The sequence below is a fragment of the Rheinheimera sp. genome, from assembly GCF_030690345.1.
Classification (GTDB): Bacteria; Pseudomonadota; Gammaproteobacteria; order Enterobacterales; family Alteromonadaceae; genus Alishewanella.
Genome location: NZ_JAUYGV010000009.1, coordinates 1 through 55,246, shown reverse-complemented (window position 1 = coordinate 55,246; position 55,246 = coordinate 1). Strand labels below are relative to the sequence as shown.

The following is a 55,246-nucleotide window of genomic DNA, read 5'->3' as shown; positions in this document are numbered from 1 at the left end:
CCGGCTGGACCCGGCGTTCGATTTAACCTCAGAACAAGCCGAACAGGCCGCACATGCCGCTGCCGCGCAGTGGAACACCGCTCTGGGTACAGAACTGTTTCGTTATGACAGCGTAGACGGTTTCCCGATTAACTTTGCCTATGACGAACGCCAGCAGCAGCTACTGCAGCAAGCTCTGCTGCAGCGTAATATCGCGCGTTATGACAGCAATATTGATCAGCGTGGCGCCAACCTGATGCAGCAAAGCGAGCGGCTAAAGCAGAAACAGCAGCAGTTTTCGCAGCAAAACCAGCAGTTTGCCGCTGCAGTGGCAGCCTTTGAGCGCAAAGCGCAGCAGGTTACGGCGGCTAATCGGGCAGCCTTACAACAAGAGCAGCAACAACTGAATGCGCGTCAGCAACAGTTACAACAACAGGCCAGCGCATTAAATGCCGAACAACAAAGCCTGCTGCGCGAGCAGCGCTATTTAAATGATACGGTGGCAGATCGCAATGCGCTGTTGCCGTTGCAAGTGCCGGCTGCTACCACCGCCGAAGTGGGAGTGATGGAAATTAAAGGCCGCCAGCGCAGCATGACCATTTATGCCTACAAAACCCTGACCGACTTACAGTTAACCATGGCGCACGAATTTGGCCATGCGCTGGGCGTGGGCCACACCGACGGCGCGGCGTCGGTAATGCACCAGCAGCTAAATACGGCGCAAAGCCGGTTAACGGCGGAAGATATTCAGGCACTGAAAATGCAGTGCGGTTTTTAGCGCTGCACTTTAGTTCAGCGTTTACCTGGCGCTAAACAGTTTTTGCTCCAGCGTTTGGCCTTTGGTCAGATTGCGGTAGCGCAAACCATTAGCGGCTAAGCATTGCAGCAGCGCCAAATCAAAGTTGGCATTTTGCTGTGGCTCATAACACAGCAGCAGCTCTTTTTTCTGCAACAGGCGAATATCTGTCAGGCCGGGCAGTTGGCGTAGCGCCTGTGTCACAGCCCCGGCGTTATCGTCTTCCAATTGCAGGGTTAAATAGCATTGCTGCTTATCGGTGTCGCCGGCTGCTTCAGCCTGCAATTTACCCTGCTCAAGATACAAGACTTTATTGCACAGCTGTTCCAGCTCAAAAATATTGTGCGAGCTGATCATAAAGCTAACGTCACCGCTTAAATGGCTGATCAGTTGGCGGATATGCAGCGCGTTAACCGGATCCAACCCGGCAGTAGGTTCATCCAGCAAGATCAGCTGCGGTGAGCCGATAAAAGCCTGGGCAATGGCAGCTCTTTTGCGCATGCCGTGGCTGAGTGCGGCCGCTTTTTGCTGCACCTGATCAGCTAAATCAACCAACGCCAGTACCCGCAGGGTTTCTTCGTGTGCCGCCTTGCGGCTTAAGCCCTGCAGGCGGCCATAAAAATTCAGCTGCTCACCAATGCTGAAAGCCGGGTCAAACTGCGCATCTTGCGCCAGAGCCGCTACCTTACCAAACAAGGCGCTGCTGCCGGCGGGGTGACCAAACAGGCTGACACTGCCGCTGTCCGGGCGTAAATAGCCGCACAAAATACTGAATAAGGTAGTTTTACCGGCCCCATTGGGGCCGATTAACGCCGCCACATCGCCTGGTTCCAACTCAAAACTAAGCTGCTGTAATACAGTTTTGCTGCCAAAGCGTTTGCTAAGATCGCGGCATTGAATAATCGGCTTCATAAGGCTTTCCTTGTTAATAACAGGCTGGCGGCGCTAAGTAATACCAGAGTTTGCAGCAGCGGTAGCAGCGCATGCTGTAAGGTCTGCCAACCCTGCAATGGCAGCAATTGTATGACTTGGGTACCCGGCAGATAGCCGAGCAGAAACAAAAAATCCGGAAAGTAGAAAATAAACCAGCTTAGCAGCGCAAACATCAGCCCCAAACTGACAATAGCCAGGCTGACCGCCAACCTGGATGAGCGCACCATGGCAGAAAAACAGCTCATCAGTGCGGTAAAGGGCAGCAATACCAGCAACAAATTAACGGCAATCACCGCCGCCGCATGCAGCATCGGCAGGGTTAAGCCGCCTTCACGCCAGGCTGCCAGTGATAAAGTGGCCGCCAGCGACAGCAGAATTAAACAACCCTGCACCAGCATCTGGCCGGCAAAGCGGCCCAGTACTATGCTCAGCCGGCTGCTGCGCAGGGCCAGCAAGCGCAGGGTGCCGCGTTCAGCATCACTGCACAATTGGTTAGCGGTAAAAAACAAACACAGCAGCGGTAGCAGCAATAAACTCAGGATCCAGTATATCGCCAGCTCCGGCGCCGGCCAGGCAAACAGCTGGTTTAAGCCAAAGCTGCCGAACATGTCGCGAAACAGCTGTTGAAAGCCGTCGCTTGCTATGACATCGGCGGCCGGTGCTATGGCGTAGCGCAGCAGAAAAAACCAGATCACGGTAGTAGCCGCTAATGTCATCAGGCCGCGGCGGGTTAGCCACAAGCGGCGTAGCTCAAAACCGGCATACAGGCCGCAGTGCTGTAGTGTTTGCTTAAGGTGGGGCATTGCTGATACTGCCATAGTGCTTTCCTGTGCGTTGAGTATTAAGCGGTATAGGGTTTAACAACATTTTGTGCGGTTGCTATTGCTGTAGTTGCTATTGCAGTATCAATGCCATTTAATTAACTATTAAATTCAATGCGTTGCAATTTCGTGCTATTGCCGGTGTGGCAAATAGCACGAAAAAATCGCCAATTTAACTATTTCGTTTGCCCGGCTGTTGCTGCAACGGGAATTGGCGACACAGACTTAGCTATAAATGGCAGTGCTTATTGCGCGGCGATAATTTTAATCTCAATTTTCCATTTCGGGTCGGCCAGCTTAGCTTCAACCGTGGCGCGGGCCGGCGCATGGCCGGGCACTACCCAGTTATCCCAGGCCAGATTCATCGCGGCATAATCGGCCATATCGGCCAGATAAATAGTAGCGTCAACCAGCTTGCTTTTATCACTACCACACTGCGCTAGTAAGGCATCAATCTGGGTCAGCACATCTTCTGTTTGGCTGGTAGCATTGCTGCTGGCTGTATCCGGCACCATGCCGGCACAAAAAATTAAACCGTTTACAATTACCGCTTCAGAATAGCGGCTGGCGGGTAAAATACGTTGAATGGTCATGCGTTACTCCTTTGGTCTGTCACTACAGGCTAACCTGAAGCGTTATTTATAACCAGTCGGAGCAGTACAGATGCGTTAAGCGCGAGGGTGAAGCCGTAAAAAAAGACGCGCTGTCAGGATGAGAGCAGCGCGCCAAAGTCGTGGTTGGGATGGTACACGAAAGCTTTTTACCGGATAGATGCCGGCGTTAGTTGTACAGGTAAAACGCCGTTTTATTGTTGCTGTTTATGTCAATTAAGTCGTGCTGTTGCATTTGCGGTATCGCTTGTTGAATTTGGCCTTCCAGCACATCTAATTGCAGCAAATTGGCACACATGGCATCGCCGCGTTGTTCCAGCGCGCTGGCTTTAATATCCATCCGCGCTTCTAAATCCTCACCAAAGCGCTCCATGCGTTCGCCAAAAGCTTCCATGCGTTGCTCAAAGTTGCCTTCGCCACTGGTCATAGCTTTACCCACCAACATCATAATGCTGCCCATTGAGCTGGTAACGGCTTCCTCAATGGCTTGTTCAAATTCGGCACCAAAGGCGCCATCTAAGCTGTCAAAGCGGCTGCCGTAAATGTCGATATTATCGCCGCTGCGTACCACTATGTTTTCAGTGCCGGTTTTGATTTTATCCAGCGCTTTTTGCAGCGCCGGATGGTCTTGCAGCGAATCGCCGGTCAGCTCGGTGACTACCGAATTAACCGCATCGGCAGCCAGTAGCAGTGCATCTTCTACCAATGCTACGGTTTCCAGTGTTTGCGTGCGAATGCCGGCCTGATACTCGCGCAGCAGCGCCTGGGTATTGCTGTCGGTGGTTACGGCTTTGCCATCCAGCCACAACTGGCCGTTATTGTTAATACGCCACAGTTCAGTGCCGGCGTCTTTCATGCTGACCAGCTCAGAATTAATCGACAGGTCTTTATCAAAATTCACATTACAGCTGTGCTCGTCGTGTGCCATTACGGCAGTGCTGATACTGGTTAACATAAAACCGCTGGCAATAAGTAAGCTTTTCATTTTGGTTATCCTTGTGGCTGTTAGCCGCTGTTGATTACGCCCGGATTGCTATTACGCCAGAGCTGTTACAAAGTTAATGCCAATATTTAAGTCGATGTTATTTATAAAAAAGTTTGAACGCGAGCAATAAATGCTTTTCCACGTTTAGTGCTTTTCACTATTTTTTGGTCTGTTTGTCAGTGTTGTGGCGCAGCAAGACTGCCGGTTTTTAATTACTTATTGGAATAAAGAAGAGAGATCCATTCTTTTACCGGCATACATATAGACGGCTAAAATGGCTGCAATTATCGTGTGCAGGGTGTTTTATGCTTTTATCTTCCTTAATGGCGCAGGCCAGTCCGTTATCCGAGCAACAGGTAAGCCAGTTGCAGGGCTTAGTCAGCCAGTTAAACCCGATACAGCAAGCCTGGGTTAGTGGTTATCTGGCGGCCAGTGCCCAGTTTGCCGGACAACTCTCTGGACAACTGCCCGGACAGCCAGCTCCTGCGCAGGCCGCTGCCAACGCCGGCCTGACCATTTTATTCGGCTCGCAAACCGGTAATGCACGGCATCTGGCCGAAGCCTTAGCCAAACAAGCGCAGGGTAAAGGCCTGGTGGCTAAAGTAGTTGATATGGCTGAATATAAAACCACTCAGCTGAAGAATGAGCAATATCTGGTTATTGTCACTTCCACCTATGGCGAAGGCGAGCCGCCGGAAAATGCCATTGGGCTGCATAATTTTTTGTTCAGCAAAAAAGCACCGAAGCTGGCCGGGTTAAAATATGCCGTGCTGGGGCTGGGTGACACCAGCTATGAGTTTTTCTGCAAAACTGCGCAAGACTTTGATCAGCGCTTAGCGGAACTGGGCGCGACATCAGTGCTGCCACGCCTCGATTTAGATGTCGATTACCAGGCACAGGCCGACAGCTGGAGCAACGAGCTGGTTAGTAAGCTGGAGCCGGAATTAACCGCCTCCGCCGCTCCGTCAGCACAGGTTATTGCCTGGCCAGGTAGCGATGCCACAGTCGGTAGCGTTAGCCAGTACAGCAAACAGCAGCCATTCGTTGCCGAGCTGTACACTAACCAGAAAATTACCGGCCGTGACTCCAGCAAAGATGTGCGGCATATTGAAATTTCATTAGCCGACAGCGGTTTAACTTACCAGCCGGGCGATGCGCTGGGCGTGTATTTTCTTAACGACCCGGTGCTGGTACGCGAGTTGTTATTATTAACAGCTATAGCGCGTGATACGCCGGTACAGCTTGGTAATGATAGCCTGACAGTAGAGCAAGCGTTGACAGAGCAGCTGGAGTTAACGCAGTCGTATCCGGCCTTTGTTGAGAAATACGCTGCCGCCACCAATAACACGGCATTAACCGCGCTGGCAACAGATAAAGCCGCACTGCGTGCTTACATCAACGAGCGGCAGATTATTGATATAGTACGTGACTACCCGGGCTTGCTTAGTGCGCAGCAATTAGTGGATGCGCTGCGTAAACAGCAACCGCGGTTATACTCTATTGCCTCCTCTCAAGCCGAAGTAGAAGACGAAGTACATTTAACGGTAGCTGTAGTGCGTTACGACGCCTATGGTCAACCGCATTTGGGCGGTGCCTCCGGCTTTTTAGCAGAGCGTTTGGCTGAAGGCGCTAAGGTAAAGGTGTTTGTTGAGCACAACAACAACTTCCGTTTGCCGGCCAATGACGACACCCCGGTGATCATGATTGGCCCGGGCACCGGTATAGCGCCGTTTCGCGCCTTTTTACAACAGCGTGATGCCAACGGCGCCGCTGGCAAAAACTGGTTATTTTTCGGTAACCCGCATTTTACCCAAGACTTTTTATATCAGCTGGAACTGCAAAACTATTTAAAGCGTGGTCTGTTAACTAAGCTGGATGTGGCCTTTAGCCGTGACCAGGCGCAAAAAGTGTATGTGCAGGACAAACTGCGCCAACACGGCAGCGAAGTATGGCAATGGCTTGAGGGCGGCGCCCACCTGTATATTTGTGGTGACGCCAACCGGATGGCGAAAGATGTGCAACAAGCCTTACTGGATATAGTGCAACAATATGGCGGTAAAACCGCTGAACAAGCGCAAGCTTACTTAGACGAATTACGTGTCGCAAAACGTTATCAGAAGGATGTGTATTAATGAGCCAGTATCCAATTAATCCAGATTTAGTGGCACCGGGTGCACTGTCTGATAACGAGCGCTTAAAAGCAGAAAGTGGGCATTTACGCGGTACCATAGAAAGCGATCTGAAAGATCAGATCACCGGTGGCTTTAACGGCGATAACTTTATGCTGATCCGCTTTCACGGCATGTATCAGCAGGATGACCGCGATATCCGTGCCGAACGCACCGCGCAAAAACTTGAGCCGCTGCACAATGTGATGCTGCGTGCGCGGATGCCGGGCGGCATTATTACCCCGCAGCAGTGGCTGGCAATTGATAAATTTGCTGCCGACAACACTATGTACGGCAGTATCCGTTTAACCACGCGGCAAACTTTCCAGTTTCACGGTGTGTTAAAGCCGCATATTAAGCCGATGCATCAGTTTTTAAACAGCATAGGCATTGATTCTATCGCCACCGCCGGCGACGTTAACCGCAATGTATTGTGTACCTCTAACCCGGTAGAGTCAGAGCTGCACCAGCAAGCGTACCAGTGGGCGGCGAAAATCAGCGAGCATTTGCTGCCGAAGACCCGCGCCTATGCCGAAATTTGGCTGAATGAAGAAAAGGTGGAAACCACCGAAGTAGAACCGATCCTTGGTGACAACTACCTGCCGCGCAAGTTTAAAACAGCGGTAGTTATTCCGCCGCACAACGATATTGACGTACACGCTAACGATTTAACCTTTGTCGCCGTAGCTGAACACGGCCAACTGGTGGGTTTTAACGTGCTGGTAGGCGGCGGTTTAGCCATGACTTTCGGCGATGATGCCACCTACCCGCGCATGGCCGACGATTTGGGCTATGTCGCGCTGGAACACACGTTAAAAGTGGCCGAACATGTGGTAACGGTACAGCGTGATTACGGCAACCGTTCAAACCGCAAAAATGCCAAAACCAAATACACCATTGATCGCATCGGTCTGGACGCCTTTCGCGCCGAAGTCGAAGCACGCACCGGCGTGGCCTTTGCGCCTGTGGTGCCATACAGCTTTACCAGCCGTGGTGACCGTATCGGCTGGGTAGAGGGTATCGACGGTAAACACCACCTCACGCTGTTTATTGAAAACGGCCGCGTGCTGGATTTCCCCGGCAAACCGCTGAAAACCGGTTTGGCGAAAATTGCTGCTATTCATCAGGGTGATTTGCGCATGACCGCCAACCAAAACCTGATTATTGCCGGGGTGCCGGCAGCGCAAAAAGCCGAAATTGAGGCTATTGCCCGCAGCCACGGCTTAATTGACGATGCCCATAGCGAACAGCGCAAAAATTCGATGGCCTGTGTGTCGTTCCCCACCTGCCCGTTGGCGATGGCTGAAGCCGAGCGCTATTTGCCGGAACTGGTCACTAAGGTGGAAAGTTTGCTGGGTAAACACAGTGTTGCTGATGAGCATATAGTACTGCGCGTTACCGGCTGTCCGAATGGCTGTGGCCGCGCCATGCTGGCTGAAGTGGGCCTGGTAGGCCGTGGTCCGGGTAAATATAACCTGTATTTGGGCGGTAACCGCGAAGGTACCCGTATTCCGCGCCTGCTGCTGGATAACGTCGGTGAAGCCGATATTCTCGCTACCCTGGATAGCTTAATTGGCCGCTGGGCCACTGAGCGCAGCAACAGCAGCGAAGGCTTTGGTGATTTTGTGATAAGGGCCGGTGTAATAGCACCGGTAGTGGTGCCAAAAGATGACTTCCATAGCTAAGCACGTCGCCATTGTGGCCGGTAGCAGCAAGTTTCGCACGATATTGCAGCAAGATGAGGCCACGCAGCAAGCCTGGCTGGCCGAAGCGAATCATGTCCTGACACCGCTCAGCGCGGCAGAGCGTGTGCGCTGGGCGCTGGATAACCTGCCGCAAAACCCGATGCTAAGCTCCAGCTTTGGCATTCAGGCGGCGGTAATGCTGCACCTGGTAACGCAGCAACAGCAGGATATCCCGGTGGTATTAACTGATACCGGCTATTTGTTCCCGGAAACCTATCAGTTTATTGATCAGTTAACGGCGCAATTACAGCTGAATCTGAAGGTATACCGTGCAGAGCTAAGCCCCGCCTGGCAGGAAGCGCGCTTTGGCCAATTGTGGCAGACGGCTGAGGGTACTAAACAGTACAATCAACTGAATAAAGTCGAGCCAATGCAACGCGCTTTGGCGGAGCTAGATGTCGGCAGCTGGTTTACCGGCCTGCGCCGCAGCCAAAGCAGCAGCCGTGCCGATAAAGCCATTATTGAAATCAGCCGCGGCGTGGTAAAAATTCAGCCGATAATCGATTGGAGCAATAAAGACGTATTTTATTACTTAAAAGAGCACGGTTTAAGCTATCACCCGCTGTGGGAGCAAGGCTATGTCTCGGTAGGCGACACCCATTCTACCCGCAAGCTGGAGCTGGGCATGAGTGAAGAAGACACCCGCTTTAACGGCTTTGGCCGCGAGTGCGGCCTGCATATGGACGGAGATGGTATTTAATGCAGTCTAGGTTGGCAGGTGGTGACTCATTTGCCGATCTGATTCTGTCGCGGTACTGGCCAACTCCTGCGGTGTGGCAATTAACACCGCCACTGCTTGCTCCAACATGGTTGGCACCACATACCGCAGATGCACTTTTTGGATCATTGCCATATAAAATCTGCCAAAAGCATTTTTACATTTCACTTTGGTAGCCAGACTAAAGCGCACACCACCGTTGCTTAGCCAGCTTACCGCCACGGACGAGCGAAAACGCAGATGTTTATCATCTGCACCGAGAATAACCTCTGCATAGTTGTCTTCATTATTAATGTATTGCTCAATCACAGGAAAGCGTTGTGCGAACAGGCAGGCTTGATTATCAGATAGTAATGACGATACCGGACAACCCAGTGGTGATGTGCGTAAACCAAATGGTTTAACGAGTATATTGCGTGTCGCCATCAGTGCGCTGACGCCGGATGCAGGTTGTGACACAAAAGCCTCCAGTAGCTGCGCTAACAAGCAAGAGCTAGTCTGTGTTGGCATATCGTCAGCGTTAATATCAATACCAAAACAGTCTTCATGTTCGCATATCTCATCAACAAACTGCTTCGCCAACAACGCATCGGTTGGTATCGAACGTTTTACCACCGCATATACTTTATTTTGCATTAGAAAACCCCTTCCCGGCGTGGCTGGCGAAATAGCTTCTGCCAGCGCCGATAACTGCACGGAACTTATTACAAAACCAGTGTTGCCATGAATCGGCTGGTGCGTTGAATGACAGTGTAGTTCGCGGAACATGGTGAGCTAAAATCGCCTCTGGCGTAATAAGCGTGCTTATCACCTCTGGCAGTAGCATGGTTAAACTGGGAATAGAAGCGTCATCATCAATTACCGCTTGTCGCAGCACCGGATTATGGATACCACCTAACTCATTGCTATGACAAGAAATGGCAAACAAAGCCGGATGCTCCGTATTGGCAGCTAAGGGTACAAATTGGTGCCAAACACCGCCGGGGAAGCGCACAGTAAACAGGCAATCTGCCGGAATGTCTATTAAATGCATCTCCGCAAAAAAGGCTGCTGGACTAACCGCTAATTGCTGATCTGTCGCTACGGAAAAGCGCAATTGCGCACCGCTGCTACCTGAAATTGCGGTGAAAATACGATGCCCGGCATGGCGATGAAACGGATGTCCGTTGGCTCCTACTGAGAACGAATATAAGGAAGTTGCATCGCCTTTGCTGAAATCTGCCCCGCCTAGTTTGGCGGATGGCTCATCTAAATCATCAATGTATTTCGCATGTGCGGCCTGACGCTGATTACTGGTTCGTACCAATGTCGTGCCAGCACCGAGGCCCAATTGAGAAATCAATACCACTTCTATTGGCAAGCGGTCTGGAGCTTCAGCGATAGAGGTTGTCGGAAAGGTTTTTGTTGTTAGCATAGATAACACGGTATTGCTCCTTGCGTAACCAATTGTCGCGCTGTAATAAACTGCGCTGGCGTAATAGATTGCTAGCTGTTAGAATAATACACATTTAACTAATTAGCTAAATATATTTTATGGAAATTAATTACGTTTTCGAGGCTCTCGCCTCTACTCCCAGACGCAAAATTCTGGCGTACTTATCAGAAGCTACACTGACTGCCGGCGAAATCGCCGAGCGCTTTGATATGAGTAAACCGGCGTTATCAAAGCACCTGAAGATTCTCGAGCAAGCAAAATTAATTACCAGTGAGCGCAAAGGCCAGTTTATTGAGTACAGTCTGGCGGACAAAAACATGCTGGCTAATCTTACCAACATGTTGGCGACATTCTGCCCTGTTGGTAGCGGGTTGAAGAAAGAAAGTGCAGCTAAGGCAAAAGAACAGAAAAATGTATGAGTTGTATTTAAAAAAACAGGTCCTTGAGCATGGCGCCGCCCTGCTTGGCTTAGCCGCTAAATCAGCAGAAGTTGTGTTGCTTTTACAGCACAAAGTTGATTTCCTTATTACCGCAGAACTTACTTCTCTAGATCAGCCAATGGACACGAGTTCAGAGATATTGCCCTCAGCGGACAATATCTAGCCAGGGGAAACGGTCACTGCTGCCGCGGTTAATAATATCTAACATCATGCCGGTTATATTGTGGCAGTTGTAATGCTGTAGTACTTTTTGTTGTGCATTTTTTGCAATAGCTTCCCGCTCTGCAGGGTTGTGCAGGTAGTGCGTTATCAATGAATCCAGTTGTTCAATTGTGTTAAACGACACCACTTCGTCGGCGGTGAAAAGCTCCCGTAAACCATCAAACTCATGAGCGAGGAAAAAGGTGCCAAAGCCGGTATAGTGCGTAAGACGGTCGCTGGTGTATTTATTTATATGGTGCACCGCATTAACGCCAATACCTATTTTGGCTCTTTGAATAACATCGAAATAGGCTTCACCGCGCACTTTGCGGCGCTTATTCAAGCGCGAGAGTTCTTTCTTTAATTTTTGCCACAAAGAGAACTTTGCCGCGGTAAATTTTTCTGCGCCACCAAAAAAAGTAACATCTGAGCGTTGTTTTAAATAATCCAGGCTGGCTTTACGCTCATCGCCCGCGAACCGGTAACCGGTGCCGGTAAAAAGCACGTCGAGAGATTTTTCTGTCACAGCATCAGAGCAAATAAGGTCAGGGTCAAACGGGTTAAACAGGTAGGCTGATACGTTTTTCACACCAAGACGATGATACTGTTTTAACGTTTCGCCGCCCGAGGTCATAAAAAAATAATCGACAAAAGGCAATATGGCCATCAAGTAGCCCGGGATTTCGTTACGAATATCACCATACCACAGCGCCAAAGGCAGTTGCGCGGCCAGCTTTTCAGCTAGCTTTGGGTTTAACCTTTCGCCTTTACCGATTAATAACAGATCGTAATGGCCGGCCATGCTGAGCAGGGCATTATCCGCTGCAACCTGGCCGTACTGCTTTACCTGTTGTTTGAAGTCGTAAGTGTCGACGGTACAGCCATTGCTGCGTAGTCCTTTAGCGAGCAGAATGTCGCCGCCAAGCGCGTGATCCTGATAAATACCGTAGCCGAGTATCTTCATCTGTTTCAGTACAATGCTAAATTATGCAACGCAGTATACCGAAAACACCAGTGGCAACAAGAGTTGCCTTGCCGGCCAGGCTACTGTTCGCTGTGTGGGCTAAAGCGATGCTCAGTGTCATCTTTGCGCAATACCAACGTTTTATTGTCATAACTCAGCGCAGGCCCGCTCTGCAAAAAACTGTGAAAGGCTTGTTCGCGTTGCATCGCATCTTCCTGGCAGGCCATCATAGTGCCGGCCAGTTGAGAAACCACCAGCTTGCCCTCATCTACCTTAAAGTTACCCATAGCGCGGTTGCAGCCGGTAAAGCCGGACAGGCGGTCCTGGTCAAACTGCAGGCTGAACGGTTTTTCATTCTGTGCTGCGTTTATCTGCAGATACTGGCCGGTTGGCGAGTCTTGTTGCTGGCAAGCAGTTAACACTGCAATAGTGCTGAGTAACGCCGCGGTGGCGTAAGTGCGGGGGTTGCGCATAAAAAGCTCCTGATAGCTGATAACCGGCGGCAATAGTGCCAGAGTATAGCTAAGCGCTGGCTGAACAGCGGTAAAAAGTTGTTATTTGAATCAATTAAAGCGATTAAAGTAATTTGTTTTATTCGTTTTGACAATTGAGTGCAGCACGGTACACTGGCTGCAGTTGAAACATAACCCATGAACTAACCTAAAGGAGCAAGACTATGTCTTCTATTATCAACACTAAGATCAAACCATTTAAAGCCACTGCTTTTCATCAGGGTAAGTTTGTTCCTGTTTCTGAGCAAGACTTAGCTGGCAAATGGTCTGTAGTAGTATTTTACCCGGCCGACTTCACTTTCGTATGTCCTACAGAATTAGGCGACCTGGCAGATTTCTATGCTAAGTTCCAGGAAATCGGTGTTGAAGTGTACTCAGTATCTACTGACACGCATTTCACGCACAAAGCCTGGCACGATGCGTCTGACACCATCAAGAAAATCAACTACCCGATGATCGGTGACCCAACAGGTACTATCACGCGTAATTTCGGTGTAATGATTGAAGAAGAAGGTTTAGCACTGCGCGGTACTTTCGTGATTAACCCGCAAGGCGAAATCAAAGTAGCTGAAATTCATGACCTGGGTATCGGCCGCTCAGCTGCAGAACTGTTCCGTAAAGTGCAGGCTGCGCAGTATGTTGCTAACCACGACGGCGAAGTATGTCCGGCAAAATGGACTCCGGGCGAAGCCACTCTGGCACCATCACTGGACCTGGTTGGTAAAATCTAACTTTGATGCAAACTGCAGGCAACTGCAGTGCCGGAAGCGGCAAACAGCTCCTCTTTTAAGAAGCTGTTTCCAGCTTCCCCACTGCCAACATACTTGTTTGCACGGGCTGGTTTATCCCAGCCCGACCTTTGCGGCTGACTTTTTTTCGCACTATCTGAATTACGTAAACCGGAGCCATTATGTTAGATACTAACCTGAAGCAACAATTAAAAACCTATCTGCAGAACCTGAAAACGCAGGTTGAACTGGTGGTATCTTTAGACGATAGCGCCAAAGCTGCTGAAGTAAACGCCCTGGCAAGCGACATTGCCGAATTATCTGATTTAGTGTCATTGCGCCGCGATGACAACGCCCTGACACGCAAGCCGGCGATGCTGGTGCGTTCAGTTGCCAACGACACCCACATTACGTTTGCCGGTGTGCCGCTGGGCCATGAATTTACCTCCTTAGTGCTGGCGCTGCTGCACTCAGGCGGTCACCCTATTAAAGTAGCAGCCGATACTATTGAACAAATCCGTCAGCTACAGGGCAGCTTCGCCTTTGAGACCTATGTGTCGTTAAGCTGCCAAACCTGTCCGGAAGTCGTACAGGCGCTGAACATTATGTCGGCGATCAACCCGGGCATTACCAACGTGATGATCGACGGTGCCATGTTCCAGCAGGAAGTGGCCGACAAAAACATTATGGCGGTGCCATCAGTGTACTTAAACGGCGAACTGTTTTCCCAGGGCGCCATTACGCTGGAAAAAATCATCCAAAAACTGGATGTTAATGCCGAAAAACGCCAGGCCGAAGCGCTGAAAACCAAAGCTGACTTTGATGTGCTGGTAGTGGGTGGTGGCCCGGCCGGTGCAGCAGCCTCTATCTATGCTGCCCGCAAAGGCTTAAACACCGGTATCGTTGCCGAGCGCTTTGGTGGCCAGGTGGCCGATACTGTCGGTATTGAAAACTTTATCTCGGTGCAATACACCGAAGGGCCAAAACTGGTTAACAGCTTAGAAGCCCACGTGCGTGAATATAACGTCGACATTATGAACAACCAGCGCGCTGTAGCGCTGCGTAAAGATGGCAAGGTACAGCTGGAGCTGCAAAACGGCGCCGTGCTAAACAGCAAAACCGTGATTTTAAGCCCGGGCGCGCGCTGGAGAGAAATGAACGTGCCAGGCGAGCAGGAATACCGCGGCAAAGGCGTGGCGTACTGCCCGCACTGTGACGGCCCGTTGTTTAAAGGCAAAAAGGTGGCAGTAATTGGTGGCGGTAACTCCGGCATTGAAGCCGCTATCGACTTAGCCGGTATTGTTGAGCACGTTACCGTGCTGGAATTTGCCGCTGAGTTGCGTGCCGATGCGGTACTGGTGAAAAAAGCCAAATCGATGGGCAATATCACTATTATCACTGAAGCCCAGTCGACCGAAGTGACCGGTGATGGCAGCCGTGTAAATGGTATTAACTATACTGACCGTAAAACCGGTGATAAGCATCATATTGAGCTGGCCGGTATCTTTGTGCAGATAGGTTTAGTGCCAAATACCGAATGGTTACGCGGTGCAGTGGAATTATCGCCACGCGGTGAAATTATCGTCGACGAGCGTGGCCAAACCTCAGTGCCGGGCGTATTTGCTGCCGGTGATGCTACTACAGCGCCGTACAAGCAAATTATTATCGCTATGGGCTCGGGCGCTAATGCCGCGCTGGGTGCCTTTGACTATATGATCCGCCAGTAAGTGAATGGCGTAACAGTTTAGCTTCACTCTCTCTGTAGCTTTAACGGCAACTTCGGTTGCCGTTTTTTTATGCCTGAACCTTTGCCGCTTATTCCAAACTCGTCATTAATTCCTTTTAGTTATATCTGAGCGTAATTAACTATTTTATAAAAGCCATACGGACGGCTATTCTGCACGCTGTATACTCACTTTAAGTGAGCATGGTTAAAGCGCAGGAGCTGGTGTGCAGTATTTACCCTTATTTGTAAAGTTAACCGATAAACCGGTGCTGATTGTTGGCGGCGGTTCGGTGGCGCTGCGCAAAGCCGGTACCTTGCTAAGCGCCGGCGCAAAATTAACGGTAGTGGCGCCGGAGTTTGCCGCTGAGTTTGTGCAGTGGCAGCAGGATGGTGTGGCGGAACTAATCAAAGGCTACTTTGAGCCGACTTTGCTGGATGGCAAATTGCTGGTAATCGCTGCCACCGATAACGATGAGGTTAACGCGGCAGTCTTTGATGCGGCTACGGCGCGCAATATGCTGGTAAACACAGTAGATGATCAGCCCAAATGTGGCTTTATCTTTCCGTCGATTATCGATCGCAGCCCGATTTTAATTGCTATCTCCAGCTTTGGTACCGCACCGGTACTGGCGCGGCGCTTACGCGAGAAACTTGAAGCCTTGTTGCCACAGCATTTAGGGCCATTGGCAGAGTTAGTCGGCCGCTTTCGCCACAAGGTCAAAGCCAAAATCAGCGGTTTTGCCGCGCGGCGGCAGTTTTGGGAAACAGTATTTGATTCTGATGTAGTCCGTGATGTGCAGGCTAATCAGCTGCCGCAGGCAGAACAGCGGCTGGCGCAGCTGTTGGATCAACCTTTGCCGCAAGCCGGTGAAGTCTATGTGGTGGGTGCTGGTCCGGGCGACCCGGAGCTGTTAACGTTAAAAGCGCTGCAGCTGATGCAGCAAGCTGATGTGGTGGTGTTCGACTATTTAGTTTCGCCACAAATCATGGAATTGGTGCGTCGCGATGCAGAGCGCATTTGCGTCGGTAAAAAAGCCGGCGATCACTCAGTGCCGCAGCAGGACACCAACCAACTGCTGATTGATTTAGCCCTGGCCGGTAAAAAAGTTTGCCGCTTAAAAGGTGGCGACCCGTTTATTTTTGGCCGCGGTGGCGAAGAAATTCAGGCGCTATTGCCACACAACATTGCCTTTCAGGTGGTGCCCGGGGTTACGGCCGCCGCCGGCTGTGCGGCTTATGCCGGCATACCGCTAACACACCGCGACCATGCACAAAGCGTGCAGTTTGTTACCGGCCACTGCCGCAAAGATGGCACCGAGCCGGACTGGCACAGCATGAGTAAAGCTAACCAAACGCTGGTTATTTACATGGGCTTGATGAAAGCCGGCCATATTCAGCAGCAGCTGATGGCTGCAGGACGCAGTGGCTCGGTACCGGTAGCCATTATTGAAAACGGTACCAGGCCACAGCAACGCATTGTAACCGGCACACTGCAACAACTGGCCGATTTGGTAGAGCAGCAACACATCAGCTCACCGGCGTTGCTGGTTATAGGTGAAGTGGTGGCACTACAACAAGATTTACATTGGTTTGGTCAACGGCCGCAAGCGGCGGTATTTGGCCAAACACTTACCCGAATGGCATGAGGAAAAAGAAATGTCTGAGTTAGCAGGTGCCTTGTCGCACTTACAGCAACTGGAAGCCGAGAGTATCCATATTTTTCGTGAAGTAGCGGCCGAATTCAAAAAGCCGGTAATGCTGTACTCGATTGGCAAAGACTCATCGGTATTGCTGCATCTGGCACGTAAAGCCTTTGCACCGGGTAAGATCCCGTTTCCGCTGTTGCATGTTGATACCAACTGGAAATTTCGCGAGATGATCGAATTTCGCGACCGCCTGGCTAAAGAGTACAACTTTGAGCTGCTGGTGCATAAAAACCCGGAAGGCTTAGCGATGAATATCAACCCCTTTGTTCATGGCAGTGCCAAACACACCGACATTATGAAAACCCAGGGTTTAAAGCAGGCGCTGAATAAATACGGCTTTGATGCGGCCTTTGGTGGCGCCCGCCGCGATGAAGAAAAATCCCGCGCCAAAGAGCGGGTGTATTCGTTTCGCGATAAGCACCATCGCTGGGACCCGAAAAACCAGCGGCCGGAGCTGTGGAATATTTATAACGGCGCCATTAATGAAGGCGAAAGTATCCGTGTATTCCCGCTGTCGAACTGGACCGAGCTGGATATCTGGTTATATATCCTGCAGGAAAATATCGACATAGTACCGCTGTACTTAGCCAAGCCACGCCCCGTTGTCGAGCGCAATGGCACGCTGATTATGGTAGATGACGAGCGTATGCCGTTGGAGCCGGGTGAAACGCCGCAGTTGAAGTCGGTTCGTTTCAGAACCCTGGGCTGTTATCCGCTGACCGGCGCCATTGAATCTACCGCCGATACATTGGAAGGAATAGTGGAAGAGATGTTGCGCGCCCGCACGTCGGAGCGCCAGGGCCGCGTGATTGACCAGGATCAATCCGGCATGGAATTGAAAAAACGCGAGGGGTACTTCTGATGTCTGTAGTTAATTTAACGCCGGTAACCTCGTTAAACGAGCAATTAAACCACCTGGGCATTCGCGGCTATTTACAGCAGCATCAGGACAAAGGCTTGTTGCGTGTGCTGACCTGCGGCAGTGTTGATGATGGCAAAAGTACCTTGATCGGCCGTCTGCTGCATGATAGCCAGCAGCTGTACGATGATCAGCTGGACGCGCTAAAGCGCGACCATAAAGGCCGCAACAGTGAAGGCGAGTTAGAACTGGCAATGCTGGTTGACGGCTTACAGGCCGAGCGCGAGCAAGGCATTACCATTGACGTGGCCTATCGTTATTTCTCCACTACCGAGCGTAAGTTTATTCTGGCCGATACGCCCGGCCACGAGCAATACACCCGTAATATGGCCACCGGAGCTTCCACCTCTGATGTGGCCATTTTGCTGATTGACGCCCGCTACGGTGTACAAACGCAAACGCGGCGCCACAGCTTTATTTGCGCTTTGCTGGGCATTAAGCACTTAATTGTTGCCGTGAATAAAATGGATATCGTCGGTTACAGCGAGCACATTTATAACGCTATCGTACAAGACGTGCAGGCATTGATGGCGCAATTGCAGGTGCCAACGGTGGATGTGGTACCGATTAGCGCGCTAAAAGGCGAAAACATTCTAACCCTGTCGGCCAATATGCCGTGGTACACCGGCACGGCATTGCTGCCGCGACTGGAAACCCTGCCGATACCGCAACGTGGTGGTGCTGCAACGCGGTTCCCGGTGCAGTATGTTAACCGGCCGGATCTGGATTTTCGCGGTTTTGCCGGCACCCTGGTCAGCGGCCGTTTAGCGGTTGGTCAGGCGGTTACTGCCTGGCCGTCGGGTAAAAAAAGCACCATCAAGCAAATTGTCAGCTTTGCCGGCGAGCAGCCATCAGCCAGCGCTGGTGAAGCCATTACACTAACGTTGAATGACGAAATCGATATCAGCCGTGGTGATTGGCTGGTGCCGTCGGATGACAACGTTAGCCTGAGCAACCGTGCGCTGGCTTATGTGGTGTGGTTTAACGAGCAGCCTTTGGAAGCCGGCCGTTTGTATGACTTAAAACTGGCAACGCGTAAGAGCAGTGTCAGCATTAACCGGCTGAACCATAAGGTTAATGTGAATACACTGGCGCAGGAAGCGGCAGAGCAGGTAGCAATGAACGATATTGCGCTGGTAGAGCTGGAGCTAACTGAGACGCTGCCGCTGGATACCTTCAGAACCCAGCCCGGTACCGGCAACTTTATTCTGATCGACCGTTTAACCAATGCGACGGTAGCGGCCGGGTTAATTCAGAATGTGCTGGCAGAAGAAAAAGCCGCCAGTGGCGATATCAGTGCCTTTGAGCGCGAGCTGAATGCCTTGATCCGTAAGCATTTCCCACACTGGGGCGCGCGCGATGTGCGCGAGCTGTTTAACGCCGACCTGTTTAACACCGAAATGGTTAAGGCTGCGCAGTAATGCCATATCAGCAGTATGGCGTAGTCGCACTGTTGCTGGCGCTGGTGGCGGGGCTGATTTTCAGCAAACGCTCACCGGCACTGTGGTTTGGCGGCGCCTTGCTGGTTAGTTACCTTATTGGCTGGTTGCCACTGGAAAGCGCATTGCAAAACTTCGCCAATCCGTCGCTGGTTACGCTGCTGTTGCTGCTATTGGTGTCGATTGGCATTGAAAAGTCGCAACTGGTCAGTTGGCTCAGCCGCGGCTTTGCCGGTAAGCGCTTAAGCAGCGTTATTGCCAGGTTAAGCTTATCCAGCGCGCTGATGTCGGCTTTTATTAATAATACGGCGGTGGTGTCTACGCTGATGTCATCGCTGCGGCATCATAATCACTTTGCCGCGTCCAAACTGCTGCTGCCGCTGTCGTACAGCGCCATTCTTGGCGGTATGCTGACGTTAATCGGCACCTCAACCAACCTTATAGTCAACGGCTTTGTCGAACAAAGCGGTGAACCGCTGCTGGGCTTTTTTGACTTTACCCTGCTGGGCGCCTTAGTACTGGCTGCCGGTATAGTGGTGTTGGTGATTGGCAGCCACTGGTTGCCGGACAACAACAAAGATGCCGGCCAAACCACGCCGTATTACTTAACCGCTCATGTGCGCAGCGACAGCCAGCTGATTGGCAAAAGCGTAGAGCAAAACCAGTTGCGGGAGCTGCAAGCACTATTTTTGGCTGAGATTCAGCGCGGTACTGAACGTATTTGCCCGGTAACGCCGGAAACCGTTATTGAAGCCGGTGATGAACTGCGTTTTGTCGGCGATTTGGAAGCGGTATCGCGCTTGCAACAGTTCCCCGGTTTGGAGTTGCTGCGCCAGGATCAGCAACAGGGCGAACTGCTTGAGGCGGTACTCAGTTACAGTTCACGGCTGGTGGGCAAAAGCTTAAAGCAGATTCGTTTTCGCCATGAATACGATGCGGTGGTGATTGCCGTACGTCGCGGCCATGAACGCCTGCAGGGTGGCTTGGGCGATCTGGTGCTGCACGCCGGCGATGTATTAATTTTATCGGTGGGCAAACATTTTCCCGGCCAGCATCAGCTTAGCCAGGAGTTTATTTACGTTAACGGTTTAGCTATCTCTACACCGCTGTCAAAAAATCGCAGCCATTGGGTGCTGCTCGGTTTTATTACTGCGCTGGCGTTGTCGATTGCCGATATAGCGCCGCTGATTAAAAGCCTGCCGGTGCTGCTGCTGGCCTATGTTGCCGGTGGCGCGGTTTCGGTAAATGAAATTAAAAACCGCTTCCCGTTGGAGCTGTGGTTAATTGTCGGTTCGGCTATCGGCCTGGCACAGCTGATGATCCAAACCGGGGTAGCCGGCCAGATAGCAGATGGCTTGATAGCCCTGGTCGACGGCAGCGGTGCTTATGGTGCGCTGATCGCGGTGTTTATCGCTACCTGGTTGTTTACTGAACTGGTAACGAATAATGCCGCTGCCGCGCTGACCTTTCCTATTGCTTATGCCATAGCGCAGAATTTGGGTGTGGACCCGGTGCCGTTTTTTATGGCAGTGGCTTTTGGTGCTTCTGCCAGTTTTATTTCGCCGTTTGGCTATCAAACTAATCTGATGGTGTATTCGGCAGGCAATTATCAGTTGCGCGACTATATTCGCCTCGGCGTGCCGATGGCGCTGGTGTACAGTGCGGTAGTGTTGGTATTTCTACCGCTGATTTATCCGTTTTAAGTGATGACAAGCAATGACACATAACGATATTAAATGGCAACAGCATGATGTAAACGCGGCACAGCGCGAGACCTTATTTGGCCACCAAAGTGCGGTGATCTGGTTTACCGGTTTATCCGGCTCCGGCAAGTCCAGCGTGGCGAATGCGCTGGAGCAGGTGTTGGCAGCACAGGGCAAACACACCTATTTGCTTGATGGCGACAATGTGCGCCACGGTTTATGTGCCGATTTAGGCTTCAGTGCCCAGGACAGAACCGAAAACCTGCGCCGTGTTGGCGCTGTGGCCGGGTTAATGGTGGACGCCGGATTGCTGGTGCTGAGTGCCTTTATTTCGCCGTACCGCAATCAGCGTGAGCTGGTAAAAAGCTTTATTCCGCAAGGCAAATTTATTGAAGTGCATATCTCCACCCCGCTGGAAGTATGCGAGCAGCGCGATGTAAAAGGCCTGTACAAAAAAGCCCGCGCCGGCGAAATCAGCCACTTTACCGGCATTTCTGACCCGTATGAAGCACCGGAGCACGCCGATTTAGTGCTGGACACCTCAGTGACGTCGCTGGAAGATAGCGTGCAACAATTGCTGGCGTTGCTAAAGCAAAAACAGATTATTAGTTAGGAGAGAGCTCCGACAGCCAACAGCACACGGGGGCGTTGTAAATACATCCATGTAAACTCCTCTCCAGCATCCCTGCTGGAGACGCCCCGTTTAGCTGTTACCTGTCTGCGCTGCATAAAAAGGACACTTATATGAATTATTTGCCCGCCATTATCGACATAGCAGAACAAGCCGGGCAGGCGATCCTGGCGGTATACCAGCAAGACAACGCCGCCTTTAATATCACCGGCAAAGCCGATGACTCACCGCTGACCGCCGCCGATTTAGCTGCGCACCAACTGATTGTTAAGGCATTAACCGCACTGACGCCCGAGCTACCGATATTGTCAGAAGAAGCCGCCGACATCAGCTGGGACATCCGCCAGCAGTGGCAGCGTTACTGGCTGGTAGACCCACTGGATGGCACTAAAGAGTTTATTAAGCGCAACGGCGAATTTACCGTCAATATCGCGCTTATCGATAACGGCGAGCCGGTGCTGGGCGTTATTCATGCGCCGGTGCTGGCGAAAACCTACTACGCCGCTAAAGGCGAAGGCGCCTTTGTTAAAACCGCCGGCGAGATCCGCGCCATTCGGGTTGCCAAGCCTGGTGACACTGTACGTGTAGTGGGCAGCCGCAGTCACCCCAGCCCGGATCTGGCCGGTTACCTGGCGCAATTCCCGCAGCACGAAATGGTGCCGGTTGGCAGCTCATTAAAGTTTTGTTTAGTGGCCGATGGCAGCGCCGATGTGTACCCGCGTTTTGGCCCCACTATGCAGTGGGACACCGGCGCCGGGCATATTATCGCGCTGGAAGCCGGTGCTGCAGTCAACTTCGACGGTATCGCCAACAAGGTGTATCAACGTGAAAACCTGCGCAACCCAAACTTTATCGTGTCAGCGCTTAAGCAATGAAACGCCACTGAGTTAGCGACGCCACCGGCAAATTTGGTTACACTAAACGCTATAACGACAACTGACTTATGACTTATGCGTTTAGACAAATTTATATGTGACTGCACCGGCTTAACCCGCAGCCAGGCCGGTAAAGTGATCCGGCAAAAATTAGTAACCATGAACGGCGAGTTGGTAAAACAAGCCGCGTTGCAGGTTAACAGCGGCGACGTAGTGTGCCTCGATGGCGAACAACTGCAACTGATTGGCCTGCGCTATTTTATGCTGCACAAGCCGGATGGCTATATCTGCTCGACTGAAGACCCGGAACACCCCACGGTATTTACCTTAATGGACGAGCCGTTAATTGAGCGGCTGCACACTGTCGGCCGGCTGGATTTAGACACCACCGGTTTAGTGCTGATCACCGATGATGGCCAATGGTCGCACCGCATTAGCAGTCCCAAGCATCATGTGGCGAAAACCTACCGTGTTTGGACGGCAGACCCCATCCCGGCAGAGGCGATAGCGCAGTTTGCCGAGGGCGTAATGTTGCGCAATGAGAAAAACGCTACCTTACCCGCCGAGCTGGAAATCGTTAGCGACACCGAAGCTTTGCTTACCATTCATGAAGGCCGCTACCATCAGGTAAAGCGTATGTTTGCCGCTATCGGCAACAAGGTAGAGAAGCTACACCGCGAGAAAATCGGCGGTTTGCAATTGCCGGACGATTTAGCTGAAGGTGAATACCGTGAATTGAGTGCTGAACAACTGTTATTGCTAAAAGGATAAAAGCGATGCGTTTGTTGCTGAGTTGGCTGCTGTGTTTTTCTCTGGCAGTAACGGCTGAAGCCACCGAATGGCAGCAGTATAAAACCGTGGACGCAACCAGCGTTGAGTACCGCTACAATGCCGATAAACTGCTGGAAGTCAGAGCGCAAACCGAGGCCAGCTCAACAACGGCTGCATTCCTTCATCTGTTGGAAGACACGGCTAATATCAGTAAATGGGCGGCAAATACCGAAAAAGCGCAGCTGCTGGGCCAGCCGGATGCCAATACTCACATAGTACATACTTATTTTACGGCTATCTGGCCGGTATCGAAGCGGGATATGGTAACGCAATCGGTTTGGCAACAAGACGCTGGCAGTGGTGTACTTACCATGCAGGTGAGCGACCTTGGTGAACATTATCCAAAGGTCAAAGGTTATGTACGTATGCAAAGCGTACAAGGCTTGTGGACCTTAACACCGTTGCCGGATGGTTTATTACGGATCCAATATCAGGGCAGGGCGGATGCGGCGGGCAAATTACCGCGCTTTATCGGCGATAAAGTGGCGTTAAATGCATTATTTAAAACTTTTGTTCAGCTACGAACAATGTTAAAGAATTATCAACAGCCTTATCCTGGCGTAGTAGAGTAAATCGATAACGCTATGTCGAAAGAGTAAATGTAATGCAGAGTAAATTTCTTCTGGGCTTTTATAACTAAGGATTGAGTAAGCGAGCAGCGAACAATGTCACTGAACTTATGGTTTGCGCATATTTAAGGCCGATGCTCATTTACACCGGCCTTCCCGGATAATCAGTTAGCCAATAATCAGGTTAAGCAAACAATGCTTATAACCTGAGGCGTTACTTTTTCTTCTCGCTAGGCACGGGCTGGCCGTATTTCGGTGATCTTGGGCCGTAAAGCAAGCCGTTGTGGTCTTCAACAAACAATAGACGGTTAGTACTAATGGCTGCGATATCAAAACCACGGTCGGTAACGGTTTCAATGATTTGATTCAGTGCGGCTTCTACCAACATACCCACTAAACCACCACCACCGTTACCACGCGTTTCTGCTGAAGAGGCGCTGGCGCTGTCTTGCCACAGCACAACACCTGAGCGTAAGTCCACCAAAGTAGCTGATACTTTCACTACAGTTTCACTCGAAAGCACAACATAGCTGGTACCATATTCTTCGATCGTCATATACAGGCCAGTGTCTGCACCGAAGATCTCATGAATTTTTTGAGCAGGTACGGCATGTATATCGGCAGCTTCGGTTAAGCCGTTGCTGCGGAACGTCTGCTGTACCAAGGTGACCGGAAACACATAGTAACCCGATTCAGCAATGGGCTGGCTAACTTGCGACATCAGGCTGTAAGGCGCTATCACTTCTACACTGTTATTAATCGGCGGTAATACCAGTACCGAACGTGGATCAGCATTACGAAATGCGGTGTAATCATGCGGCTGTGGCGCACTGACGCAGCCGGTCAACAGAATTACAGCGCCTATCAGGCAAAACTTTAACCAACTCATATCAGACTCCTTGCCGTGATTTCAATAAAAAGTCGAGATACTTAGCCGATTCCGGAAACAACACTTTCTCTTGCTCAAAGTGTTGTTGCCCCAAATCGGAGTTGCCGGTATCGAAATACAACAAGCCAAGGTGAGCATGAATACCGGGAGCTACGGGCTTACCCGCTTGTGCTGCAGCCTGAATGGTTTGCTGAATCGTCGCGATCTGATCTTCCAGCGTAGTGTCATCTGCCTTGAAATAGGCATATACGGCTTGGTTATAAGCGCCGTGATAGTACAGTGGTTCAGTAGTTTTACAGGCTGAAACAGACAGCGCCAGCGTTAAAACACAAAATAGTTTTTTCATTTTTATTTCTCTACTCTGCTTGCCATTGACCAGATTCCAAGCCGGTTACCAGCTTATTCACCACTTCACGGATAGCTAAATCGAGAACTTTTCCGTTAAGCGTTGCATCGTAGCTGGCTGTACTGCCAAATCCGATCACTTCGCGCTCAGACAAGCTATACTCACCAGCGCCTTGCACTGAGTAGATAACTTCTGAGGTAGTTACATCAACAATATTTAACGTAACCTTTGAGTAAGCAATTTGCGATTTACCCTTGCCTAGCAAACCGAAAAGCTGCCTGTCGCCAATTGTTTTACGGCCAAACTCAGTGACATCACCGGTAATCACATAGCGGGCACCTTTAATGGACTGTTGCACACCGGCAAGCCCGGCTTCGCCCGACAGCAGTTGCATGTTGTCACGATCCATTACACTGAATCGATTAGTTTGCTGCAGATGGCTGATCAAGGCCGTTTTGGCTTGATTACCCAACATGTCGACACCACTTGAAAAGATGCCATTCTGGAAATTTGAGCGGTTAACAAACTGGCCAACTACCAGCTTGCTTTTTGCGCCACTGTAGCTGGAGCCATAGCTTGCTACAGTAGGAGTTTCAACCACCTGAGATGAAGTTGTTGCGCATCCGGCAATAAAAGAAGCAGCAACACCAGCCACCAAGACAGACAGAACTTTTTTATCTAAATTCCTATTCATTTTTGTTCCTTGGTAAGAATAATATTTGTAACAGTGTCTGATGAGAAGTAACAAAAAACTCATTAGTTACCGTTACCTTACGCATAATATCATTAGCGGTAAAACTTGACAGAAAATTTAACCAGCAAGGGGAATATTTAAAGCGGTGTAAGCAGCTTAGTTAATTTCTGTAGTCCTAACCTGGTTTATCATATTCTGAAAAAGCACTTTGTGTTGTTGATGTTTACTGGTAATTCTGGGTATTAACGCCAGGCTTTATCTGAGCAGTTGCTTAGAGTTATATAACTAAAAATCAAAGAGGGATATTGCATGAACTTTATATTGTTTTTACTTATCGGCGCTATCGCCGGCTGGTTGGCCGGCACCATTATGAAAGGCCGCGGTTTTGGCTTGCTGGGTAATATGGTGGTGGGTATTGTCGGTGCTTTTATCGGCGGCTTTTTATTCCGCGCGGTTGGCCTGGCGTCTTATGGCCTGATAGGCTCGTTAATTACTGCCACCGTGGGGGCTGTGGTGCTGTTATTTTTGATTGGCTTGGTAAAAAAAGGCAGCTGAATTTCCCGTTAGCGGAAATATTCTCTGGCAAACATCTGTCCTGTAGTGCAATGCGTAATCTGGTTACGCGCTGAATACAGGACTTTTTTATGCCCGTTGTTCCACTTCGTAAATTGATATTGTCTGCTGCCATAGCGGCAGTGTTACCTATAGCAGCGCAAGCCGCACCGGCTCAGCCTAATGACTTTATTGAAGTATTTGCCAAAATTTTCGGCGAGCACAAGGGTATTCGTAAAGGCCATGCCAAAGGGGTGTGTGCAGTAGGCAACTTTACCGCCAGCCCTGAAGCTACAGCGCGCTTTGATGCAGCGCTGTTCTCCGGTACCGCTATACCGGTCAGCTATCGCTTTTCCCTCGCCGGCGGCAACCCGGCAGCGCCCGACTATGCCCGTTCACCACGCGGCTTAGCAGCGCAGTTTACGCTGCCTGACGGCAGCAAACACAATATCGCTACGCTAACTACGCCGGTATTTGGTGCAAAAGACCCGGAGAGTTTTTTAGGCTTGCTGCAGGCCTCTGTGCCCCGCGCGGATGGCAAACCAGACCTGGCCAAAATTCAGGCATTCCGTGCGGCCAATCCCGATACCCAACCACAAGCACAGTGGCTGGCAGCCAATCCGCCACCATGGAGTTATGCTACGGCTGAGTACTTTGGCCTTCACACTTTTTATCTGGCCGACAAAAGCGGTGAAAAAGTGAAGATACGCTGGCATTTGCAGCCAAAAGACGGTGTTAAAGGGCTTTCTGCTACAGAGCTTGAGCAGCAAAACGCCAACTTTCTTGATGACAGATTAAAACAGCGTTTAGCTGATGGTGCCGTCGAGTTTGACTGGATTATCAGCTTTGGTGAAGCTGCCGATAGCGAAAATGACCCATCTGTGCAATGGCCGGCGCGGCCAACGTTAAACGCCGGCACCTTGCGCATTAACGCCAGTGGTGATGCCGGTTGTGGAAACATTAACTTTGACCCTAATGTGTTAAGCCGCGGCTTTAGCGCCAGTGACGACCCGGTGTTAAGAATGCGCTCGCCGGCTTATGCTATTTCATTTGGTAAGCGGTTAAGTGGGCAGTGAGGTTCTAACGCGCGCTGATAGTTTGCGCTTAAAACAAATCCAGCGATTCGCCACTCTGCGGTGAGTCTGTATCTTTTTTCGCTTTGGCGTTTAGCCTGGCACGGCGCTGGGTTAGCAGTTTCAAAATATGGGCGCGTTCGGCAACGGGTTTCTCGTGCCAGTTAAAACGTTCATCCCGTGAGCGCAGACAGCCAATGCAGTAGCCGCGGCTGTTGCTCTGGCACACACCGATACAGGGATTGGGCAGTTCAAACAGCTCTAACTGATCCACGCTGCTACCACGCTGGTTGATGAATAGTTTAAGTTTACACGGAATAATTTTTAAGCAAATCAGAAAAACCTGTTGACTTCAGACTGATAGACGGCTATTTCTAATAGCAATTCAGTCTGCTTTGCAGGCTATATAACTAAAATAGTTTTTAACCAAGTAAATAAGTAAGAATCAAATTATGCGTTTAGCTGCTGTTCTGAACATTATTGTCCTCGTGGTCGTGGTGATTATTAATCTCCGCGGGGGCGGTGTTTTGGAAAAAAAGTAGCGTAAAAAGCGAATTCCAACAAAACCCCCGCTCCGCAAGGACCGGGGGTTTTGTCGTTTCCGGGCCTTGAAAAAAGCGGTTAAGCATACTGAGGATACAAAATGAAAGGCGCAGAATTGGTACTACAGGTGCTACAGCAACACGGGGTCGATACCATTTTCGGCTACCCCGGTGGCGCTATTATGCCGATTTACGATGCCCTGTATCAAAGCGACGTTAAGCACTACCTGTGCCGGCATGAACAGGGCGGTGCGTTCTCGGCCATTGGCTATGCCCGTGCTTCCGGCAAGGTTGGCGTGTGTATGGCCACCTCTGGCCCGGGTGCCACTAACCTGATCACCTCGCTGGCCGATGCTATGCTGGACTCGGTGCCGGTAGTAGCCATTACCGGCCAGGTATCACAAACGGTGATGGGCACGGATGCGTTTCAGGAGATAGATGTACTGGGCTTAAGCCTGGCGGTGACCAAACACAGCTTTATGGTACGCAGTGTCGACGAGCTGGCTGCAACCTTACATGAGGCCTTTGCCATAGCGCAAAGCGGCCGCCCGGGCCCGGTATTGGTAGATATCCCGAAAGATGTGCAGTTGGCAGAAATTGGTTATCAGGCCGAATTTAACGCTGCGCAGCCAACTGCGCCAATTTACACCTCGCTGGTTAATGCCGCCAAAGCCCGCGCCTTAATAGCGGCAGCGCAAAAGCCGATGGCCTATATTGGCGGTGGTGTGCATATGGCCGGTGCTATGGCGCAACTGCAACAGTTTTTAACTGCTAACCCTATGCCGTCGGTAACGACGTTAAAAGCCATGGGCTCGGTGGCAAAAGACAACGCGCATTACCTGGGTATGTTGGGTATGCACGGCACTCAGGCGGCGAATTTGGCGGTGCAGCAGTGTGATTTACTGATCTGCCTGGGCGCCCGTTTTGATGACCGGGTTACCGGCAACCTGCAAAAATTCGCACCGGATGCCAAGGTGATCCACGTCGATATTGACCCGGCCGAAATTAACAAAGTGCGGTTTGCCAACGTAGCGCTGCTGGGTGATATGCAGCAAATATTGCCGGCAATATCAGCCGGTACTAACTGTGCGGACTGGCTGGCAAAGTGTGCACAGTTAAAGCAGCAATACGGCTGGCGCTACGATCACCCGGGCGAGCGTATTTACGCACCGCTGATGTTAAAACAATTAAGCGAGCGGATGCCGGATAACAGCGTAGTGTGCTGCGATGTGGGCCAGCATCAGATGTGGGTAGCACAGCATATACGCTTTAGCAGCCCGCGTAATCATTTATCCAGCGGCGGCCTGGGCACTATGGGCTTTGGCTTGCCGGCGGCGATAGGCGCCAAGTTAGCCCGGCCGCAGGATACGGTGATCACCGTTAGCGGCGACGGCTCTTTTATGATGAATGTGCAGGAGCTGGCCACTATTAAACGGTTTCGCCTGCCGGTAAAAATTGTCATTGTCGACAACCAGCGCTTAGGCATGGTGAAACAGTGGCAGCAGCTGTTTTTTAACGAGCGCTACAGCGAAACCGACTTATCCGACAACCCGGATTTTGTCGCCCTGGCAGCGGCCTTTGCCATACCGGGGCACTGTATAACCCGCAAAGATGAAGTAGAAAGCGCGCTGGAGGCCATGTTTACCTGGCCCGGGCCTTATCTGCTGCATGTTTGCATTGATGATAAAGACAACGTCTGGCCGTTAGTGCCGCCGGGTGCTGCCAATGAAGAGATGATCACGGAGGCTAAAGCATGAACCATGTACTGAATATCACCGCCACTAACACCCCGGCTGTAGTAGAGCGCTTGCTGCAGGTTACCCGCTATCGCGGCTATGAATTAGCCGGCTTACAGCTGACACCGCGGCATGATGCCAAAAGCCTGAATATTACGTTGACCGTCAGTGGTGATAAGCCAATTCACTTATTAACCAGCCAATTGCATAAACTGTACGATATTCAGCAACTGGAACTGGCCGGCAGTGAGCTGGCAGTGCTAAGCGCATAACGCTGAATTAAACACACTGAATTAAACCTATACTTTTTTATTTACCGAATACACGGAGTACCGCAATGCCAAAGTTAAGATCCGCCACCGTTACCGAAGGCCGCAATATGGCAGGTGCCCGCGCCCTGTGGCGTGCCACCGGCGTTAAAGACACCGATTTTGGTAAGCCGATTATTGCCGTAGTGAATTCATTCTGCGAGTTTGTGCCGGGCCATGTGCATCTGCGAGACTTGGGCAAGTTGGTAGCAAAAAGCATTGAAGATGCCGGTGGTATCGCTAAAGAATTCAATACTATAGCGGTGGATGACGGCATAGCCATGGGCCATGGCGGCATGTTGTACAGCCTGCCGTCGCGCGAGCTGATTGCTGACTCAGTAGAGTATATGGTGAATGCTCATTGCGCCGATGCCATGGTGTGTATTTCTAACTGCGACAAAATTACCCCGGGCATGCTAATGGCGGCGATGCGCTTAAACGTACCGGCCATTTTTGTCTCCGGCGGGCCGATGGAAGCGGGCAAAACCAAGTTGTCGGATCAAATTATCAAGCTGGATTTAGTTGATGCGATGGTGTCGGCGGCTGATCCTAAAGTAAGCGACAGCGACAGCGAGCAAATTGAGCGCAGCGCCTGCCCAACCTGCGGCAGCTGCTCGGGTATGTTTACTGCCAACTCGATGAACTGTTTAGTTGAAGCTTTAGGCTTAGGCCAGCCGGGTAATGGCTCGCTGTTGGCGACCCATGCTGATCGTAAACAGCTGTTTGTGCAAGCCGGTTTCAGAATTATGGAGCTGTGCAACCGTTGGTACAAACATGACGATGCCAGCGCCTTACCGCGCAGTATCGGCAATAAAACCGCCTTTGAAAATGCCATGATGCTGGATATCGCCATGGGCGGCTCAACCAATACTGTGCTGCATTTGCTGGCCGCAGCGCAGGAAGCAGAAGTCGACTTTACCATGGCCGATATTGACCGCTTATCACGCATAGTGCCGCATTTATGCAAGGTCGCGCCGTCAACGCAAAAGTACCATATGGAAGATGTACACCGTGCCGGTGGCGTTATCGGCATTTTAGCCGAGCTGAACCGTGCCGGTTTGTTAAACCCCAACACGCCGCATGTGTCGGGCAGCTCGCTGGCAGCGGTGCTGGAGCAATGGGATCTGAAAACCAGCCCATCCACTGACGTGCAGCAGTTTTACGCTGCCGGCCCGGCCGGGATCCGCACCACCCAGGCATTTTCACAAAACTGCCGTTACCCCAGTGTCGACGACGACCGGGTAGAAGGCTGTATCCGCAGTAAAGAACATGCTTATTCGCAAGACGGCGGCTTGGCCGTACTGTTTGGTAATCTGGCACCGCAGGGCTGTATTGTAAAAACTGCCGGGGTAGAGCCGGAGAATCTGGTATTTAGCGGCCGCGCCCGGGTGTTTGAAAGCCAGGATGATGCGGTAGAAGCGATATTAAAAGGCAAAGTAGTTGCCGGTGACGCGGTAATTATCCGCTACGAGGGCCCTAAAGGTGGGCCGGGCATGCAGGAAATGCTGTACCCCACCAGTTACTTAAAATCGATGGGGCTGGGTAAAGCTTGTGCCTTGATCACCGATGGCCGCTTTTCCGGCGGTACCTCCGGTTTGTCGATTGGCCATGTGTCACCGGAAGCCGCCAGCGGCGGCGCTATCGCGCTGGTGCAGGAAGGCGACAAAATTGAGATTGATATTCCCAACCGCAAAATTGGTATTGCCATCAGCGATGACGAGCTGGCGCGACGCCGCACAGCTACGGATGCCAAAGGCAAGCAGGGCTGGAAACCACAGAACCGGCAGCGGGTGGTCAGTTCAGCATTAAAAGCCTATGCCCTGCTGGCAAGCAGCGCTGACAAAGGTGCTGTGCGGGATTTGTCGAAGTTGGAGGAGTAATGAACAACCTGGCAACAGTACAACCAGCACAGACAGATACCGATTTGATGCAGCAGTATCTGCGTGAGATTTTGCTGTCGCCGGTATATCAGGCCGCGGTAGAAACGCCGCTGGATGCCATGACAAAGCTGAGCCAACGGCTGGGCCATAATGTGCTGCTAAAGCGCGAAGACAAACAGCCGGTGTATTCGTTTAAGCTGCGCGGTGCTTTTCATAAACTGCACAAAGTAAAACAGCACAGCCCCGATGCCAGTGTGGTGTGCGCCTCGGCCGGTAACCATGCCCAGGGCGTGGCGTTATCTGCCAGCAAACTGGGGCTTAATGCCACTATTGTTATGCCGATCACTACACCGGAAATCAAAGTCGCGGCGGTAAAAGCACTCGGCGGCAATGTGGTGCTGCACGGCACCGCCTTTGACGAAGCCAACAGCTACGCTATTAACCTGGCCAATACCGAGGGCGCGCTGTATATCCCACCGTTTGATGATTGCGACGTAATCGCAGGCCAGGGCACCGTGGCCAAAGAGCTGCTTAGCCAGCATAACCAGTTAAACGCGGTGTTTATTCCGGTTGGTGGTGGAGGCTTGCTGGCCGGTATGGCAGTGTATATCAAGGCAATACAGCCGAATGTCAGAGTGATAGGCGTAGAGCCGGAAGATGCGGCCTGTTTAAAAGCTGCCATGGCCGCCGGGTCGCCGGTAACACTGGAGCGGGTCGGCTTATTTGCCGACGGCGTGGCGGTAAAACGCATCGGCACAGAGAATTTTAATCTGGCAAAACGCTTTTGCGATGAAGTGGTTACCGTTAGCAGCGATGAAATTTGCGCCGCCATTAAAGATATTTTTGACGATTTACGCGCTGTAGCGGAACCGGCCGGCGCTTTGGCGCTGGCTGGCTTAAAAAAATACAGCCAGCAGCTGAAAAACAGCACCTTAACTAAACCGCAGCAGTTCGCTGCTGTGCTAAGCGGGGCCAATTTAAACTTTGATACGCTGCGTTATGTGTCCGAGCGTTGTGAACTGGGCGAGAAAAAAGAAGCGGTATTTGCCGTAACTATTCCGGAAGAAAAAGGCAGCTTTCGCCGCTTTTGCCAAACCCTGGGCGGACGGGCTATTACCGAATTTAACTACCGTTATGCCAGCGATAATAAAGCGCATATCTTTGTTGGCATTAAACTGCGCCATGGTCAGCAAGAATTAAATACCGTCACTAAGCTACTGAGCGATGCCGGTTATACCTATCTGGACTTGTCTGATGACGAGCTGGCCAAACTGCATGTAAGGCATATGGTTGGCGGTATGCCGCCCCGGCTGTTACAAGAGCAGGTGTATCAGTTTAACTTTCCGGAATACCCAGGTGCGTTAATGAATTTCTTAAACACCCTGGGCGAGCACTGGAATATAACCCTGTTTCACTATCGTAACCACGGCGCTGCCACCGGCGATGTACTGGCCGGCTTTGAAGCGGCCAGCCACAACGATATCGCGGCTTATCTGGATAAACTGGGCTACCAGTATCAACTTGTTAGTGGCAACAAGGCTTATAAAACCTTCTTGACTGCAAATTAGTTGAGAAACTAAAGCTTAATATATTGAAGGTGAGGAGCACTGTAGAACAGTGCTCCTCCGGGCTTTAAATATCAGTATTACAAGTGGGGCACGGCTGATGGTTACCACTGCCCCCTGTAACTTTACCCAAGTACTTCACGGTAGTATAAGTACCGTCATTAATAGTCGCGTAAACTCTGAAATCATTTCCAAAATAGTCTGAAGCAAAATTCACAATAATGTTGCCTGTCCTCTGGTCAAATGAATACGGATAATGATCTATTTTGCTACCTTCAAGAGCCATGCCGTGAAGTCTTATATTAGCCCGGGTGTTAGGGTCTTTTGCAGCCTTGGAATACTGATCAATATTAACCTTAATTACCGCTCGTCCATAGGTTAGTGATACCAGTTCAAAATCAGGTTTCTTCTGTATCCAAACGCCCTGCGCTGAGCATAAGCCGCCTCTGGTAACCCAAGCCAAGCCGTAGCCATATGTAGTTTCGAACTGAGTATCATAATATGCATTGGCTTCTATGCTGGATTTATCCCGTCCGACATAACCTTTTTCTGAACTATGGAAGTTAACATAAGCAAAAGTATCGAATAAGTTACCTTTGAAAGTAAAAGGGACGCCCTGTAGTACATGGCTTGGGGCTTCTATTCTGAGATAATCAAAACTATTCAATAATGAGCCGAGACTGTAAGCAAATTCTGCCCAGCTGGATACATCATAAGGATTACCATAAAGCGCTAATCCACTTTGTACCGCTGATGCTACTTCAGAAGCAGCAACATCGTACTGCTTGACGCGGCCATACTCACAGCTCGCAGGTAGTGAATTATCAACGGCATAACATGTAGTGCTGCCCAACAAAAATGTAGCGGCTACCAATACTTTAGTTTTCATGCTTATCTCCTATGTTGTAAGCCGTCAAATGTTTCCATATAAGAAAATTAAATTAAATAAAACGAATTAAATATCAGCAAATTATCATTTATATGTATTTTTTATGTTTTTTTTGGAGCTGTAAAATGATTTAACTCCACGTGAAGCTATGGAGTTTTTCTCTGTCGCAGTTATGATGCTTATTTAGAAATCTCGGGCGAATAAAGATGCCAAAACCGTATTACTTTTACACTACCTTACTGATTGCACTGCTGATCTTTATTGCCTGCTTAATGATGAACGGCCCGATGCGGCCGGGGTTGCCGGTCGGCGATGATTTAGCCACCCGGCTGGCTTATATCAACGCCAACCTGACGTTATGGCAATGGGGCTGGCTAAGCTGGATGGCCGCCGCGCTAAGCCTGCTGGCGTTTGCGGTGATGCTGTCAACGGAACTGCAACCGGGTGCTGCCCGCCAGTACGGCGTCTTGCTGGTGGCACTGGGGATGGCACCGGATCTGATGGCCGAAACCTTGTATGCCTTTGTTATGCCGCAAGTTGCGGTTACCGATATTGCTCTGCTGCAGTTTATCGATAACCTGGCTATGCACCTGACCGGCTTTCTCGGTAATGGCTTGTATAACCTGGGTGGTATGTTGTTAACGCTGGCGCTGTTAAAGCAGCAACCTGCGCTTAAGCTGTGGCTGTATCCGGGTATAGTAGCCTGGCTGCTGGGGTTGGGGTTATCCGTTAGCATCGCCTTGCAACAACTAAAGCTGGCCGAGTATTTTACCGCAGCCAGTATGGCGTTAAGCACGCTGTGGTTTGTGCTTATTGCATGGAGACTATGGGGAGATCAACGTGTACGCTGCGCTTAAAGTATTGCATTTGGGCTCGCTGATCATGTGGTTAGGCCCCGCCATCGGCTCCTGGTTGGTACTGCGCTATATGCAACAGCAAGAAGGTGAGTTATCGCCCGCTACTGCCAAAGTATACCGGGTGTTTTTCTGGACTATTACGCTGGAGCATATAGCGCTGTGCACTTTGTTACTCAGCGGCGCTGCTATGGCATTTCATTACGGTTTTATTGCTATGCCCTGGTTGCAACAGAAGCTGTGGCTGGTGCTGTTACTCATAGTGCCGTTGGAAATTGTCGATATTTGGCTGGGTAACTGGAAGGTTAAAAAGCTGACCGAAAAGCGCAGCAGAGGCACAGCGCTGAGCCTACGCGAGCAAGCGATGATTAGCTTTTACCATAAAGGCTTTACCAACCTGGCACTAATTACCCTGCCGCTTACGGTATTGGTGATTATGTGGCTGGCAGTGTCGAAGCAAACTTTATGGTAAGTACGGCAGCTTGTTAGAAAGACCACACGCGGCCAGCGCTTATTGCTCTGGTAACTTAAACGGAACTTATTGCGCTTGCTAAGACCTAAACCCGCAGTTACACTTTGCGCGTTTTTTCAACAGGAGTAGCAAGATGAGTAAACCAGCGGCGTTCGAGCATGGCCGCGGCGAGATCCGCGATAATGCGATTAAGGCCTTAGTAACCAGTAAGTTGTTTCAAACCAGGGTGGTAAAGGCGAAAAAGGGCAAAGGCTCCTACAACCGCAAAGGGCGTAATTCAAAAGATTACGCCCTTGTTGTTTTGGTAAGCCGCTGTGTTAAACAACATGCCAGTGCTTTTTAATTGCTTTTCACCCGCATCCGGCCAACAATTACTGCGTTGAAGGAGATGCAACCATGCCAAGCCCGTTAAGAAAAGATGAAGCCCATAAACTGATAGATAAACTGCCCGCTGATGCCACCTGGGACGATCTGATGGAGCAGATTTACGTACGCCAGGCGATAGAAAATGGTTTACGTGACAGCGAACAGGGTAAGTTGCAATCTGTGCAGGAAATCCGGCAAAAATACGGTTTGCCTGAGTAAGAGTGAACTAAGTGAAAGTACTTTGGTCTGCAAATGCTGCAGAACATCTGGATGCTATTTTTCAATACATCGCTGTAGACTCAGTAGTTTATGCACTTAAAACGGTTGATGAAATAACACGCCGCTCTGAGCAAATCGCCCAACATCCTTTATCCGGCAGAATAGTGCCTGAGTATAATCTGGCGCAAATTCGTGAAGTGTTATACCGAGATTACCGGATTATCTATTACATCAAACCTGAGCAGATTGAAGTAATAGCGGTGATCAGAAGCCGAATGCATTTAACAGACATTGGCTAACCGATGAGCCAAAACTCAATACTTAAAGATTTTATTGCCCTGCTGTTTTTCGGCATTTTGCTGATCGCAGGCAGTTGGACGTTACTCTATTCACTGCAAACACAATTCGCTGAGATTTCCAGCGCCAAACCCCTTATTGTACTGAGTAGCTTCCATGGCTATCTGCCAGGTGCTTTGGTAGCTCTGGTGTTTATGCTCGGCTATGCTGCTAACCGGCTGTGGCGCGGGCTACGCAAACAACCGTTATCCGCTGACAACGGCAAAACCACTGCAATAGGTGTGCTGGCCGGTTTGGTTCTGGTAGTTATCGGCAGTTTCGCCATTAACGCTTATTGGGACAACAAGGCAGAATACGCCGGTTATCAGCCGTGCCCCGCATTAACACTGTTAACTAACCGGGTAACTATGATGGCATGGAGCAAAAACGAAGCCTTATGTTTTGACAATGATACGCGCCGAATTATTGTGCGCGGTACCGTGGATGAAACAGCACAGTTGGCACAGCATCTGACTGCCAGAGAACAGCAGCAACAGGCAAAGCAGCGCTTTTTGCAGCAGGAAGCGGAAGGCCGGCGGCAAATTAATCAGTAGTGATATAGCCTGAAAAGCTTTTTCAAACCTGGGTGGTTAAGGCGAAAAAGGGCAAAGGGCCCGACAAACGCAAAAGGCGTAATTCAAAAGATTACGCCCTTGTTGTTTCTGGACATCAGCATTAAATATCTAGCTATAATGCCGGCATTTATCCTATCTGAAGACTAACCCATGCAAGCCGAAGTAAAAATTGAAGATATTATCGAAGGCACCGGCAAAGCGGCTGAACGCGGCGCGCTTATTACCGCGCATTACCGTGGCTGGCTGGAAGATGGCACCGAGTTTGATTCATCTTACAAACGCGGCGAGCCGTTTCAAATAGTGCTCAGCAATAACCGCGTGATCCAGGGCTGGATATTGGGCCTGAAGGGTATGAAAACCGGCGGCAAGCGTAAGCTGTGGGTACCGGCGGCACTGGCGTATGGCGAGCGGCAGATAGGCACTATGATCCCACCGAACAGCAACCTTATTTTTGAGATTGAACTGCTGGAAGTGTTAACCCGCGACGATTAACCGCTAAATGTGTTTCCGGCAGCGCTTATAGCGGCTTAGCCGCCAGCGCTTGTAACAGCGCCTGGTGGAAACGCTCCGGTGCCTGAATATGCGGCGAATGGCCAAGATCAGCAAAGCGGATTAAGCGCGCATCCGGTATAGCGGCGGCAGTGGCTGGCCCCAGTTTGGCGTAATTACCCAACAGTGGGCGCAATGCTTCGGGCGCGGCATCTTTACCAATAGCGGTATTGTCTTTATCGCCTATCAGCAATATCACCGGCATTTTAAGCAGCGGGAACTCGTACATTACCGGCTGGGTAAAAATCATGTCGGCCGTTAAGGCCGAGTTCCACGCCACCTGCTCACGGCCTTTGCCGCGGTACATACCGGCCTGCATTTGTACCCAGGGCTCAAAGTCATCACGCCACTGGCCGGCATAATAGGTATTGCGCTGGTAGTTGCGAATGCCGTCGGCAGAGGTATTCAGCTCGCGCTGATACCATTGATCAACAGTGCGGTAGGGCACACCGAGGGTTTTCCAATCTTCCAACCCTATAGGGTTAACCATCACCAAAGTGTCAGTGCTGTCGGGATACTGCAGAGCAAAACGGCTGGCCAACATGCCGCCCATCGAATGACCCATAACACTGACCTTGCCAATTTTCAGGTTATCCAGCAGTGCGCGGGTGTTGGCTGCCAATTGCTGAAAACTAAACTGGTACTGTTGTGGCTTGGAGGATTTACAAAAGCCGATTTGATCCGCAGCAATAACGCGATAGCCGGCCGCACTGAGCGCGTTAATACTGCCAACCCAGGTTGCAGCACAAAAGTTTTTGCCGTGCATTAGCACTATGGTTTTACCGTTTGCGCTATCCGGCGCAGCGGCTATATCCAGATACGCCATTTCCAGCTGTTGCTGCTGGCTGCTAAAAGCAAAATACTGCACCGGGTAGGGGTAATCGAAACCTTGGAGGCGTGGGCCATACTCCGGCGCCTTGTCCGCAGCGCCAGCTTGGGTGGCGGCCAATAATACCGCACAGCAAAACAGTCGTTTCAGGTAGTTCAACATTATCTCCTGTTATTCAGCTTCTGTGTTGCCGGCGCAATATAACGCTGGCTAAGGCATTGATAGCATTAATTGCCGGCATCTGCGACCAGGCTCTGCACGCCCGGCATCGCCAGTGCTACTGCTTCTGCGACTTTAATGCCATCTATACCGGCGGATAAAATACCGCCGGCGTAACCGGCGCCTTCACCGGCCGGGTACAGGCCTTTGATATTAACGCTTTGGTAGTCGGCACCGCGTTTAATACAAATCGGCGATGAGGTGCGGGTTTCTACTCCGGTTAACAAGCCGTCGGCCTTGGCAAAGCCTTTAATTTGCCGGTCGAACGCCGGTATGGCTTCGCGAATGGCGGCGACAGCGAAATCCGGTAGTACCTGCGCCAGATCGGTAAGGGTAATATTGGGTGTATAAGAGGGTTTAACTTCACCCAGTTCAGTGGAGGCCTTGCCGGCCAGAAAATCACCAATTAACTGGGCCGGTGCATGGTAGTTTTCGCCACCCAGTTTAAACGCCTGCTGTTCGAGTTTACGTTGTAAAGCGATACCGGCCAGCGGGTGGCCCGGATAATCACGCTGTGGGTCTATACCGACGACTATGGCGCTATTGGCGTTACGCTCGTGGCGTGAATACTGGCTCATGCCATTGGTAACCACGCCGCCATGCTCAGACGCGGCAGCTACCACAGTGCCGCCAGGGCACATACAAAAACTGTATACGCTGCGGCCATTGCTGCAGTGATGCACCAGCTTGTAATCGGCGGCGCCTAAAATCGGGTTGCCGGCGTTGGGGCCAAAGCGACACTCATCAATCATGGATTGCTCATGCTCGATACGAAAGCCAATCGAGAACGGCTTGGCTTCGACATACACGCCTTTGTCATACAGCATTTGAAAGGTATCGCGCGCGCTGTGGCCCACTGCCAACACCACATGGCGGCTGTTTAAGCGCTCGCCTGTTGCCAGGGTCAGGCCGGTGACCTGGCCATCTTCGATATGTAAGTCGTCTACCCGGCTGCTAAAGCGAATTTCGCCGCCCAATTCGATAATAGTAGCGCGCATTTTTTCCACCATCGCCACCAGCTTAAAGGTGCCGATATGCGGCTTATTCACGTACATAATTTCGTCCGGCGCACCGGCGGCAACAAATTCGCTCATCACTTTGCGGCCGTAATGCTTAGGATCTTTTACCTGGCTGTACAGCTTGCCATCGGAAAAGGTACCGGCGCCGCCTTCACCATACTGCACGTTTGACTCGGGGTTAAGCTCTTTACCGCGCCAAAAGCCAAAGGTGTCTTTGGTGCGCTCACGTACTTCTTTGCCGCGCTCTAAAATAATCGGTTTAAAGCCCATTTGTGCCAGCACTAAGCCGGCAAATAAACCACAGGGGCCCAGGCCGATCACAATCGGCCGTTCGGCTAACTGCTCTGGCGCTTTGGCGACAAATTTGTAGCTGGTATCCGGCGAAGGTTTAACGTGCTGATCTTTAGCGAAGGTTTTCAGTAGCGCGGCTTCGTTGTCTACCTCAATATCCAGCGTATAAATAAGCTGGATATCGGTTTTTTTGCGCGCATCAAAGCCGCGTTTAAATACCGTAAAGCTATGCAGCTGCTCTGGTTTTAGTTTAAGTTTATCGATAATGGCGGCAGTTAGTGCATTTTCGTCGTGGTTTAACGGCAGTTTTATTTCGGTCAGGCGCAGCATAGGGGTTCCAAATCGGTGTCATTGCTGCGCAGCAACAGGCGAGCAGCTCACAAGATTTGGCTATTTTACGTTAACTGCGCGGCTTTGTCCGTAGTCTTGTTTTTTCGCAGCGCTGCAGTATGATCGCCAGCCTGAAACAATAGGAGCCAATACGCTATGGCCTTTGTGGTACTGGATAACTGTATAAAATGCAAATACACCGACTGCGTAGCCGTATGTCCGGTAGATGCGTTTTTTGAAGGGCCCAACTTTCTGGCAATAGATCCGGTTATTTGTATTGATTGCGGCTTATGCGAACCGGAGTGTCCGGCCAATGCCATAGTGCAGGAAGATAAGGTGCCGGCAGAACAGCAGGGCTTTATTCAGCTGAATGCTGAGCTGGCGCAGGTTTGGCCGAATATCCGCGAAGTAAAACCGGCACCAGGCGATGCCGATGCCTGGAATGGTGTACCGGACAAACTGCAGTATCTGGCAATAGAGTAGCTATCTGCGGCTACTTGCCGTCGGGCTGCTCGTGCTCCACTTTGTAAATAAAGTACACGGCGTAAAAAATACACAGGCCAATCACAATAGCTAAACCGGTAAAAGAGATAAAAATTACCGGGTCGTTTAAAAATTCCTGCCACAGGTTCATAACCTTGCCCTCTTGCTGTGTTGTTAGCGCAAGTGTAGGTAAAGCAATAACCGGCTTAGCTGATACAGATCAAAGATTAGCTGTTGTGCTGGTTTAACCGTTTGCAGGCTTGACGCAGATCAAGTATTTGCGCTGCCACTGCGTCGGTATCAGCGTTGAGTTGGGCTAAGTACAGCTCCAGCAAAGGCGCGGCATCGGCTGTTAACGTTGGGCAGTGTTGCAGCAACAGCTGTTGTTCCAGCTTTTCCAGTTCCAGCTCGGCTTGTAGCAAAGCCTGTTTTAATGTTTGCTGTTGTGCCGGCAATAGCGGAGCGGCCGCGCTGTTTTGTCGCAGCGTGCGCAGTGGCCTGGTAAATTGAGCGCTGAAGTTGTCCAATTTCGCTGCCAATTGCTGCAGCTCAGAAGCGCTTAAACTAAGCTGTTGTTGCTCTAAATAGCACAGCAACAGCAGCAGGTTAACGTTTACGCCCGGTTCGTTCTGCCATTGCAGACAGAGGTTTTTTACCTGCGGGTACAGCTGCAGACTAAATTGCCACAACGCTTCTGCGCTAATGCGCTCAGGCATTTTGCTGCTGTTAAGCATTGTTCTGCCAGAACTGCGCGGTTTTTTGTTCCAGTTCATCCTGTGCCATAAACCAGTCTTCTTCAATACTGGCCAGGCTACTGCTGGCGCTGGCTTGTTTCGCTAATAGTTCAGTCAGTTCGGCTTTACGTTTGGCGTCGTAAATATCCGCATCGGCCATTTTTTCTTCTATTGCCGCCAGCTCTTTGGTCAGCTTTTCCTGCTGTTGCTCCAGCTTTTCCACTTTTTGCTTTACAGGGCGCAGTAAATTGCGCAAGTCAGCTTCCAGCCGTTTTTGGTCTTTACGTACCACATTGCCGCTTACCGGCGTGTCGGCCTGAGCGGCATTGGCTGCTTGGCGTGCATCTTGTTGCAGCCATTGGTAATAGTCGGCTAAATCGCCGTCAAAGGGTGCTACGCGGCCATGGGCAACTAAATAAAACTCGTCGGTACAGCTGCTGAGCAGATGGCGGTCGTGCGACACGATAACAATGGCGCCTTCAAACTCCTGCAGCGCCATTACTATGGCTTCACGCATATCCAAATCAAGGTGGTTGGTTGGTTCATCCAGCAGCAACAGGTTGGGGCGCTGGTAAACAATAAGTGCCAGCACTAAGCGGGCTTTTTCGCCACCGGAAAACGGTGCACAGGCTTCCAGCGCTTTATCGCCGTGAAAGCCAAAACCGCCTAAAAAGTCGCGCAGTTTTTGCTCCGGCACCAGCGGGTCTAACCGCACCAGATGTTGCAGCGGCGAATCTTGTGGCCGTAGGGTTTCCAGTTGATGCTGGGCGAAATAGCCCAAACTTACGCCATTGGCGTACCACACTTCACCGCTTTGCGGTGTCATGCCGCCGGACAGCAGCTTAATTAACGTGGATTTACCGGCGCCGTTGCGGCCGAGTAAACCGATGCGGCTGCCAGGCAGCAGCTGGAATTTAATCTGGCTTAAAATGACTTTGTCGGCATAGCCGGCCTGTACGTTTTCCATTTTTAATAATGGATTAGGCAGGGCTTTGGGTTCGCGAAAACTAAAGCTGAACGGCGAATCAACATGCGCCGGTGCCAATATTGTCATCCGTTCCAGCGCTTTAATCCGGCTTTGTGCCTGGCGGGCTTTGGTGGCCTGCGCCTTAAAGCGGTCAATAAACTTCTGCAGGTGCGCGACCTGGCGTTGTTGTTTGTCAAAGTTGGCCTGATGCTGCGATAACTGCTCAGCGCGCTGGCGTTCAAACTGGCTGTAGTTACCTTTGTATAACGTCAGCGTTTGGCGTTCAATGTGCACAATATTGTCGGTAACCGCATCGAGAAAATCGCGGTCGTGGCTGATCAGCAGCAAGGTGCCCTGATAATTACTCAGGTATTTTTCCAGCCACAGCACGGCGTCTAAATCGAGGTGGTTGGTAGGTTCATCCAGCAGCAACAGCTCAGCGCGTTGCATTAACGCCCGCGCCAGGTTTAACCGCATACGCCAGCCACCGGAGAATGACTTTACCGCATGTTGCTGCGCTTCACCGCTAAAGCCGAGGCCGTCGAGCAAAATACCGGCTTTGGCTTCGGCGCGATAGCCATCTAAAGCTTCAATCTGCAGGTGCACCGCAGCAAGATCGGACTCGCTGCAACCGGTACGCACTTTTAACAACAGCGGAAACAGTTTTTCATCGCCCTGCAATACATAATCCATCGCGCTGCAATCCAGCGCCGGCGTTTCCTGGGCGACAGTAGAGATATGCCAACCGGCAGGAATATTGACCTGGCCGGCGTCGGCGTGCAGTTTATTTTGCAACAGAGCAAATAAGCTGGATTTACCACAGCCGTTGGCACCGACAATTCCCACCTTTTGCCCCGGAAATACGGTAAGATCGGCGCCCTGAAACAAACATTGAATACCGCGGCGCAATTCGACCTGTTGAAGCTGGATCATGTTTTATCCTGTGTACTGAATTGGGTTGCTAATTTACCCGTATAACGCCAACAAACCAAGGCTTGGCGGATAAAATCACCGCGGCTACCTGATGAGGTGCGACATGACAACACGTAAAAAGAAACGTTTTATTGCCGGTGCCAGCTGCCCGAAATGCAAGGCAGTAGATACGATGATGTTGTTTTTGGAAAACAATGTTGAAAAAGTCGAATGCGTGGAATGCGGGCATCAGATGGTGCAGCCCGAGGCGCAGATAGCCAAAGCCAGCCGCGCCGCCGAGCAGGTTATCGGGGTGTTTAAGCCGGAGTAATATTAATAATGCGGTGGTGGTGGCTCCTCCTCTGGCCGCAATATACCCTGATCATCCGGCAGGTTACGCAGTTTCTCAGCCAGCAGCATCACTTGCTGGGCCAGCCGGTCTATGCGTTTTTGGTGTTCCAGCAATTCATTGCTCAGGCTGTTTACCGTATCTTCCTGAAACGCCAGTTTGCTTTCCAGTTCAACAATATGCAGCTGTAATTCCTGCTCACTTGGTGTCATCTGTTATCTCCCATACTTCGGCTATGCCACTGGAGCTTTCGCTGATAAGCTGATTATTTGGTAAAAAGGCTACTGCATGCACTACTGCGCTGGGCGGGCGGCTGTCGGCTTTTACCCCAACTTGCCACTGCTGTAGCTCGCGGCCGGTTTGCACATCCCATAACGCCAGTTTACGCGTAGGTGCGCCGGTGGCGAGGTATTTACCGTCGCTGCTAAAGCGCACCGCGCTGAAGATTTGTTGGCGGGCAACAAATTTCAAGGCACTGACTAAACGGCCGGTTTGAATATCCCAAATTTGCGCTAAATCCTGGCTGTCGGCGGTAAAGGCATAACGGCCCTGAGGGTCCAGTGCAACCTTGGTCACCCGGCTGGGGTGGCTGAAGCTGTACAAAATTTGCGCGCTTTGCGTATCCCATAAATGCGCTTTATAGTCGTTGCCGCCGGTTAAGGCATAGCGGCCATTGGGCGACATGGCAACACTGTTGATACGTTCGGTATGGCCAAGAAACTCTAACCTGCGCCCGGAAGACAAGGTAATGTGCTGCACGCCGCCATTACTTTTACCAATCAGTAAATGCTCGCCGTTGTCGGACACGGCGACATCGCGTACCGTAGCGGCATCAAGTTGCCAAAAACCGGTATTTTCGCCATTACTTATTTGCCATAAGGCGTAAGTGTTTTGGTCGGCGGTTAATACATGGCTGTTGTTGTTGCTTACCGCCAGGCTAAACACCAGGTTTTCAGCGGTGTCCTGATGTTTCCATTGGTATTTCAGTGCATTGGCTTGTAAATCCCACAATGCGACACCATCCTGAATAGACGATACCGCAGCATAACGGCCGTCATCAGACAAAGCAGCAGCATAACTGCCTTGTGCTACATGCGGAAATTGCTGTAGTGGTGCTGTTGCAGTTAATTTTTCACAGCCGGTAAGCAGTAATAGCAGAAAAAAACCGGGATATTTCATGTCGGGTGTTAACCTCATCCGCACAAACCGTTAGTATAGGTCAGTTCATTGGACACTATTAAAACATACTTTTGCAGCCCTGCTGCGTAAATCTTGGAGAACAGAATGCGCTTAGTTACCAAAATGTCACTGGTTGCAGTGGCCGTTATAACTCTGGCAGCTTGCCAGAAAGAAACCGCACAACAGCCGGTAGTACTGGATACTGACGCGGCAAAACAGTCTTACAGTTTAGGTGTGTCAGTAGGCAGCTATTTGGACAGCACCCTGGTTGAATATAACAACATGGGCTTGTCACTGGACAGCGCTTTGATTTTACGCGGTGTACAAGATTCGATTGCTAAGAAAACTGCGCTGAGCGAAGAAGAAGTGCAAACGATGATGGCTGCACTGGAAGAACAGTTCCGCGAAAAACAAACTGCTATTGCTGAAGCAGAAGCAGCACAAGCTGTTGCAGCCGGTAAAACCTACTTAGAAGAAAACGCCAAGAAAGAAGGCGTTGCGGTTACTGAGTCTGGTTTGCAATATGAAGTGTTGCAAGCGGCTGAAGGCGCTAAGCCGGCAGCAACTGATACAGTAAAAGTACACTATACCGGTACTCTGGTAGACGGCACCAAGTTTGACAGTTCGCACGACCGTGGTGAACCGGCACAGTTCCCGTTAAACCGCGTAATTCCGGGCTGGACTGAAGGTGTGCAGCTGATGAATGTCGGCTCTAAGTATAAGTTCACTATCCCGGCAGAGCTGGCTTACGGTGAGCGTGATATGGGCGTGATTAAGCCAAACAGCGTACTGGTATTTGAAGTAGAGCTGCTGGAAATTGTTACAGCGGCGGAATAATCTGCTGTTAAAGTAAAAAAAGCGGCTTTTGCCGCTTTTTTGCTTTTATATCAAGCTGACAGGCTATTGTCGGTGTGCTTTTCGTACAGGGTGTTAATTAACTCATCTTCGTATTCAAAGCGCTCTTCCAGTGCCTGACCCAGAGCTGACAATTCACGGTCAAAAGCAGCGCTGTGGCGCGTACTTAAATGATCCGCGTATAAATCGTTAAAATTTAACGCCAGGTCGGTAGACACGGCGATTTTCGGATACAGGCTGTCAGCAAGCTTACGGCTGTCGGTGCCATTTACAGCACACTCTGACACGATACGCTCGTATACTTCAAAATGTCCGGCAGATAAGTAATCTACCATCAGCTGACAAAACTCCTGCACGGCCGCTTGAGCAGGCAAGGTGGTACGCTTGTTATCAAAAGGTGGCAATGCCGCCAGTTTGCAATAACTGACGATAAGCTGCTGCCGTTCTTCCAGCCAGTTGTCGATGGCGGTAAGTGAGCCACCCCATTTTTTTTGCGCGGTCTGCACACGGGTGTACATTGCCTTCTCCTTAGGTGCAGCGGCTGTGCTGCAGTAATCTCTAATTAAATGAATTTTGCTGCAAAGATCAACCGTTTTTTTATTGGTCAGCCCAGTGAACGGCATTATGATAGCGTGAAATACAGAGTACAGCACAGGTAGGGTATGATCAAACATAGTATGGCGCTAAAGGCAAATCAGCACGGCACCTGGCTGGTAGTGAACCGCGGACGGATTTGGCTTAATGCAGATCGCCGCTTGCCGCTAGGGGCTTTTGCCGAATTGCCGTTATCGGCAGAGCCGGAGCAGATTTGTTGGTTGGGTAAGCTGGCGGGGCGTGATGCGTATTTGCTGGTAAACCATGACCATATAGCCGATGAAACACAGTGGGTATCGCCACGGGAGTTACTGGCAGAGGGCGAAGACGTGTTTCAGCTGGCCGCCCGTGCTGTGCAGGTGGCGTTGTTCTTACAAACGCATCGTTTTTGCGGCCAATGCGGCAGCGCCATGCATTTGGTGCACTGGGAGTTGGCCATGCTGTGCAGTAAATGCGGCCATCGTTGTTATCCGCGTATCGCACCTTGTGTACTGGTAGGGATTATTAAAGATGATCAGGTGTTATTGGCCCGATCCAGCCGGCACCGTCCCGGCTTCTTCTCGATTCTGGCCGGTTTTGTTGAGTCTGCTGAAACACTGGAGCAAGCCGCGGTACGCGAGGTAAAAGAAGAAGTGGGGGTGGATATCTGCAATTTGCGCTATGTCGGCAGCCAGCCGTGGCCGTTCCCGCATTCATTGATGACCGGCTTTATTGCGGATTACGCCAGCGGCGACATCGTTTGCCAGCCGCAAGAGATTGAAGAGGCGCATTGGTTTGCCCTGGATGCACTGCCGGAGGTACCACCGACTGAGACGTTATCAGGACAAATTATTGAGCAGTTGCGGCAAATAGCAGGTAATAAAAAAGCCACATAAAGTGGCTTAACTAAATTTTTCGCGTGGTCCCGTTGGAACGGGCTTCTTTCTTGTTATTCTTCACTAGCGCAGCAATGTTATAGCAGATGCCCGGTTTGATGGCAAGCATTGGCCTGAAAAAACCTGAACACAGCATTTACCGTGAAAACATAGTCGCTGCCGCCACACAATGCTAAAATGGCACCAATCGAGTGAATGGCGGATACAGCATGCAATTACAAAATGATCGTTACCTCAGGGCCTTATTAAAACAGCCGGTAGACAGAACGCCGGTGTGGATGATGCGTCAGGCCGGGCGTTATCTGCCTGAATACCGCGCCACCCGTGCGCAAGCCGGTGACTTTATGTCACTGTGCAAAAACCCTGAGCTGGCATGTGAAGTAACCCTACAACCACTACGCCGCTATGCATTAGATGCTGCGATTTTGTTTAGTGATATTTTGACAATTCCGGATGCAATGGGCTTAGGTTTATATTTCGGTGAAGGTGAAGGGCCTAAATTTCAACGGCCACTGCGCGACTTTGTTGATATTGCCAATCTACCCATTCCGGACCCGGAGCAGGAACTACGCTACGTGATGGACGCCGTGCGGACTATCCGGCGTGAACTGAACGGCAGTGTACCCTTGATTGGCTTCTCCGGCAGCCCGTGGACATTAGCAACCTATATGGTCGAAGGCGGCGGCAGCAAGACGTTCGGTATCATCAAAAAGATGATGTTTAGCGAGCCGGAGGCATTGCATCTGCTGCTGGATAAATTAGCGCAAAGTGTGGTGTTGTATCTGAATGCGCAAATTGCTGCCGGGGCTCAGTCTGTTATGATTTTTGATACTTGGGGTGGTGTATTAACCCCGCGCGATTATCAGGAGTTCTCGTTAGGCTATATGCAGCAGATCGTAAACGGCTTAACCCGTGAGGCTGACGGCCGGAAAGTGCCGGTAACCCTGTTTACCAAAAACGGCGGCATGTGGCTGGAAACGATTGCCAACACCGGCTGCGATGCGCTGGGCTTAGACTGGACCATTAACATTAGTGACGCCAAAGCCCGTGTTGGCGATAAAGTGGCGTTGCAGGGCAATATGGATCCGTCTGTTCTGCTGGGTTCACCTGAGCGTATTCGTCAGGAAGTGCAGATGATACTGGATGGTTTTGGCCAGGGCAGCGGTCACGTGTTTAACTTAGGCCATGGTATTACGCCGGACGTTGACCCGGAACGTGTCAGTGTATTTATTGATGCGGTACATGCTTTTAGCCGTACCTATCATATGAATGCAGACATTACTGAGTAAGTGATGTAACTCCCCGGCCGCCAGGCCGGGGAGACTTAGTTGGAACCTGCAGCTGCTGTTTGATAATCCGCTAACAAGTCTTCAAAATTAGTAATGGTCCAATTGCGTGCTTTAGCTTGTTCCACAGCCTGGCGTAACATAGACTCTCCGCGGCTTTGCTGGCCAAGCTCAATAAAAGCCACACCCAGCGTAGACAACAGATTTGGGTTGTTGGCGTCTATAGTGCGGCCTTGCTCTGCCAGCCGGATGGCCTTTTGCGGATCATGCAGTGTAGGGTCGTCAGACATTGCCAACAAGGCTGCGTACTCGGTTATTGCCGGCATATATTCTTTTAATGCGGCGATTTCCAAATAAGCTGCCGCTTTGTGCGGGTCATAGTTAACATTATTGCTATCCAGTAGTTCCTGTGCCAGTAAGTAGGCTGCGCGAGCGTCGCCGCCATCAGCGGAGATACCCAGCCAGTTTATGGCTTTGCTGGGGTCGCGGTCACAGCCATTGCCGGTAACGAGGCATTGGGCTAAGCGGTACTGAGCCGGTTGATAGCTGTTTATCGCAGCTTGCATGTACCAGTTTAGCGGGGCTGGATCTTTTACAATATTATTCTCGGCCAACACGGCGTACAGATACTGGTATTTGGCGGACTCCGCTTTTGCCGCGGCCAGTATCGCATCAAGGTATTCCTGATTGTCGCGCTGAAACTTTCTGGCTTGAGTACCGGCGGAAGATTTGATCTGAAAAGTGCGCGACTGCATTTCCAGCCGCATTGGCTCACCGTACAAATCTTTTGGTGGCTCAAAACGCCAATTCTTTAAAGCTTCTAATACGTAATCGTTGATACCATCGATGGGAAAAGATGCTACTACATTAGCATTCTCTACGCTGCCATCTTCGATAATATCATAATGCACCACCGCCCAGGCTGATACGCCGGAACGTTCAAAATAAGCGGGATATTCAGGTTCCGGCGTACTTAATGCTTTAGCTCTGATGTCGTTACTGACGTAGCGGTTTGCGGTAGGATAAAGGTTTGCAGCCAGAGCAGCTTTACCAAATTCGTTATTCAACGCTGTATAAACTTCTTTACCCTCCCGTCTTGATTCCAGCTTAGTACGCAAAGCACGGTATTGTTTGTCTGCCAGCGGATGCTCGCGCTCGCGGCTAATCAGGGTCCAGGCATAAGCAAGATTCATATCAGGGTCAACACCCAGGCCTTCTGCGTACATACGCGATAACAAAAACTGCGCTTCCAGATGACCGAGCTCGGCCAGTGTTTCCAACTGCGGTTTAGCCAGCGCATATTCCTGCTTATCAAATAACGCTTTAGCCGTTGGAAAATCGGCCTGCGCTTGCCATGACAGCGCCAACCAAAGCAACCCCAAACCATACCGAAGCTGTACCATAAAACTCCACCACACTGTTTATTTAATTATTATGCATTTGAGTTTACAACGATTTATCAGGCAAAACAAAATTAAATATCAGCATTATTGCAATGAAAATATACTGATATATTTCAATGTTTTAACTTAAAATAACCGGTTCAAACCATTTAACGCTGCCACCCGGTATGCCTCTGCCATCGTAGGATAGTTAAAGGTGGTATGGACGAAATATTCCAGCGTGTTACCGCCATTCTTTTGCATCATAATCGCCTGGCCGATATGCACAATTTCTGCCGCACGCTCGCCAAAACAGTGAATACCCAGTATTTCCAGGGTGTCGCGATGGAACAACAGTTTTAAGCTGCCAACATTGGTGTTAGCAATTTGCGCGCGGGCTAAATGTTTAAACTGGGCGCGGCCTACTTCGTAGGGGATTTTGGCTGCGGTCAGCTCCTGCTCGGTTTTACCGACGGAGCTCATTTCCGGAATGGTATAGATGCCGGCCGGAATGTCAGCGATCAAATGGCCGTCAAGGTTCCCTTTAATAATGGCTTCACCGGCGAGACGGCCTTGGTCATAAGCGGCGCTTGCCAGGCTTGGGTAACCAATCACATCACCAACGGCATAGATATTGTCGACGCTGGTTTGGTATTGCTTATTTACCTTTACCAGGCCCCGGCTGTCCGCTTCCAGACCTATGCCGGCCAGACTCAGCATATCAGTATTACCGGTACGGCCATTGGCAAACAAAAAACAATCAGCTTTCATTTTCTTGCCGGACTTTAAGTGCAGTACTACACCGTCATCTGTGCCTTCAATCCGGTCAAACTCCTCGCCGTGGCGAATCGTCATACCGGAATTCCAAAAGTGGTAACTTAACGAGTCAGAAATTTCGGCATCCATAAAAGACAACAAGCGATCGCGGGTATTGACCAGATCAACCCGCACCCCCAAGCCACGGAAGATAGACGCATATTCGCAGCCGATAACGCCGGCACCATAAATAATAATGTGCTTAGGATCATGTGCCAGTGACAAGATGGTGTCTGAGTCATAAATGCGGCTGTGGCTGAAATCTACGTCAGCCGGCCGGTATGGGCGTGAGCCGGTAGCAATAACGATGGTTTTAGCACTGAGCTCAAAACAACTGCCGTCATCACTGCTGACACTGAGCCGGTGGTTGTCGATAAAACGCGCTTCACCCTGGTATATTTTTACCTGATTGCGGTCGTAGAAACCGGTTCTGAGCCGCACTTGCTTGCGGATCACGCCGGCGGCGTGTTTCAGGATTTGTGAGAATGTCAGTTTGGTATGCTGCTCATCTAACTGAAATAACGGATTTTCGTTAAACTCAATTAACCGGCTGACTGAATGCCGCAGTGCTTTAGACGGGATAGTACCCCAATGGGTACAGCCACCACCAACCGATTGATAACGTTCAATCGCCGCAACCTTAAGCCCGCTTTTTGCCAGGTACATGGCTGCACCTTCACCGCCGGGGCCGGTACCGATAACAATGGCATCAAAATCAAAACTGGCTTTTTTAGCTGAGGCTTTCTTTGTACTCACGCGGTTTATCTCACTGATTTGGCGAAGTTAAACTTGAGCATATCAGGTCTTGGGCACAAAAAAAGAGACCGAAGTCTCTTTTTCTGTCAACTGACCGCTGTTACCAGCCGTTGCCAATGTTGTTGCTGTTGTTGCAGATGTTGTTTGAACTCGCCATAACGTTGTTTAAAGTCTACCGCCTGGTATTGCGCAACCAGTTTGTCTTTACGTTGCAGTAACAGCTGTTTTTTCAGTTGATAGTAGTCCTGCATTCTGGCCAGCAACAATTCGTATTCATGCTCCAGCAGCTGTAACAGCTGGTCGGCATTGGGCCTGAGTTTTACCTTTGCAATAGCGCGTTGTAACTGCATTTTCGCCTTGGCTTGAGCTATGCGCTCTTCCGGCACCACGCGCAAGTTTTGGGTTAATCCAAGCCAGGAAGCGGTTTTAATAAACCATTTAGTCGGGTCAAACTGATACCACTTAATACCGTTGCGATAATCAGATTCAAAAATATGGTGGAAGTTATGGTAACCCTCACCGTAGGTCAGAAAAGCCAGCACACCGTTGTCACGTGCTGAATTCTGATCAGTATAAGGTTGCTTACCCCAGATATGAGCCAGCGAGTTAATAAAGAAAGTAAAATGATGGCTCAATACTAAGCGCAATACGCCCGCAGACAGTAACATGCCGATAATGTTGCCACTGATAATACCCAGTAACAGCGGAATACCAAAGTTAGCGGCGATGGTCAGCAACAAATAGTTTCGGTGTTGCCACATCACAATGTGATTTTTTTGCAGATCGCGACAATTGTTATAATCCGGTTTCTCGACGCCGGGATAGTCACGCAGCATCCAACCCATGTGGCTGTACCAGAAACCGCGGCCGGCGGAGTAAGGGTCTTTATCATTGTTGTCTACATGACGATGATGCGCCCGGTGATCGGCAGACCAGTGCAGTGCGCTATTTTGCAAGGCAAAAGCACCGCCGATAGCGAAAACCCATTGTAAAAACGGATGTGCATCGTAGGTTTTATGCGCCCATAAACGGTGATAACCGGCAGTTATAGACATACCGCAGTAACCTAAGCATATAATAGTGGCTATAATTTCAGACCAGCCAAAACCAACCGTTAAGGCATACCAAGGCACGCCGATGGCGGCAACCAAAGTGGTGATGGAAAATAGCAGGACGTTGGTCCAGATAATCGGTGCTTGCTTCATAAAAGGCCGCTTAGCTTACAACTGTTCGCTCATTCTACTGGTCATAACCCCGGGGTCAAGGTATAAAATAGTGCTTTTCGCGGAATAAAGGGGAATTTGTGTCAAGAGCCGAGCAGAAAGAGCGAACCCGCCGTGCCATTATCAATGCGGCTTTTTCCCAACTAAGCGCAGATAAAAGCTTTGCCAGCTTAAGCTTACGTGAGGTGGCGCGTGAAGCGGGTATAGCGCCAACGTCGTTCTATCGCCACTTTGCCGATATGGATGAGTTGGGGCTGACTTTAGTTGATGAAGCAGGTTTAATGCTGCGCCAGTTAATGCGGCAGGCGCGACAACGTATTGAGAAAAACGGCAGTGTGATCCGCACGTCGATTGAGACCTTTATGGAATTTGTTACCGGCAACAGCAACGTGTTTCGTTTATTGCTGCGTGAGCGCTCCGGTACATCGGCAGCATTCCGAAGTGCCGTAGCACGTGAAATTCAGCATTTTGTTGCCGAATTAGCCGAGTATTTACGTAAAGAAACCACTTGCCCGGACGAGCTGGCCAGGGCGCAGGCAGAAGCGATGGTGATATTAGTGTTTCATACCGGGGCAGATGCGCTGGATGCGCCACCGGAGCAGTACGGTTATTTAACCAGCCGCACCATTACGCAACTGCGCTGGTTGGCGCATGGCGCGGCCGGTTATGGCCGCAAACCTAAAGGCTGACGTTAATGTTACGGGCTTTGGCGTTTTCGCAGCCAAACTCCGCTTTCTATATGGTGGGTGTAAGGGAACTGATCAAACACCGCCAGTTGCACCACATCGTGTGTTTTAGTCAGGGCCTGTAAGTTCTGCGCCAGAGTTTGCGGGTTGCAGGAGATATAAATAATATCGTTAAAGCGGCTTACCAGCTGTTCGGTGCCAGTGTCCAGACCTGCGCGCGGAGGGTCGACCAGCACAGTATTTAACTGCATATCCGCCAAATCCAGTTGCTTCAGTTTAGTGCCTTGCTGCAGTGCGGCTGCCACATCCTCCGCAGACATTTGCAGTACCTGTAAATTGTCGACGTTATTCAGCTCTGTATTGTATTGCGCTGATTTGATTGAAGTGCGGGAAATCTCGGTGGCCACAACCTGGCTAAAACACGGCGCAAGGGCGACAGAGAAATTACCGTTACCGCAATACAGCTCCAGTAAGTCGCCCGACAGCTGCTGTGCTACCTTTTTCGCCCAGCCCAGCATATGGCGGTTTACTTCACCATTGGGCTGAGTAAAGCTGCCTTCCACCTGCTGATACTGCAACTGTTGTCCATCCAACTCAAATTGCTCAGTCACATAGTCGTTGCTTACCATCAGCTTTTGCTTACGCGAGCGGCCGATAAACTTCACCTTATATTGTCCGGCCAGCGTATCGGTAAGTTGCTTCGCCTGCTCCAGCCAACTGTTTGTTAACGGCCGTTTATAAATCAGCGACACCAGCAGTTCGCCGGACAAGGTTGCCAGATAATCTACCTGATACAGCTTGTAGCGTAGCTCGTGATTAAACTGAATGTTTTCCAGTAACTGCGGCATAAAGTCGGCAATGGTGCGACAAGCTACCGGAAAATAGTCAATGCGTACTTTGTCGCGGGTTTGAGAGTCAAACATAGCATGATAAATATCATCGCCGTTATGCCAAATCCGAAACTCAGCACGTAAACGGTAGTGAGCGGGTTCAGAGCGGAAAACCTCTGCTTTGGGGGCATTAAAGTCTGCCAGCAGTTGCTGTACAGCGGCAACCTTGTCTTCAAGTTGCTGTGAATATTGCTCGGGGAAAACCTGACCTACGCTCATTTGTCGCTCTGCTTAACTAAAACGGCTATTTTAAAGCACAGCACAGTTTGAGCCAACCACGAATATCCACCGGCTGATAATTACCGTTAAAAAAGGGAAGCCAATGCTTCCCTTATATAAATACTAACGCCTACTCTTCAGCATCGTCAGTATCCTGACGTTCTTTGGCTTCGCGCACTTTTAATGTGCGTTCCTGGAAATTAAAGTCATTTAACTTTTGGATCATCTTGTTGCCGTCTTTCGCGGCCACTTCAACAAAACCAAAACCACGACGCCGACCTGTTTGCCGGTCTTTCATCAAACGTACATTAACTACAACACCAAAACGCTGGAATAACTCTTTCACGGCATCTTCGTTGGCACGATAAGGCAAGTTACCTACATATAAGGTAGTCGTATCACCTTTATAGTCAGTCACAGCTAAAGGCGCAGTTGAAGAAGCTGCACCGGCACGGTCTTTCACATCTACTAGCACCGGCACCAGTATGCCGGCCGCTAACACACCTATCACCACGAAAATTTCCTGAGCAAACCCCAGCACAGGAAGAAAGGCAAAGCCAAGATAAGCCAACACCGCTAATGCCAGTGTATACGGCAAAGAAGCACGTAAAGTGGGTAACATAATCATATCCTAAGCACTTAGTTCTATTTATCGGAATGCTTTAATAAGATAAAGCAGCCTTATCTTAGCGGTTAGGTAATAAACCGCAACCATAAACCGCAGCTTGTTTGCAGTTGTTTTGTTGCTAAAACATGCAAAAAGCCCATTTAGTAAGCAAACAACAGGCAAAAGCGTATTTTTAGCAAATAACCGCTTGCAGCAATGTAAAAACGCCCTATAATGCGCGCCATGCCACGGGGTGCTGCAGTTTGGGTGCCTCAGGTGAGTTAAGACGGTTTGCAAAAATCTTTCAAAAAGACGCTTGACAGGCCCGCTTAAATCACTAAAATGGCGCCCTCGCTTCACGGTGGTGTTTAACGCGGTGAAATGAGAAAACAAGTCGGGTGTGACGAGAGTTTTTGCAGTAAAGAATCTTCGTCACGCTTGACTTAAAATCCGGGAAGTGTAATA

General features: G+C 50.5%; 61 protein-coding genes (1 of these 61 cut by a window edge). 35 read left to right on the top strand and 26 right to left on the bottom strand.

Annotation, left to right across the window (positions count from 1 at the left end; genetic code table 11):
• A protein-coding gene (locus Q8O77_RS18635) for a matrixin family metalloprotease (RefSeq protein WP_305556868.1) crosses the window boundary here: on the top strand, positions 1–757 show its 3' portion. 170 nt of this gene lie to the left of the window's left edge; 757 of the gene's 927 nt are visible here — the last part of the coding sequence; the start codon falls outside the window, past its left edge; the stop codon is at positions 755–757.
• 21 nt (positions 758–778) lie between these two features.
• Here the strand turns inward: Q8O77_RS18635 and Q8O77_RS18630 are convergent, their stop codons facing one another.
• The 4 genes from Q8O77_RS18630 to Q8O77_RS18615 all read right to left on the bottom strand — a co-directional run bounded on the left by Q8O77_RS18630 (position 779) and on the right by Q8O77_RS18615 (position 4,125).
• Positions 779–1,687, bottom strand: coding sequence for an ABC transporter ATP-binding protein (locus tag Q8O77_RS18630; RefSeq protein WP_305556866.1), 909 nt, complete (start codon positions 1,685–1,687; stop codon positions 779–781).
• Positions 1,684–2,526, bottom strand: a complete 843-nt coding sequence (locus Q8O77_RS18625) for an ABC transporter permease subunit (protein WP_305556864.1) — start codon at positions 2,524–2,526, stop codon at positions 1,684–1,686. The genes Q8O77_RS18630 and Q8O77_RS18625 overlap by 4 nt, the downstream gene beginning before the upstream one ends.
• Positions 2,527–2,774: 248 nt before the next feature.
• On the bottom strand, positions 2,775–3,122 hold the full coding sequence (locus Q8O77_RS18620; RefSeq protein WP_305556862.1) for a RidA family protein: 348 nt from the start codon (positions 3,120–3,122) through the stop codon (positions 2,775–2,777).
• 187 nt (positions 3,123–3,309) lie between these two features.
• Positions 3,310–4,125 (bottom strand): DUF2884 family protein, encoded by an 816-nt coding sequence (locus tag Q8O77_RS18615; RefSeq protein WP_305556860.1) that lies wholly within the window; start codon positions 4,123–4,125, stop codon positions 3,310–3,312.
• Positions 4,126–4,430: 305 nt separating this feature from the next.
• Between Q8O77_RS18615 and Q8O77_RS18610 the strand changes: the two genes are divergently transcribed.
• The 3 genes from Q8O77_RS18610 to Q8O77_RS18600 are packed head-to-tail and all read left to right on the top strand — an operon-like array spanning position 4,431 to position 8,738.
• Positions 4,431–6,257 (top strand): assimilatory sulfite reductase (NADPH) flavoprotein subunit, encoded by a 1,827-nt coding sequence (locus Q8O77_RS18610; protein ID WP_305556857.1) that lies wholly within the window; start codon positions 4,431–4,433, stop codon positions 6,255–6,257.
• Entirely contained in the window at positions 6,257–7,978 is a 1,722-nt protein-coding gene (cysI, locus tag Q8O77_RS18605; protein WP_305556854.1) for an assimilatory sulfite reductase (NADPH) hemoprotein subunit, read from the top strand. The genes Q8O77_RS18610 and cysI overlap by 1 nt, the downstream gene beginning before the upstream one ends.
• Positions 7,962–8,738, top strand: coding sequence for a phosphoadenylyl-sulfate reductase (locus Q8O77_RS18600; protein WP_305556851.1), 777 nt, complete (start codon positions 7,962–7,964; stop codon positions 8,736–8,738). Before cysI ends, Q8O77_RS18600 begins: the two co-directional genes overlap by 17 nt.
• A gap of 6 nt (positions 8,739–8,744) precedes the next feature.
• Here Q8O77_RS18600 and Q8O77_RS18595 read toward each other — a convergent pair whose 3' ends face one another.
• Positions 8,745–9,392, bottom strand: coding sequence for a DUF2867 domain-containing protein (locus tag Q8O77_RS18595; RefSeq protein ID WP_305556849.1), 648 nt, complete (start codon positions 9,390–9,392; stop codon positions 8,745–8,747).
• Entirely contained in the window at positions 9,382–10,179 is a 798-nt protein-coding gene (locus Q8O77_RS18590; protein WP_305556847.1) for a hypothetical protein, read from the bottom strand. The genes Q8O77_RS18595 and Q8O77_RS18590 overlap by 11 nt, the downstream gene beginning before the upstream one ends.
• A gap of 110 nt (positions 10,180–10,289) precedes the next feature.
• On the opposite strand from Q8O77_RS18590, the gene Q8O77_RS18585 reads away from it, so the two are divergent.
• Entirely contained in the window at positions 10,290–10,610 is a 321-nt protein-coding gene (locus tag Q8O77_RS18585; protein ID WP_305556845.1) for a metalloregulator ArsR/SmtB family transcription factor, read from the top strand.
• The gene (locus Q8O77_RS18580) at positions 10,603–10,794 is read left to right on the top strand and encodes a hypothetical protein (protein WP_305556842.1); all 192 of its coding nucleotides are present in this window, start codon (positions 10,603–10,605) and stop codon (positions 10,792–10,794) included. The genes Q8O77_RS18585 and Q8O77_RS18580 overlap by 8 nt, the downstream gene beginning before the upstream one ends.
• Here Q8O77_RS18580 and Q8O77_RS18575 read toward each other — a convergent pair.
• Complete coding sequence (locus Q8O77_RS18575) at positions 10,777–11,796, bottom strand: glycosyltransferase (RefSeq protein ID WP_305556840.1); 1,020 nt, start codon at positions 11,794–11,796, stop codon at positions 10,777–10,779. The two genes, Q8O77_RS18580 and Q8O77_RS18575, sit on opposite strands and share 18 nt — an antisense overlap.
• Before the next feature lie 80 nt (positions 11,797–11,876).
• Positions 11,877–12,269 carry an META domain-containing protein gene (locus Q8O77_RS18570; protein WP_305556838.1) on the bottom strand — a complete coding sequence of 131 codons (393 nt, stop codon included), beginning with the start codon at positions 12,267–12,269 and terminating at the stop codon, positions 11,877–11,879.
• 203 nt (positions 12,270–12,472) lie between these two features.
• Here Q8O77_RS18570 and ahpC point away from each other — a divergent pair, with 203 nt between their 5' ends.
• From ahpC to Q8O77_RS18520, 10 genes are all read left to right on the top strand, one after another.
• Positions 12,473–13,039: an alkyl hydroperoxide reductase subunit C gene (gene ahpC, locus Q8O77_RS18565; protein ID WP_305556836.1), complete on the top strand. Its 567-nt coding sequence runs from the start codon at positions 12,473–12,475 to the stop codon at positions 13,037–13,039.
• 179 nt (positions 13,040–13,218) lie between these two features.
• Complete coding sequence (gene ahpF / locus Q8O77_RS18560) at positions 13,219–14,763, top strand: alkyl hydroperoxide reductase subunit F (protein WP_305556834.1); 1,545 nt, start codon at positions 13,219–13,221, stop codon at positions 14,761–14,763.
• A 223-nt stretch (positions 14,764–14,986) separates the two neighbouring features.
• Positions 14,987–16,408 carry a siroheme synthase CysG gene (cysG, locus tag Q8O77_RS18555; RefSeq protein ID WP_305556832.1) on the top strand — a complete coding sequence of 474 codons (1,422 nt, stop codon included), beginning with the start codon at positions 14,987–14,989 and terminating at the stop codon, positions 16,406–16,408.
• Positions 16,409–16,418: 10 nt separating this feature from the next.
• On the top strand, positions 16,419–17,330 hold the full coding sequence (gene cysD, locus Q8O77_RS18550) for a sulfate adenylyltransferase subunit CysD (protein WP_305556829.1): 912 nt from the start codon (positions 16,419–16,421) through the stop codon (positions 17,328–17,330).
• Positions 17,330–18,808 (top strand): sulfate adenylyltransferase subunit CysN, encoded by a 1,479-nt coding sequence (gene cysN, locus Q8O77_RS18545; RefSeq protein ID WP_305556826.1) that lies wholly within the window; start codon positions 17,330–17,332, stop codon positions 18,806–18,808. Before cysD ends, cysN begins: the two co-directional genes overlap by 1 nt.
• Positions 18,808–20,529: an SLC13 family permease gene (locus Q8O77_RS18540; RefSeq protein WP_305556823.1), complete on the top strand. Its 1,722-nt coding sequence runs from the start codon at positions 18,808–18,810 to the stop codon at positions 20,527–20,529. The genes cysN and Q8O77_RS18540 overlap by 1 nt, the downstream gene beginning before the upstream one ends.
• Positions 20,530–20,542: 13 nt before the next feature.
• Positions 20,543–21,142 carry an adenylyl-sulfate kinase gene (gene cysC / locus Q8O77_RS18535; RefSeq protein WP_305556821.1) on the top strand — a complete coding sequence of 200 codons (600 nt, stop codon included), beginning with the start codon at positions 20,543–20,545 and terminating at the stop codon, positions 21,140–21,142.
• A 131-nt stretch (positions 21,143–21,273) separates the two neighbouring features.
• A complete protein-coding gene (gene cysQ / locus Q8O77_RS18530) occupies positions 21,274–22,035 on the top strand; it encodes a 3'(2'),5'-bisphosphate nucleotidase CysQ (RefSeq protein WP_305556819.1) in 762 nt (253 codons plus the stop codon).
• Between the two features lie 75 nt (positions 22,036–22,110).
• Positions 22,111–22,806 (top strand): 16S rRNA pseudouridine(516) synthase RsuA, encoded by a 696-nt coding sequence (rsuA, locus tag Q8O77_RS18525; protein ID WP_305556817.1) that lies wholly within the window; start codon positions 22,111–22,113, stop codon positions 22,804–22,806.
• A gap of 5 nt (positions 22,807–22,811) precedes the next feature.
• Positions 22,812–23,438, top strand: coding sequence for an START domain-containing protein (locus Q8O77_RS18520; RefSeq protein WP_305556814.1), 627 nt, complete (start codon positions 22,812–22,814; stop codon positions 23,436–23,438).
• Between the two features lie 211 nt (positions 23,439–23,649).
• Here the strand turns inward: Q8O77_RS18520 and Q8O77_RS18515 are convergent, their stop codons facing one another.
• The 3 genes from Q8O77_RS18515 to Q8O77_RS18505 are packed head-to-tail and all read right to left on the bottom strand — an operon-like array spanning position 23,650 to position 25,427.
• Positions 23,650–24,324 carry a DUF799 domain-containing protein gene (locus Q8O77_RS18515; protein WP_305556812.1) on the bottom strand — a complete coding sequence of 225 codons (675 nt, stop codon included), beginning with the start codon at positions 24,322–24,324 and terminating at the stop codon, positions 23,650–23,652.
• A gap of 1 nt (position 24,325) precedes the next feature.
• A complete protein-coding gene (locus tag Q8O77_RS18510; protein ID WP_305556810.1) occupies positions 24,326–24,670 on the bottom strand; it encodes a DUF4810 domain-containing protein in 345 nt (114 codons plus the stop codon).
• Positions 24,671–24,680: 10 nt separating this feature from the next.
• Positions 24,681–25,427: a CsgG/HfaB family protein gene (locus tag Q8O77_RS18505; protein ID WP_305556808.1), complete on the bottom strand. Its 747-nt coding sequence runs from the start codon at positions 25,425–25,427 to the stop codon at positions 24,681–24,683.
• A gap of 246 nt (positions 25,428–25,673) precedes the next feature.
• Here Q8O77_RS18505 and Q8O77_RS18500 point away from each other — a divergent pair, with 246 nt between their 5' ends.
• Positions 25,674–25,919, top strand: a complete 246-nt coding sequence (locus Q8O77_RS18500) for a GlsB/YeaQ/YmgE family stress response membrane protein (RefSeq protein WP_305556806.1) — start codon at positions 25,674–25,676, stop codon at positions 25,917–25,919.
• An 89-nt stretch (positions 25,920–26,008) separates the two neighbouring features.
• Complete coding sequence (locus Q8O77_RS18495) at positions 26,009–26,992, top strand: catalase family peroxidase (RefSeq protein ID WP_305556804.1); 984 nt, start codon at positions 26,009–26,011, stop codon at positions 26,990–26,992.
• A gap of 28 nt (positions 26,993–27,020) precedes the next feature.
• Here the strand turns inward: Q8O77_RS18495 and Q8O77_RS18490 are convergent, their stop codons facing one another.
• The gene (locus Q8O77_RS18490; protein WP_305556802.1) at positions 27,021–27,263 is read right to left on the bottom strand and encodes a DUF1289 domain-containing protein; all 243 of its coding nucleotides are present in this window, start codon (positions 27,261–27,263) and stop codon (positions 27,021–27,023) included.
• A gap of 369 nt (positions 27,264–27,632) precedes the next feature.
• Between Q8O77_RS18490 and ilvG the strand changes: the two genes are divergently transcribed.
• The 4 genes from ilvG (at position 27,633) to ilvA (ending at position 33,023) form a co-directional block, all read left to right on the top strand.
• Entirely contained in the window at positions 27,633–29,288 is a 1,656-nt protein-coding gene (ilvG, locus tag Q8O77_RS18485) for an acetolactate synthase 2 catalytic subunit (protein ID WP_305556800.1), read from the top strand.
• Complete coding sequence (gene ilvM, locus Q8O77_RS18480) at positions 29,285–29,539, top strand: acetolactate synthase 2 small subunit (RefSeq protein WP_305556797.1); 255 nt, start codon at positions 29,285–29,287, stop codon at positions 29,537–29,539. Before ilvG ends, ilvM begins: the two co-directional genes overlap by 4 nt.
• Positions 29,540–29,604: 65 nt before the next feature.
• Positions 29,605–31,455 carry a dihydroxy-acid dehydratase gene (gene ilvD / locus Q8O77_RS18475; protein WP_305556794.1) on the top strand — a complete coding sequence of 617 codons (1,851 nt, stop codon included), beginning with the start codon at positions 29,605–29,607 and terminating at the stop codon, positions 31,453–31,455.
• The gene (gene ilvA / locus Q8O77_RS18470) at positions 31,455–33,023 is read left to right on the top strand and encodes a threonine ammonia-lyase, biosynthetic (protein WP_305556792.1); all 1,569 of its coding nucleotides are present in this window, start codon (positions 31,455–31,457) and stop codon (positions 33,021–33,023) included. The genes ilvD and ilvA overlap by 1 nt, the downstream gene beginning before the upstream one ends.
• A 64-nt stretch (positions 33,024–33,087) precedes the next feature.
• Here the strand turns inward: ilvA and Q8O77_RS18465 are convergent, their stop codons facing one another.
• Entirely contained in the window at positions 33,088–33,909 is an 822-nt protein-coding gene (locus Q8O77_RS18465; RefSeq protein WP_305556789.1) for a hypothetical protein, read from the bottom strand.
• Positions 33,910–34,115: 206 nt separating this feature from the next.
• Between Q8O77_RS18465 and Q8O77_RS18460 the strand changes: the two genes are divergently transcribed.
• The 7 genes from Q8O77_RS18460 (at position 34,116) to Q8O77_RS18430 (ending at position 37,223) form a co-directional block, all read left to right on the top strand.
• Positions 34,116–34,766, top strand: coding sequence for a hypothetical protein (locus Q8O77_RS18460; protein ID WP_305556787.1), 651 nt, complete (start codon positions 34,116–34,118; stop codon positions 34,764–34,766).
• A complete protein-coding gene (locus tag Q8O77_RS18455) occupies positions 34,750–35,235 on the top strand; it encodes a DUF2269 domain-containing protein (protein WP_305556785.1) in 486 nt (161 codons plus the stop codon). The genes Q8O77_RS18460 and Q8O77_RS18455 overlap by 17 nt, the downstream gene beginning before the upstream one ends.
• 133 nt (positions 35,236–35,368) lie before the next feature.
• Positions 35,369–35,578: a ribosome alternative rescue factor ArfA gene (locus tag Q8O77_RS18450; RefSeq protein WP_305556783.1), complete on the top strand. Its 210-nt coding sequence runs from the start codon at positions 35,369–35,371 to the stop codon at positions 35,576–35,578.
• Between the two features lie 53 nt (positions 35,579–35,631).
• Entirely contained in the window at positions 35,632–35,820 is a 189-nt protein-coding gene (locus tag Q8O77_RS18445; protein WP_259238376.1) for a hypothetical protein, read from the top strand.
• An 11-nt stretch (positions 35,821–35,831) separates the two neighbouring features.
• Positions 35,832–36,119, top strand: coding sequence for a type II toxin-antitoxin system RelE/ParE family toxin (locus Q8O77_RS18440; protein WP_305556778.1), 288 nt, complete (start codon positions 35,832–35,834; stop codon positions 36,117–36,119).
• A 3-nt stretch (positions 36,120–36,122) separates the two neighbouring features.
• The gene (locus Q8O77_RS18435; protein WP_305556776.1) at positions 36,123–36,710 is read left to right on the top strand and encodes a hypothetical protein; all 588 of its coding nucleotides are present in this window, start codon (positions 36,123–36,125) and stop codon (positions 36,708–36,710) included.
• Positions 36,711–36,881: 171 nt separating this feature from the next.
• Positions 36,882–37,223, top strand: a complete 342-nt coding sequence (locus Q8O77_RS18430; RefSeq protein ID WP_305556774.1) for an FKBP-type peptidyl-prolyl cis-trans isomerase — start codon at positions 36,882–36,884, stop codon at positions 37,221–37,223.
• 25 nt (positions 37,224–37,248) lie between these two features.
• Here Q8O77_RS18430 and Q8O77_RS18425 read toward each other — a convergent pair whose 3' ends face one another.
• Both Q8O77_RS18425 and Q8O77_RS18420 read right to left on the bottom strand, forming a co-directional pair.
• Positions 37,249–38,271, bottom strand: coding sequence for an alpha/beta fold hydrolase (locus tag Q8O77_RS18425; protein WP_305556772.1), 1,023 nt, complete (start codon positions 38,269–38,271; stop codon positions 37,249–37,251).
• Between the two features lie 65 nt (positions 38,272–38,336).
• Positions 38,337–39,968: an NAD(P)/FAD-dependent oxidoreductase gene (locus Q8O77_RS18420; protein ID WP_305556770.1), complete on the bottom strand. Its 1,632-nt coding sequence runs from the start codon at positions 39,966–39,968 to the stop codon at positions 38,337–38,339.
• 156 nt (positions 39,969–40,124) lie between these two features.
• Between Q8O77_RS18420 and fdxA the strand changes: the two genes are divergently transcribed.
• On the top strand, positions 40,125–40,451 hold the full coding sequence (fdxA, locus tag Q8O77_RS18415; protein ID WP_305556767.1) for a ferredoxin FdxA: 327 nt from the start codon (positions 40,125–40,127) through the stop codon (positions 40,449–40,451).
• A 10-nt stretch (positions 40,452–40,461) separates the two neighbouring features.
• Here fdxA and Q8O77_RS18410 read toward each other — a convergent pair whose 3' ends face one another.
• From Q8O77_RS18410 to Q8O77_RS18400, 3 genes are all read right to left on the bottom strand, one after another.
• Entirely contained in the window at positions 40,462–40,602 is a 141-nt protein-coding gene (locus tag Q8O77_RS18410; RefSeq protein WP_305556764.1) for a DUF3149 domain-containing protein, read from the bottom strand.
• A gap of 76 nt (positions 40,603–40,678) precedes the next feature.
• Positions 40,679–41,167: a TIGR02444 family protein gene (locus Q8O77_RS18405; protein ID WP_305556761.1), complete on the bottom strand. Its 489-nt coding sequence runs from the start codon at positions 41,165–41,167 to the stop codon at positions 40,679–40,681.
• A gap of 10 nt (positions 41,168–41,177) precedes the next feature.
• Positions 41,178–43,085: an ATP-binding cassette domain-containing protein gene (locus tag Q8O77_RS18400; protein ID WP_305556759.1), complete on the bottom strand. Its 1,908-nt coding sequence runs from the start codon at positions 43,083–43,085 to the stop codon at positions 41,178–41,180.
• A gap of 103 nt (positions 43,086–43,188) precedes the next feature.
• On the opposite strand from Q8O77_RS18400, the gene Q8O77_RS18395 reads away from it, so the two are divergent.
• Complete coding sequence (locus tag Q8O77_RS18395) at positions 43,189–43,395, top strand: YheV family putative zinc ribbon protein (protein WP_173501710.1); 207 nt, start codon at positions 43,189–43,191, stop codon at positions 43,393–43,395.
• Between the two features lie 2 nt (positions 43,396–43,397).
• On the opposite strand, the gene Q8O77_RS18390 is transcribed toward Q8O77_RS18395, so the two are convergent.
• Together Q8O77_RS18390 and Q8O77_RS18385 are read right to left on the bottom strand one after the other, a co-directional pair.
• On the bottom strand, positions 43,398–43,625 hold the full coding sequence (locus Q8O77_RS18390; protein WP_068236801.1) for a SlyX family protein: 228 nt from the start codon (positions 43,623–43,625) through the stop codon (positions 43,398–43,400).
• Positions 43,612–44,610 (bottom strand): WD40 repeat domain-containing protein, encoded by a 999-nt coding sequence (locus Q8O77_RS18385; protein ID WP_305556751.1) that lies wholly within the window; start codon positions 44,608–44,610, stop codon positions 43,612–43,614. The genes Q8O77_RS18390 and Q8O77_RS18385 overlap by 14 nt, the downstream gene beginning before the upstream one ends.
• Before the next feature lie 87 nt (positions 44,611–44,697).
• On the opposite strand from Q8O77_RS18385, the gene fkpA reads away from it, so the two are divergent.
• Positions 44,698–45,429: an FKBP-type peptidyl-prolyl cis-trans isomerase gene (fkpA, locus tag Q8O77_RS18380; protein WP_305556749.1), complete on the top strand. Its 732-nt coding sequence runs from the start codon at positions 44,698–44,700 to the stop codon at positions 45,427–45,429.
• Positions 45,430–45,479: 50 nt separating this feature from the next.
• On the opposite strand, the gene rsd is transcribed toward fkpA, so the two are convergent.
• Entirely contained in the window at positions 45,480–45,965 is a 486-nt protein-coding gene (rsd, locus tag Q8O77_RS18375; RefSeq protein ID WP_305556747.1) for a sigma D regulator, read from the bottom strand.
• Positions 45,966–46,109: 144 nt separating this feature from the next.
• On the opposite strand from rsd, the gene nudC reads away from it, so the two are divergent.
• Together nudC and hemE are read left to right on the top strand one after the other, a co-directional pair.
• Positions 46,110–46,916, top strand: a complete 807-nt coding sequence (gene nudC / locus Q8O77_RS18370; RefSeq protein WP_305556745.1) for an NAD(+) diphosphatase — start codon at positions 46,110–46,112, stop codon at positions 46,914–46,916.
• Positions 46,917–47,125: 209 nt separating this feature from the next.
• Positions 47,126–48,205: a uroporphyrinogen decarboxylase gene (hemE, locus tag Q8O77_RS18365; RefSeq protein ID WP_305556743.1), complete on the top strand. Its 1,080-nt coding sequence runs from the start codon at positions 47,126–47,128 to the stop codon at positions 48,203–48,205.
• A gap of 35 nt (positions 48,206–48,240) precedes the next feature.
• On the opposite strand, the gene Q8O77_RS18360 is transcribed toward hemE, so the two are convergent.
• From Q8O77_RS18360 to Q8O77_RS18350, 3 genes are all read right to left on the bottom strand, one after another.
• Positions 48,241–49,605: a TonB family protein gene (locus Q8O77_RS18360; RefSeq protein WP_305556741.1), complete on the bottom strand. Its 1,365-nt coding sequence runs from the start codon at positions 49,603–49,605 to the stop codon at positions 48,241–48,243.
• Positions 49,606–49,731: 126 nt separating this feature from the next.
• Positions 49,732–51,156, bottom strand: a complete 1,425-nt coding sequence (sthA, locus tag Q8O77_RS18355; protein WP_305556737.1) for a Si-specific NAD(P)(+) transhydrogenase — start codon at positions 51,154–51,156, stop codon at positions 49,732–49,734.
• Positions 51,157–51,242: 86 nt separating this feature from the next.
• A complete protein-coding gene (locus tag Q8O77_RS18350) occupies positions 51,243–52,361 on the bottom strand; it encodes a fatty acid desaturase (RefSeq protein WP_305556734.1) in 1,119 nt (372 codons plus the stop codon).
• Between the two features lie 98 nt (positions 52,362–52,459).
• Between Q8O77_RS18350 and fabR the strand changes: the two genes are divergently transcribed.
• Positions 52,460–53,068, top strand: coding sequence for an HTH-type transcriptional repressor FabR (fabR, locus tag Q8O77_RS18345; RefSeq protein WP_305556731.1), 609 nt, complete (start codon positions 52,460–52,462; stop codon positions 53,066–53,068).
• 8 nt (positions 53,069–53,076) lie between these two features.
• On the opposite strand, the gene trmA is transcribed toward fabR, so the two are convergent.
• Entirely contained in the window at positions 53,077–54,174 is a 1,098-nt protein-coding gene (gene trmA, locus Q8O77_RS18340) for a tRNA (uridine(54)-C5)-methyltransferase TrmA (protein WP_305556729.1), read from the bottom strand.
• Between the two features lie 130 nt (positions 54,175–54,304).
• Entirely contained in the window at positions 54,305–54,796 is a 492-nt protein-coding gene (locus Q8O77_RS18335) for an RNA-binding protein (protein ID WP_305556727.1), read from the bottom strand.
• Between the last annotated feature and the right edge of the window lie 450 nt (positions 54,797–55,246).

Excerpts from the sequence above, each read along its gene's own strand:
- trmA (WP_305556729.1), bottom strand. The coding sequence starts at position 54,174 with ATGAGCGTAGGTCAGGTTTTCCCCGAGCAATATTCACAGCAACTTGAA.
- ahpC (WP_305556836.1), top strand. The coding sequence starts at position 12,473 with ATGTCTTCTATTATCAACACTAAGATCAAACCATTTAAAGCCACTGCT.
- Q8O77_RS18595 (WP_305556849.1), bottom strand. The coding sequence starts at position 9,392 with ATGCAAAATAAAGTATATGCGGTGGTAAAACGTTCGATACCAACCGAT.
- Q8O77_RS18450 (WP_305556783.1), top strand. The coding sequence starts at position 35,369 with ATGAGTAAACCAGCGGCGTTCGAGCATGGCCGCGGCGAGATCCGCGAT.
- cysD (WP_305556829.1), top strand. The coding sequence starts at position 16,419 with ATGTCTGAGTTAGCAGGTGCCTTGTCGCACTTACAGCAACTGGAAGCC.
- nudC (WP_305556745.1), top strand. The coding sequence starts at position 46,110 with ATGATCAAACATAGTATGGCGCTAAAGGCAAATCAGCACGGCACCTGG.
- rsuA (WP_305556817.1), top strand. The coding sequence starts at position 22,111 with ATGCGTTTAGACAAATTTATATGTGACTGCACCGGCTTAACCCGCAGC.
- Q8O77_RS18580 (WP_305556842.1), top strand. The coding sequence starts at position 10,603 with ATGTATGAGTTGTATTTAAAAAAACAGGTCCTTGAGCATGGCGCCGCC.
- Q8O77_RS18615 (WP_305556860.1), bottom strand. The coding sequence starts at position 4,125 with ATGAAAAGCTTACTTATTGCCAGCGGTTTTATGTTAACCAGTATCAGC.
- Q8O77_RS18600 (WP_305556851.1), top strand. The coding sequence starts at position 7,962 with ATGACTTCCATAGCTAAGCACGTCGCCATTGTGGCCGGTAGCAGCAAG.
- Q8O77_RS18420 (WP_305556770.1), bottom strand. The coding sequence starts at position 39,968 with ATGCTGCGCCTGACCGAAATAAAACTGCCGTTAAACCACGACGAAAAT.
- Q8O77_RS18395 (WP_173501710.1), top strand. The coding sequence starts at position 43,189 with ATGACAACACGTAAAAAGAAACGTTTTATTGCCGGTGCCAGCTGCCCG.
- Q8O77_RS18430 (WP_305556774.1), top strand. The coding sequence starts at position 36,882 with ATGCAAGCCGAAGTAAAAATTGAAGATATTATCGAAGGCACCGGCAAA.
- Q8O77_RS18400 (WP_305556759.1), bottom strand. The coding sequence starts at position 43,085 with ATGATCCAGCTTCAACAGGTCGAATTGCGCCGCGGTATTCAATGTTTG.
- Q8O77_RS18425 (WP_305556772.1), bottom strand. The coding sequence starts at position 38,271 with ATGTTGAACTACCTGAAACGACTGTTTTGCTGTGCGGTATTATTGGCC.
- Q8O77_RS18510 (WP_305556810.1), bottom strand. The coding sequence starts at position 24,670 with ATGAAAAAACTATTTTGTGTTTTAACGCTGGCGCTGTCTGTTTCAGCC.
- Q8O77_RS18575 (WP_305556840.1), bottom strand. The coding sequence starts at position 11,796 with ATGAAGATACTCGGCTACGGTATTTATCAGGATCACGCGCTTGGCGGC.
- Q8O77_RS18630 (WP_305556866.1), bottom strand. The coding sequence starts at position 1,687 with ATGAAGCCGATTATTCAATGCCGCGATCTTAGCAAACGCTTTGGCAGC.
- Q8O77_RS18445 (WP_259238376.1), top strand. The coding sequence starts at position 35,632 with ATGCCAAGCCCGTTAAGAAAAGATGAAGCCCATAAACTGATAGATAAA.
- Q8O77_RS18385 (WP_305556751.1), bottom strand. The coding sequence starts at position 44,610 with ATGAGGTTAACACCCGACATGAAATATCCCGGTTTTTTTCTGCTATTA.
- Q8O77_RS18515 (WP_305556812.1), bottom strand. The coding sequence starts at position 24,324 with ATGAGTTGGTTAAAGTTTTGCCTGATAGGCGCTGTAATTCTGTTGACC.
- cysI (WP_305556854.1), top strand. The coding sequence starts at position 6,257 with ATGAGCCAGTATCCAATTAATCCAGATTTAGTGGCACCGGGTGCACTG.
- Q8O77_RS18520 (WP_305556814.1), top strand. The coding sequence starts at position 22,812 with ATGCGTTTGTTGCTGAGTTGGCTGCTGTGTTTTTCTCTGGCAGTAACG.
- Q8O77_RS18585 (WP_305556845.1), top strand. The coding sequence starts at position 10,290 with ATGGAAATTAATTACGTTTTCGAGGCTCTCGCCTCTACTCCCAGACGC.
- Q8O77_RS18620 (WP_305556862.1), bottom strand. The coding sequence starts at position 3,122 with ATGACCATTCAACGTATTTTACCCGCCAGCCGCTATTCTGAAGCGGTA.
- rsd (WP_305556747.1), bottom strand. The coding sequence starts at position 45,965 with ATGTACACCCGTGTGCAGACCGCGCAAAAAAAATGGGGTGGCTCACTT.
- Q8O77_RS18390 (WP_068236801.1), bottom strand. The coding sequence starts at position 43,625 with ATGACACCAAGTGAGCAGGAATTACAGCTGCATATTGTTGAACTGGAA.
- Q8O77_RS18435 (WP_305556776.1), top strand. The coding sequence starts at position 36,123 with ATGAGCCAAAACTCAATACTTAAAGATTTTATTGCCCTGCTGTTTTTC.
- Q8O77_RS18335 (WP_305556727.1), bottom strand. The coding sequence starts at position 54,796 with ATGTTACCCACTTTACGTGCTTCTTTGCCGTATACACTGGCATTAGCG.
- ilvA (WP_305556792.1), top strand. The coding sequence starts at position 31,455 with ATGAACAACCTGGCAACAGTACAACCAGCACAGACAGATACCGATTTG.
- Q8O77_RS18360 (WP_305556741.1), bottom strand. The coding sequence starts at position 49,605 with ATGGTACAGCTTCGGTATGGTTTGGGGTTGCTTTGGTTGGCGCTGTCA.
- Q8O77_RS18610 (WP_305556857.1), top strand. The coding sequence starts at position 4,431 with ATGCTTTTATCTTCCTTAATGGCGCAGGCCAGTCCGTTATCCGAGCAA.
- Q8O77_RS18570 (WP_305556838.1), bottom strand. The coding sequence starts at position 12,269 with ATGCGCAACCCCCGCACTTACGCCACCGCGGCGTTACTCAGCACTATT.
- Q8O77_RS18410 (WP_305556764.1), bottom strand. The coding sequence starts at position 40,602 with ATGAACCTGTGGCAGGAATTTTTAAACGACCCGGTAATTTTTATCTCT.
- Q8O77_RS18495 (WP_305556804.1), top strand. The coding sequence starts at position 26,009 with ATGCCCGTTGTTCCACTTCGTAAATTGATATTGTCTGCTGCCATAGCG.
- Q8O77_RS18540 (WP_305556823.1), top strand. The coding sequence starts at position 18,808 with ATGCCATATCAGCAGTATGGCGTAGTCGCACTGTTGCTGGCGCTGGTG.
- Q8O77_RS18505 (WP_305556808.1), bottom strand. The coding sequence starts at position 25,427 with ATGAGTTTTTTGTTACTTCTCATCAGACACTGTTACAAATATTATTCT.
- ahpF (WP_305556834.1), top strand. The coding sequence starts at position 13,219 with ATGTTAGATACTAACCTGAAGCAACAATTAAAAACCTATCTGCAGAAC.
- cysN (WP_305556826.1), top strand. The coding sequence starts at position 17,330 with ATGTCTGTAGTTAATTTAACGCCGGTAACCTCGTTAAACGAGCAATTA.
- Q8O77_RS18350 (WP_305556734.1), bottom strand. The coding sequence starts at position 52,361 with ATGAAGCAAGCACCGATTATCTGGACCAACGTCCTGCTATTTTCCATC.
- fdxA (WP_305556767.1), top strand. The coding sequence starts at position 40,125 with ATGGCCTTTGTGGTACTGGATAACTGTATAAAATGCAAATACACCGAC.
- hemE (WP_305556743.1), top strand. The coding sequence starts at position 47,126 with ATGCAATTACAAAATGATCGTTACCTCAGGGCCTTATTAAAACAGCCG.
- cysC (WP_305556821.1), top strand. The coding sequence starts at position 20,543 with ATGACACATAACGATATTAAATGGCAACAGCATGATGTAAACGCGGCA.
- Q8O77_RS18625 (WP_305556864.1), bottom strand. The coding sequence starts at position 2,526 with ATGGCAGTATCAGCAATGCCCCACCTTAAGCAAACACTACAGCACTGC.
- Q8O77_RS18500 (WP_305556806.1), top strand. The coding sequence starts at position 25,674 with ATGAACTTTATATTGTTTTTACTTATCGGCGCTATCGCCGGCTGGTTG.
- Q8O77_RS18465 (WP_305556789.1), bottom strand. The coding sequence starts at position 33,909 with ATGAAAACTAAAGTATTGGTAGCCGCTACATTTTTGTTGGGCAGCACT.
- Q8O77_RS18405 (WP_305556761.1), bottom strand. The coding sequence starts at position 41,167 with ATGCCTGAGCGCATTAGCGCAGAAGCGTTGTGGCAATTTAGTCTGCAG.
- ilvD (WP_305556794.1), top strand. The coding sequence starts at position 29,605 with ATGCCAAAGTTAAGATCCGCCACCGTTACCGAAGGCCGCAATATGGCA.
- ilvG (WP_305556800.1), top strand. The coding sequence starts at position 27,633 with ATGAAAGGCGCAGAATTGGTACTACAGGTGCTACAGCAACACGGGGTC.
- Q8O77_RS18460 (WP_305556787.1), top strand. The coding sequence starts at position 34,116 with ATGCCAAAACCGTATTACTTTTACACTACCTTACTGATTGCACTGCTG.
- fkpA (WP_305556749.1), top strand. The coding sequence starts at position 44,698 with ATGCGCTTAGTTACCAAAATGTCACTGGTTGCAGTGGCCGTTATAACT.
- ilvM (WP_305556797.1), top strand. The coding sequence starts at position 29,285 with ATGAACCATGTACTGAATATCACCGCCACTAACACCCCGGCTGTAGTA.
- cysQ (WP_305556819.1), top strand. The coding sequence starts at position 21,274 with ATGAATTATTTGCCCGCCATTATCGACATAGCAGAACAAGCCGGGCAG.